The 55,409-nt window shown below is 62.1% G+C and carries 56 protein-coding genes (1 of these 56 running past the window's edge); 33 read left to right on the forward strand and 23 right to left on the reverse strand.

The window, feature by feature from the left end; all coding sequences use genetic code 11:
• Positions 1-23: 23 nt before the first annotated feature.
• Positions 24-2,378, reverse strand: a complete 2,355-nt coding sequence (locus GRF63_RS01615; protein ID WP_160484268.1) for a DNA translocase FtsK — start codon at positions 2,376-2,378, stop codon at positions 24-26.
• Between the two features lie 99 nt (positions 2,379-2,477).
• On the reverse strand, positions 2,478-3,014 hold the full coding sequence (locus tag GRF63_RS01620; RefSeq protein WP_160484269.1) for a thiamine phosphate synthase: 537 nt from the start codon (positions 3,012-3,014) through the stop codon (positions 2,478-2,480).
• A 20-nt stretch (positions 3,015-3,034) separates the two neighbouring features.
• Here GRF63_RS01620 and GRF63_RS01625 point away from each other — a divergent pair, with 20 nt between their 5' ends.
• On the forward strand, positions 3,035-3,700 hold the full coding sequence (locus GRF63_RS01625; protein ID WP_160484270.1) for a YggS family pyridoxal phosphate-dependent enzyme: 666 nt from the start codon (positions 3,035-3,037) through the stop codon (positions 3,698-3,700).
• A gap of 88 nt (positions 3,701-3,788) precedes the next feature.
• A complete protein-coding gene (locus GRF63_RS01630) occupies positions 3,789-4,271 on the forward strand; it encodes a hypothetical protein (protein ID WP_160484271.1) in 483 nt (160 codons plus the stop codon).
• A 3-nt stretch (positions 4,272-4,274) separates the two neighbouring features.
• Here GRF63_RS01630 and GRF63_RS01635 read toward each other — a convergent pair whose 3' ends face one another.
• The gene (locus GRF63_RS01635) at positions 4,275-7,040 is read right to left on the reverse strand and encodes a [protein-PII] uridylyltransferase (protein WP_160484272.1); all 2,766 of its coding nucleotides are present in this window, start codon (positions 7,038-7,040) and stop codon (positions 4,275-4,277) included.
• A gap of 143 nt (positions 7,041-7,183) precedes the next feature.
• Here GRF63_RS01635 and lgt point away from each other — a divergent pair, with 143 nt between their 5' ends.
• Both lgt and GRF63_RS01645 read left to right on the forward strand, forming a co-directional pair.
• Positions 7,184-8,122, forward strand: a complete 939-nt coding sequence (gene lgt / locus GRF63_RS01640) for a prolipoprotein diacylglyceryl transferase (RefSeq protein WP_160484273.1) — start codon at positions 7,184-7,186, stop codon at positions 8,120-8,122.
• A 16-nt stretch (positions 8,123-8,138) separates the two neighbouring features.
• On the forward strand, positions 8,139-9,230 hold the full coding sequence (locus tag GRF63_RS01645) for a class I SAM-dependent methyltransferase (RefSeq protein WP_237392250.1): 1,092 nt from the start codon (positions 8,139-8,141) through the stop codon (positions 9,228-9,230).
• Here the strand turns inward: GRF63_RS01645 and GRF63_RS01650 are convergent.
• Genes GRF63_RS01650 through GRF63_RS01660 form a run of 3 tightly spaced genes read right to left on the reverse strand, consistent with a single transcriptional unit; the run spans position 9,227 to position 13,017 of the window.
• Positions 9,227-10,768, reverse strand: coding sequence for an ABC transporter permease/substrate-binding protein (locus tag GRF63_RS01650; protein WP_160484274.1), 1,542 nt, complete (start codon positions 10,766-10,768; stop codon positions 9,227-9,229). The genes GRF63_RS01645 and GRF63_RS01650 overlap by 4 nt on opposite strands.
• Positions 10,765-11,532 (reverse strand): ATP-binding cassette domain-containing protein, encoded by a 768-nt coding sequence (locus GRF63_RS01655; RefSeq protein WP_160484275.1) that lies wholly within the window; start codon positions 11,530-11,532, stop codon positions 10,765-10,767. Before GRF63_RS01655 ends, GRF63_RS01650 begins: the two co-directional genes overlap by 4 nt.
• On the reverse strand, positions 11,533-13,017 hold the full coding sequence (locus GRF63_RS01660) for a sensor histidine kinase (protein ID WP_160484276.1): 1,485 nt from the start codon (positions 13,015-13,017) through the stop codon (positions 11,533-11,535).
• 157 nt (positions 13,018-13,174) lie between these two features.
• Here GRF63_RS01660 and GRF63_RS01665 point away from each other — a divergent pair, with 157 nt between their 5' ends.
• The 8 genes from GRF63_RS01665 (at position 13,175) to GRF63_RS01700 (ending at position 21,176) form a co-directional block, all read left to right on the forward strand.
• Positions 13,175-14,338: an isovaleryl-CoA dehydrogenase gene (locus GRF63_RS01665; RefSeq protein ID WP_160484277.1), complete on the forward strand. Its 1,164-nt coding sequence runs from the start codon at positions 13,175-13,177 to the stop codon at positions 14,336-14,338.
• Between the two features lie 22 nt (positions 14,339-14,360).
• The gene (locus tag GRF63_RS01670) at positions 14,361-15,383 is read left to right on the forward strand and encodes an alpha/beta hydrolase (RefSeq protein WP_160484278.1); all 1,023 of its coding nucleotides are present in this window, start codon (positions 14,361-14,363) and stop codon (positions 15,381-15,383) included.
• Positions 15,380-16,981, forward strand: coding sequence for a carboxyl transferase domain-containing protein (locus tag GRF63_RS01675; RefSeq protein WP_160484279.1), 1,602 nt, complete (start codon positions 15,380-15,382; stop codon positions 16,979-16,981). The genes GRF63_RS01670 and GRF63_RS01675 overlap by 4 nt, the downstream gene beginning before the upstream one ends.
• A gap of 76 nt (positions 16,982-17,057) precedes the next feature.
• Positions 17,058-17,762: a hypothetical protein gene (locus tag GRF63_RS01680; protein WP_160484280.1), complete on the forward strand. Its 705-nt coding sequence runs from the start codon at positions 17,058-17,060 to the stop codon at positions 17,760-17,762.
• A 139-nt stretch (positions 17,763-17,901) separates the two neighbouring features.
• Complete coding sequence (locus tag GRF63_RS01685; RefSeq protein ID WP_160484281.1) at positions 17,902-18,420, forward strand: hypothetical protein; 519 nt, start codon at positions 17,902-17,904, stop codon at positions 18,418-18,420.
• A gap of 102 nt (positions 18,421-18,522) precedes the next feature.
• The gene (locus GRF63_RS01690) at positions 18,523-19,224 is read left to right on the forward strand and encodes a lysophospholipid acyltransferase family protein (protein WP_160484282.1); all 702 of its coding nucleotides are present in this window, start codon (positions 18,523-18,525) and stop codon (positions 19,222-19,224) included.
• A complete protein-coding gene (locus tag GRF63_RS01695; protein WP_160484283.1) occupies positions 19,217-20,014 on the forward strand; it encodes a DUF1295 domain-containing protein in 798 nt (265 codons plus the stop codon). Before GRF63_RS01690 ends, GRF63_RS01695 begins: the two co-directional genes overlap by 8 nt.
• A gap of 31 nt (positions 20,015-20,045) precedes the next feature.
• Positions 20,046-21,176, forward strand: a complete 1,131-nt coding sequence (locus GRF63_RS01700; protein ID WP_160484284.1) for an endonuclease/exonuclease/phosphatase family protein — start codon at positions 20,046-20,048, stop codon at positions 21,174-21,176.
• 18 nt (positions 21,177-21,194) lie between these two features.
• On the opposite strand, the gene GRF63_RS01705 is transcribed toward GRF63_RS01700, so the two are convergent.
• The 3 genes from GRF63_RS01705 to gyrB are packed head-to-tail and all read right to left on the reverse strand — an operon-like array spanning position 21,195 to position 25,583.
• Positions 21,195-21,920 (reverse strand): M50 family metallopeptidase, encoded by a 726-nt coding sequence (locus GRF63_RS01705; RefSeq protein ID WP_160484285.1) that lies wholly within the window; start codon positions 21,918-21,920, stop codon positions 21,195-21,197.
• Positions 21,920-23,002: an AI-2E family transporter gene (locus GRF63_RS01710; protein ID WP_160484286.1), complete on the reverse strand. Its 1,083-nt coding sequence runs from the start codon at positions 23,000-23,002 to the stop codon at positions 21,920-21,922. The genes GRF63_RS01705 and GRF63_RS01710 overlap by 1 nt, the downstream gene beginning before the upstream one ends.
• A gap of 46 nt (positions 23,003-23,048) precedes the next feature.
• Entirely contained in the window at positions 23,049-25,583 is a 2,535-nt protein-coding gene (gene gyrB / locus GRF63_RS01715) for a DNA topoisomerase (ATP-hydrolyzing) subunit B (RefSeq protein ID WP_160484287.1), read from the reverse strand.
• 776 nt (positions 25,584-26,359) lie between these two features.
• On the opposite strand from gyrB, the gene guaA reads away from it, so the two are divergent.
• The 3 genes from guaA (at position 26,360) to GRF63_RS01730 (ending at position 29,851) form a co-directional block, all read left to right on the forward strand.
• Positions 26,360-27,934, forward strand: coding sequence for a glutamine-hydrolyzing GMP synthase (gene guaA, locus GRF63_RS01720; RefSeq protein ID WP_160484288.1), 1,575 nt, complete (start codon positions 26,360-26,362; stop codon positions 27,932-27,934).
• Between the two features lie 167 nt (positions 27,935-28,101).
• Positions 28,102-29,259 (forward strand): alkene reductase, encoded by a 1,158-nt coding sequence (locus GRF63_RS01725; protein ID WP_160484289.1) that lies wholly within the window; start codon positions 28,102-28,104, stop codon positions 29,257-29,259.
• A 148-nt stretch (positions 29,260-29,407) separates the two neighbouring features.
• On the forward strand, positions 29,408-29,851 hold the full coding sequence (locus tag GRF63_RS01730) for a CHRD domain-containing protein (protein WP_160484290.1): 444 nt from the start codon (positions 29,408-29,410) through the stop codon (positions 29,849-29,851).
• 7 nt (positions 29,852-29,858) lie between these two features.
• On the opposite strand, the gene GRF63_RS01735 is transcribed toward GRF63_RS01730, so the two are convergent.
• Genes GRF63_RS01735 through GRF63_RS01745 form a run of 3 tightly spaced genes read right to left on the reverse strand, consistent with a single transcriptional unit; the run spans position 29,859 to position 32,180 of the window.
• A complete protein-coding gene (locus GRF63_RS01735; protein WP_160484291.1) occupies positions 29,859-30,485 on the reverse strand; it encodes a hypothetical protein in 627 nt (208 codons plus the stop codon).
• On the reverse strand, positions 30,482-30,925 hold the full coding sequence (locus tag GRF63_RS01740) for a hypothetical protein (RefSeq protein ID WP_160484292.1): 444 nt from the start codon (positions 30,923-30,925) through the stop codon (positions 30,482-30,484). Before GRF63_RS01740 ends, GRF63_RS01735 begins: the two co-directional genes overlap by 4 nt.
• A 28-nt stretch (positions 30,926-30,953) precedes the next feature.
• Positions 30,954-32,180 (reverse strand): MFS transporter, encoded by a 1,227-nt coding sequence (locus GRF63_RS01745; protein ID WP_160484293.1) that lies wholly within the window; start codon positions 32,178-32,180, stop codon positions 30,954-30,956.
• A gap of 106 nt (positions 32,181-32,286) precedes the next feature.
• Here GRF63_RS01745 and GRF63_RS01750 point away from each other — a divergent pair, with 106 nt between their 5' ends.
• The 3 genes from GRF63_RS01750 to GRF63_RS01760 are packed head-to-tail and all read left to right on the forward strand — an operon-like array spanning position 32,287 to position 34,448.
• Positions 32,287-33,000: an endonuclease III domain-containing protein gene (locus tag GRF63_RS01750; RefSeq protein ID WP_160484294.1), complete on the forward strand. Its 714-nt coding sequence runs from the start codon at positions 32,287-32,289 to the stop codon at positions 32,998-33,000.
• A 6-nt stretch (positions 33,001-33,006) separates the two neighbouring features.
• Positions 33,007-33,666, forward strand: coding sequence for an endonuclease III domain-containing protein (locus tag GRF63_RS01755; RefSeq protein WP_160484295.1), 660 nt, complete (start codon positions 33,007-33,009; stop codon positions 33,664-33,666).
• Positions 33,663-34,448 carry a hypothetical protein gene (locus GRF63_RS01760; RefSeq protein ID WP_160484296.1) on the forward strand — a complete coding sequence of 262 codons (786 nt, stop codon included), beginning with the start codon at positions 33,663-33,665 and terminating at the stop codon, positions 34,446-34,448. Before GRF63_RS01755 ends, GRF63_RS01760 begins: the two co-directional genes overlap by 4 nt.
• Here GRF63_RS01760 and GRF63_RS01765 read toward each other — a convergent pair whose 3' ends face one another.
• The 3 genes from GRF63_RS01765 to GRF63_RS01775 all read right to left on the reverse strand — a co-directional run bounded on the left by GRF63_RS01765 (position 34,449) and on the right by GRF63_RS01775 (position 35,761).
• Entirely contained in the window at positions 34,449-35,003 is a 555-nt protein-coding gene (locus GRF63_RS01765) for a DUF924 family protein (RefSeq protein ID WP_160484297.1), read from the reverse strand. It lies immediately after the preceding gene.
• 8 nt (positions 35,004-35,011) lie between these two features.
• Positions 35,012-35,419 carry a hypothetical protein gene (locus GRF63_RS01770; protein ID WP_160484298.1) on the reverse strand — a complete coding sequence of 136 codons (408 nt, stop codon included), beginning with the start codon at positions 35,417-35,419 and terminating at the stop codon, positions 35,012-35,014.
• Between the two features lie 84 nt (positions 35,420-35,503).
• Positions 35,504-35,761, reverse strand: coding sequence for a zinc-finger domain-containing protein (locus GRF63_RS01775; RefSeq protein WP_160484299.1), 258 nt, complete (start codon positions 35,759-35,761; stop codon positions 35,504-35,506).
• Between the two features lie 58 nt (positions 35,762-35,819).
• On the opposite strand from GRF63_RS01775, the gene GRF63_RS01780 reads away from it, so the two are divergent.
• The 3 genes from GRF63_RS01780 (at position 35,820) to nadB (ending at position 39,778) form a co-directional block, all read left to right on the forward strand.
• Positions 35,820-36,773: an ABC transporter ATP-binding protein gene (locus tag GRF63_RS01780; protein ID WP_160484300.1), complete on the forward strand. Its 954-nt coding sequence runs from the start codon at positions 35,820-35,822 to the stop codon at positions 36,771-36,773.
• A gap of 58 nt (positions 36,774-36,831) precedes the next feature.
• A complete protein-coding gene (locus GRF63_RS01785) occupies positions 36,832-37,845 on the forward strand; it encodes an acyltransferase family protein (RefSeq protein ID WP_237392333.1) in 1,014 nt (337 codons plus the stop codon).
• 340 nt (positions 37,846-38,185) lie between these two features.
• Complete coding sequence (gene nadB / locus GRF63_RS01790) at positions 38,186-39,778, forward strand: L-aspartate oxidase (protein ID WP_160484302.1); 1,593 nt, start codon at positions 38,186-38,188, stop codon at positions 39,776-39,778.
• Positions 39,779-39,821: 43 nt separating this feature from the next.
• Here nadB and GRF63_RS01795 read toward each other — a convergent pair whose 3' ends face one another.
• Positions 39,822-40,040, reverse strand: a complete 219-nt coding sequence (locus GRF63_RS01795; protein WP_237392251.1) for a hypothetical protein — start codon at positions 40,038-40,040, stop codon at positions 39,822-39,824.
• On the opposite strand from GRF63_RS01795, the gene GRF63_RS01800 reads away from it, so the two are divergent.
• The 3 genes from GRF63_RS01800 (at position 40,039) to GRF63_RS01810 (ending at position 42,847) form a co-directional block, all read left to right on the forward strand.
• Positions 40,039-40,305 (forward strand): hypothetical protein, encoded by a 267-nt coding sequence (locus GRF63_RS01800; RefSeq protein ID WP_160484303.1) that lies wholly within the window; start codon positions 40,039-40,041, stop codon positions 40,303-40,305. The two genes, GRF63_RS01795 and GRF63_RS01800, sit on opposite strands and share 2 nt — an antisense overlap.
• Before the next feature lie 314 nt (positions 40,306-40,619).
• Entirely contained in the window at positions 40,620-42,656 is a 2,037-nt protein-coding gene (locus tag GRF63_RS01805) for a ribonucleoside-diphosphate reductase subunit alpha (RefSeq protein ID WP_160484304.1), read from the forward strand.
• Positions 42,657-42,685: 29 nt separating this feature from the next.
• Positions 42,686-42,847, forward strand: a complete 162-nt coding sequence (locus tag GRF63_RS01810) for a hypothetical protein (RefSeq protein WP_160484305.1) — start codon at positions 42,686-42,688, stop codon at positions 42,845-42,847.
• A 44-nt stretch (positions 42,848-42,891) separates the two neighbouring features.
• Here GRF63_RS01810 and GRF63_RS01815 read toward each other — a convergent pair whose 3' ends face one another.
• A complete protein-coding gene (locus GRF63_RS01815) occupies positions 42,892-43,743 on the reverse strand; it encodes an arylamine N-acetyltransferase family protein (protein ID WP_160484306.1) in 852 nt (283 codons plus the stop codon).
• Between the two features lie 184 nt (positions 43,744-43,927).
• On the opposite strand from GRF63_RS01815, the gene GRF63_RS01820 reads away from it, so the two are divergent.
• Positions 43,928-44,233, forward strand: a complete 306-nt coding sequence (locus tag GRF63_RS01820; protein WP_160484307.1) for a hypothetical protein — start codon at positions 43,928-43,930, stop codon at positions 44,231-44,233.
• A gap of 22 nt (positions 44,234-44,255) precedes the next feature.
• On the opposite strand, the gene GRF63_RS01825 is transcribed toward GRF63_RS01820, so the two are convergent.
• Positions 44,256-44,561, reverse strand: coding sequence for a hypothetical protein (locus tag GRF63_RS01825; RefSeq protein ID WP_160484308.1), 306 nt, complete (start codon positions 44,559-44,561; stop codon positions 44,256-44,258).
• 265 nt (positions 44,562-44,826) lie between these two features.
• Between GRF63_RS01825 and GRF63_RS01830 the strand changes: the two genes are divergently transcribed.
• Both GRF63_RS01830 and GRF63_RS01835 read left to right on the forward strand, forming a co-directional pair.
• Positions 44,827-45,903: a ribonucleotide-diphosphate reductase subunit beta gene (locus tag GRF63_RS01830; protein WP_160484309.1), complete on the forward strand. Its 1,077-nt coding sequence runs from the start codon at positions 44,827-44,829 to the stop codon at positions 45,901-45,903.
• A 262-nt stretch (positions 45,904-46,165) separates the two neighbouring features.
• Complete coding sequence (locus GRF63_RS01835) at positions 46,166-47,284, forward strand: DGQHR domain-containing protein (protein ID WP_160484310.1); 1,119 nt, start codon at positions 46,166-46,168, stop codon at positions 47,282-47,284.
• A gap of 46 nt (positions 47,285-47,330) precedes the next feature.
• On the opposite strand, the gene GRF63_RS01840 is transcribed toward GRF63_RS01835, so the two are convergent.
• Positions 47,331-47,978, reverse strand: coding sequence for a hypothetical protein (locus tag GRF63_RS01840; RefSeq protein WP_160484311.1), 648 nt, complete (start codon positions 47,976-47,978; stop codon positions 47,331-47,333).
• Positions 47,979-48,289: 311 nt separating this feature from the next.
• Here GRF63_RS01840 and GRF63_RS01845 point away from each other — a divergent pair, with 311 nt between their 5' ends.
• Positions 48,290-48,475, forward strand: a complete 186-nt coding sequence (locus tag GRF63_RS01845) for an HP1242/YdcH family protein (protein WP_160484312.1) — start codon at positions 48,290-48,292, stop codon at positions 48,473-48,475.
• Positions 48,476-48,600: 125 nt separating this feature from the next.
• Entirely contained in the window at positions 48,601-49,836 is a 1,236-nt protein-coding gene (nhaA, locus tag GRF63_RS01850; protein WP_160484313.1) for a Na+/H+ antiporter NhaA, read from the forward strand.
• A gap of 279 nt (positions 49,837-50,115) precedes the next feature.
• On the opposite strand, the gene GRF63_RS01855 is transcribed toward nhaA, so the two are convergent.
• Positions 50,116-50,559, reverse strand: a complete 444-nt coding sequence (locus tag GRF63_RS01855) for a thermonuclease family protein (RefSeq protein WP_160484314.1) — start codon at positions 50,557-50,559, stop codon at positions 50,116-50,118.
• Between the two features lie 133 nt (positions 50,560-50,692).
• Positions 50,693-51,475 (reverse strand): polyphosphate kinase 2, encoded by a 783-nt coding sequence (gene ppk2 / locus GRF63_RS01860; protein ID WP_160484315.1) that lies wholly within the window; start codon positions 51,473-51,475, stop codon positions 50,693-50,695.
• A 74-nt stretch (positions 51,476-51,549) separates the two neighbouring features.
• On the opposite strand from ppk2, the gene argB reads away from it, so the two are divergent.
• From argB to GRF63_RS01880, 4 genes are all read left to right on the forward strand, one after another.
• Positions 51,550-52,446, forward strand: coding sequence for an acetylglutamate kinase (argB, locus tag GRF63_RS01865; RefSeq protein ID WP_160484316.1), 897 nt, complete (start codon positions 51,550-51,552; stop codon positions 52,444-52,446).
• Between the two features lie 86 nt (positions 52,447-52,532).
• Positions 52,533-52,808, forward strand: a complete 276-nt coding sequence (locus GRF63_RS01870) for a YggT family protein (protein ID WP_337189593.1) — start codon at positions 52,533-52,535, stop codon at positions 52,806-52,808.
• Positions 52,809-52,847: 39 nt separating this feature from the next.
• Complete coding sequence (locus GRF63_RS01875) at positions 52,848-53,621, forward strand: hypothetical protein (protein WP_160484317.1); 774 nt, start codon at positions 52,848-52,850, stop codon at positions 53,619-53,621.
• Positions 53,622-53,625: 4 nt separating this feature from the next.
• Entirely contained in the window at positions 53,626-54,246 is a 621-nt protein-coding gene (locus GRF63_RS01880) for a MarC family protein (protein WP_160484318.1), read from the forward strand.
• A gap of 234 nt (positions 54,247-54,480) precedes the next feature.
• Here the strand turns inward: GRF63_RS01880 and GRF63_RS01885 are convergent, their stop codons facing one another.
• Positions 54,481-55,092, reverse strand: coding sequence for an LON peptidase substrate-binding domain-containing protein (locus tag GRF63_RS01885; protein ID WP_160484319.1), 612 nt, complete (start codon positions 55,090-55,092; stop codon positions 54,481-54,483).
• Positions 55,089-55,409 carry the 3' portion of a tetratricopeptide repeat protein gene (locus tag GRF63_RS01890; protein WP_160484320.1) on the reverse strand. Its footprint extends 618 nt past the window's final position, so only the last 321 of its 939 coding nucleotides appear in the window; the start codon falls outside the window, past its right edge — the gene reads right to left on this strand; its stop codon occupies positions 55,089-55,091. Before GRF63_RS01890 ends, GRF63_RS01885 begins: the two co-directional genes overlap by 4 nt.

Below are 55,409 nucleotides of genomic sequence, written 5' to 3' on the forward strand. Positions count from 1 at the left end.
GCGCCAGGGGTAGCGCATTGCGCCTACAGCGGATTTCCATCCCGATCGCGGAAGATTTCGCGCCGCCCCACGTGGTTGGCGGGGCCGACCAGCCCTTCGCTCTCCATGCGTTCGATCAGTTTCGCCGCGGTGTTGTAGCCGATGCCCATCTGCCGTTGCAGCCAGGAACCCGATGCCTTCTGGTTCTCGATCACGAACTGGCAGGCCTGGCGATACTTGCGCTCTTCCGGATTGTCGGACGCGGTCACCTCGTCATCGAAGGACAGGCCGCCGTCTTCGGGCTCCTCGGTAACGGAATCGATATAGGCCGGTTCACCCTGCTTTCGCCAGTGATCGGCCACCTTCTCCACCTCCTCGTCGGAGACGAATGGGCCGTGCACGCGCTTGATCGCGCCGGTGTTGGGTTTGAACAGCATGTCGCCCTTGCCCAGCAACTGCTCCGCGCCCTGTTCACCCAGGATGGTGCGGCTGTCGATGCGGCTGGTGACGTTGAAGCTGATGCGGGTGGGCAGGTTGGCCTTGATCACGCCGGTAATCACGTCGACCGAGGGGCGCTGCGTCGCCATGATCAGGTGGATGCCCGCCGCGCGGCTCTTTTGCGAAAGGCGCTGGATCAACACCTCGATTTCCTTGCCGACCACCACCATCAGATCGGCCAGCTCGTCCACAATCAGCACGATCTGCGGCAGAACCTCGTAATCCAGTTCCGCCTCTTCCACGATGGCTTCGCCGGTTTCGGGGTCGTAACCTGTCTGCACCGTGCGTTTAAGCGGCGCGCCCTTGGCGGCGGCAGCGGCCACGCGCTCGTTAAAGCCGTGCAGGTTGCGCGCGCCGATCTCGCTCATCATGCGATAGCGCTTCTCCATCTCCTCCACCGCCCATTTCAGGGAACGTACCGACTTGTGCGGCTCCGTCACCACGGGGGCGAGCAGGTGCGGGATGTCATCGTAGCTTTTCAGCTCCAGCACCTTGGGATCGATCAGGATCAGGCGGCATTCCACGGGCGTGAACTTGTAGAGCAGGCTGAGCAGGATCGCATTGAGGCCAACGGATTTGCCCGAACCGGTGGTGCCCGCCACCAGCAGATGCGGCATGGCGGCAAGATCGGCCACGATGGGATCGCCCGAAATGCCCTTGCCCAGGATGATCGGCAGTCCGCCCTTGGCATCGACAAAGGCCTCGCTCTCGCACAATTCGCGGAAATTGACGGTCTGCCGGTTGGTGTTGGGCAGTTCGATACCCATCACCGTCTTGCCCGGAATGGGCGCCACGCGGGCGCTGATCGCGCTCATGTTGCGGGCGATGTCTTCGGCCAGGCCCACCACGCGGCTGGCCTTGATGCCGGGGGCAGGCTCCAGTTCGTACATGGTGACGACGGGGCCGGTTTTTACCGCGGTGATCTCTCCCTTGACGTTGAAATCGTCGAGCACGGTTTCCAGCAGGCGGGCGTTGCGCTCCAGCGCCAGCTTGTCGAGCGGGGGTGCCTGGTTGGTTTCGCCTTCCTCCAGCAGATCGAGGCTGGGCAGGTCGTAGTCGGCGAACATGTCCTTTTGCTGCGTCTTGGGCGATGGCTTGGCCCGGCGCGGCGGGGCAGCGGGATCGGCAATTTCCACCGGCCTGCGGTCTGCAAATGGGGCGGGGGTCTCGGCGGCATCGTCCTCCGCGCCCTCCGCACTTGCAGCGGCGCGGCGTTGCTTGGCGCGCCGGGGCTCTTCCGGTTTGAAGGGATTTGCAGGCGAGGTGAGGCGGGGAAACTTGCCCGCCCAATCGGGAAGGGTCAGCAGGCTGGCCCAGTCCACCGCAAAGACACGGCCCGCCAGCAGCGCGCCGCCCACAAGGCAGGCCAGCCCGCCGGCCAGCATGCCCCAGAACCGGCCACCCTCCGGCAGCAGTCCAGCAACGGCTTCCAGCCCGCCAGCGCCCAGCAGCCCGGCCAGTCCACCAAAACCGGCGGGCCAGCTGTGTTCGCGCGGATCGGTTACCAAGGAAAAAGCTGTGGCCAGCAGGACGATAGCCACGAGCAATATGCCCACCGCACGCCACCATGCGCCGCCCCAATGCTCATCCGCATCGGCATCGCGCCACAATTTGCGAGCAAACACATAGGCCAGCGGCAGTAGCAGCACGGAGACCCAGCCAAAGGCCGTCAGCGCCAGATCCGCGACAAAGGCACCGGGCGCGCCCATCCAGTTGTCGATCGTGCTGCCAGCCGCCGTGGAAAGCGAGGGATCGGTCTGGCTATAGCTGATCAGCGACAGGGCGAGGAAAATGGTGAACGCGAACAACAGCACCGCGCCCGCAAGCTGCGCACTGCGCGCCAGCGAGCGACGAAATGCGGCGCGCCAGTCCGCGCTTGGTTTTGCGGCCCTGCTGGCCATGGTCTGTCCCCTTGCGATACGTCCCGCCTGCCAGAATCCCACAGGGGGACTCGGGGGTCAAATTGTTTGTGTTGCCTTGGCCCGGCATGGTTTCGGGCGCTAGCTCAATCCGTCAATAGCGGCCCAGCGATCCCAGCGCAGCCGCCGCGCGCTCTGCCGCGTCAACCCGCCCAGCGCAATGACGGGCATCTGCGCAAATTGCGCCAGCGCCCGAAACCTGGCCGGGCCAAGCACTGCGCCGCCGGGGTGGGAACGGGTGGGAAAAACCGGCGACAGCATCACCGCGTCTGCCCCGATACGGTTGGCCTGCGCGATCTCCTGCATGTCATGCGCGGTGGCGATGGTCAGCATGTCTGCCCGCGTGGGATAGATCGACCGGGGTGCGCCATACACGCCGTCGGCACCCCATTCCCGCGCGGTCAGCGTGCTGTCGGACAGGATGACGAGATGCCCGTGCCTGCGGGCTTGCGCTGCCAAGGCCGTGAAGCGCACCAGACGTTCTTCGGGTGGCAGGTGATAATGGCGATACACAAGGCCCACCGGCTGCTGAAACTCGGCCAGCCTTGCATCCAGCACGTCATCGTTCCGCTCATCCGAAAGCAGCCAAAGGTGGGGGAGGGACTGGAAACCATTCATGGCCCCGCTATAGCGCGGGCATGAGTGAAAACGCCACAGACCGCCTTGCCGAAGTGCAGGCCAAGATCGACAAGACCTGCAAGATCGCCCGTCGCAAGCCGGAGGAAGTGACGCTGGTTGCCGTCAGCAAGACGCATTCCGCAGACGAGATCACGCCGCTGCTGGAGGCGGGACAGCGCGTCTACGGCGAGAACCGGGTGCAGGAAGCGCAGGAGAAATGGCCGGCCCTGAAAGAGCAGTTCTCGGACACGGAACTGCACCTTGTGGGCCAGTTGCAATCGAACAAGGCCGAGGACGCGGTGCAATTGTTCGACTGCATCCATTCGCTGGATCGCCCATCGCTGGTAAAGGCGCTGGGCAAGGCATTCGACAAGGTGGGTCGCCAGCTGCCGTGCTTCATCCAGGTGGATATTGGCGAGGAGGAGCAGAAGGGCGGATGCGCCATTGCCGATCTTCCCCAATTGCTGGAGCAGGCGCGCGGCGCCGATATCCCGGTGACGGGCCTGATGTGCGTGCCGCCGCTTGGCATAGAGGCTGCGCCCTATTTCGCCCTGCTGGCCAAGATTGCCGACGATCACGGGCTGGATGGCCGATCCATGGGGATGAGCGGCGATTATCCCACCGCCATCATGCTGGGCGCAACGCATATCCGCGTGGGCACAGCGCTGTTTGGCCAAAGGGACTGATCGGCAGGCTTTAATCAGCTCGGCAGTTGACCTTGGCGGCAATCACGGTGGAAAAGGGCGCAACGCCATCCACCGACAGGACTTCTTCATGATCCGCCCAATTTTCGTTCTTGCTTCGGCACTTGCTCCTTTTCTTGCGCTGTCCGCACCAGCAATGGCGCAGGACGGTGATCCCTATGCCGCATGCGCCGCCACGCAGGATGACGCGGCGCGGCTTGCGTGTTTTGACCGGACCTACCAGTCGCAGCAGGTCGTGATTGCAGAGCGCGAGGCGGTGGAAGAACAGACCCGCGAGGAGGTGTTCGGCTTCCGCGAGGAAGATGCCGTGCTGGAACGCGAGGAAGAAGGCGTTGCGATGACTGCCGCGGTGGCAGAGGTGTTGCAGGGATCGGGCCGTTCGCAGGTCCTGCTGCTTGATAACGGCCAGCTATGGCGGGAAATCAACGGGTCCACCCTGCGCAATCGGGTGCGCGATGGCTGGACCGCAACGATCACGCGCCACTGGAGCGGCGCCTATGAAATGCGTTTTGACGGGCGATCGGGCTACTTGCGCGTGTCACGCATGCGTTGATCGCTAGGCGGCCTGCGCATCCTCCGGCTCAGGCTCGCCCGCGGCGATTGCATCCAGCAGGGCCTGTTCCACCTTGTCCAGCCGATCCTGCGCCACGATCTTGCCGCCCAGTAGGTCTGTCACGTAGAACGTATCCACCGCGCGTTCCCCATATTGGGTGATGTGGGCGGAATTGATGATCAGGCTTTTCTCGAACATGGCGCGCGTCAGGCGGTTCAGCAGGGCGGGGCGATCCGTGGCGTTCACCTCGATCACGGTGAAGCGGTTGGACGCATCATTATCGAACAGGACCACCGGGGCCACGCGGAAGTTTTCCGCCCGGCTCCGCTTCAGGGGGCGCTTGGCCAGGCGCGGCACCATGTCGATCTTGTTGGCCAGCGCATCCTCGATGGATTGCTTCAGCCGCTGCAACTGCTGTTCTTCGCGGAAAGGCTTGCCAAGCGGATCCAGCACCAGGAAATTATCGACCGCCTTGCCCACCCTGTTGGTGTGAATGCGCGCATCGATGATATTGCCGCCCGCCAGATTGATGGCGCCGGCAATGCGGAAGAACAGGCCGGGATGGTCATCACCGATCACGGTCACCAGCGTGGCACCCAGCGCCTCGTAATATTGCGCGTGGATGGATAGCGAGTGATCCGCCGCGCGCGCCGCCTGGTAATGCGGCAGGTTGATCGCGATCACGTCTTCCGGCTCTGCAATCCAGTAGGCATCGTCGAAACGATCATCCAGGTCTTCCACCAGATGGCCTTGCGATCCCAGCATCTGCGTGACGGTTTCCTTCTTGGCGGAAACCTTCCGGTCGCGGCCATGAGCCTTGTGGCCAAGGCGCAGCCGCTCCACGGAATTTTCGTAGAGATCGGTGATCAGCTGGCGTTTCCAGCTGTTCCAGATGCCGGGGCCAACCGCGCGGATATCCACGATGGTCAGCACCGTCAGCAGGCGCAGCCGTTCCAGGTTCTGCACTTCCGACACGAAATCGATAATGGTCTTGGGATCGGAAAGATCGCGCTTGAAGGCCGTGGCGCTCATCAGCAGGTGATAGCGCACCAGCCACGCGACCAGATCGGTTTCCTGCTCGTCCAGTCCCAGGCGGGGGCACACGCGCTTTGCCACATCCGCACCCAGCACGGAATGATCGCCGCCGCGCCCCTTGGCGATATCGTGCAGCAGGACGGAGAGATACAATACGCGCCGGTTCTTGATCAGCGGCACCATTTCGGTGGCCAGCGGGTGATCCTCGGCCAGCTCTCCACGCTCTATCTCGCTCAGCAGGCCGATGGCGCGGATGGTGTGTTCGTCCACCGTATAATGGTGATACATGTCGAACTGCATCTGCGCGTTGACCTTACCGAAATCCGGCACGAAACGGCCAAAGACGCCAGCCTCGTTCAGCCAGCGCAGCACGGTTTCGGGGTCTTTCCGGCCCGACAGCAATTCCACGAACAGCGCATTGGCGCGGGCATCCTTGCGCACCTTTGCATCGATCAGCCCGGCATCGCGGCGGGCGATGCGGATGGTGGAGGGATGCACCTCCAGCCCTTCACGCTCTGCCAGGGTGAAAACCTCGATCAGGCGCACGGGATCCTGCGCGAACCAGTCGTCCGAAGGGGCGGCGATCTTTCCGCCCTCCACCGGATAACCGTCGATCATCCGGGAGGGTTTGAGCGAGGACAGGAATTCGCTGATGCGGCTGCGGCTCTGCGTTTCCTCCTCGATATGCGAGAGGAAAACGCCGGTCAGGTGGCCCACGTGCTTTGCCTGCAGGAAATAGAACTGCATGAAGCGTTCCACGGCGCTTTTGCCGGGCCGGTCCGCATAATTCATGCGCCGCGCAACTTCGCGCTGCAGATCGAAGGTCAGCCGGTCTTCCCCGCGATTGGCGATCGTATGCAGATGCGCGCGCACCGCCAGCAGAAAGCCTTCGGCGCGCCGGAAGCTGCGATATTCCTTCTGCGTGAACAGCCCCTTGTCCACCAGTTCGCGCGCGCTTCTGACGCGGTATTTGTATTTGCCGATCCAGTACAGTGTCTGCAGATCGCGCAGGCCGCCCTTGCCGTCCTTCACATTGGGTTCCACCACATAGCGCGAATCCCCCATGCGCCGGTGCCGGGCATCGCGCTCTGCCAGCTTTTCAGCGATGAAGCGGCCCTCTGTTCCGGGCACGACCTCCGCCCAGAAGCGGTTGCTGGCGGCATCGTACACATCCTGATCGCCCCACAAGAAGCGGCCTTCCAGCAGGGCGGTGCGGATGGTGACATCCTCGCGCGCCATGCGCGTCACCTCGTTCAGGGAACGGCTGGAATGGCCCACCGTCAGGCTGAGGTCCCACAAGTAATACAGGATCGCCTCGATCACCTGTTCGCACCATGATGTTGGCTTGTCCGGCGTGACGAAGGCGATATCGATGTCCGAATGCGGCGACATTTCGCCGCGCCCGTATCCGCCGACGGCCACCAGCGCCAGGCGTTCACCCATGCTGCGATTGCCGACCGGGTAGACATCGTCGATCACGTGATCGTGCACGATGCGGATCAGCTGATCGTGCAGGAAAGCGTGGCCGTTGGCGCTTTCATGCCCTGCGCCCGGCTTTTCCAGCAGCCGCCGCTCCAGCTCCGTACGGCCGGACTCCAGCGCCGTTCGCAATTGTTCGACGATGGCCTGTCGGCCTTCCATTGCACCTTTATCGGCAACGATATCGGAAATGGCGGCGGATAGCTTGCGCCGGTCGATGATGGCGCGTTGCTTGGGGATGTTGGGCAGGCTCACACTTGCCGAGATAGGCCGCCGCGGCCTGCATTGCAAAGGTGTTTGCTGCCCTGTGATAGGGGTTTCATGCCGCGCGGGCCTGTGCCAAAGCGCGAAGCTTGAAAAAAGGGGGCGGACTGCGCCCCGGCAAGCTTTAGGGGCGCATGGTGATTCTTGATCTTCTGGCAGCGACAGGCGGCGAAGTCATTCGATGGCAGGACCTGGGTCTGCAAACCGGGATCGACCTCGGCTTTTTCGAGCTGAAATATTACTCGCTCGCCTATCTGGCCGGAATCATCCTTGGCTACTGGCACCTTTCCCGGATGATCAAGGCGCCCGGCGCTCCGATGGCGCAGGTGCATGTGGACGACCTGTTCTTCTACTGCACGCTGGGCATCATCATCGGCGGGCGGCTGGGCTATGTCACCTTCTATGAACCCGGCCACTGGACGGATTTCTCGGGCGATGGCCTCATCAGCTGGAAAGTGCTGCGCCTGTGGGACGGCGGGATGAGCTTCCATGGCGGACTGGTGGGCGTGGTGGCGGCCATCGCCTTCGTCAGCTGGCGCGGCGGACTGCCGTTCATCCGCGTGGCCGATTATATCGCGGTGAACGTGGGCTTTGGCATGATGTTCGGGCGGCTGGCCAATTTCATCAATGGAGAGCTGTGGGGCCGGCCTGCCAGCCCCGATGTTCCCTGGGCGATGACCTTTTGCGACCAGGGACGCGGGCCCGGTGGCACCTGCCTTTCCAGCCTGGTGCCGCGCCATCCCAGCCAGCTGTATCAGGCGCTGGGCGAAGGGCTGCTGGTCGTCGTCATCATGCTGTGCCTGTTCTGGCTGACACGCGCACGCTATCGCCCGGCTTTCCTGGTGGGGATGTTCACCACGGTGATTTCCTGCGCACGCTTCGTGGTGGAATTCTTCCGCCAGCCGGATGCTCAGCTTACCGAATTTGCCGCGCGCACCGGCCTCAGCATGGGGCAGTGGTTGACCATTCCCCTTATCCTGCTGGGCGTGGGCCTCGTCATATATTCCCTGATGCGCAAACCTATTGCCAGCGGGGCTGCCACATCGGCCCCGGCTGCGCGGCCTGCAAGGTAGGGCGACAGGAGGCCATTTGAGCGACCTCAGAGAAGAAGACGCCAAGCGCAACCTCAGCGACACCTTTCGCCGCCTGATTGCCAGCACCGGCCCGATCAGCCTCATGCATTTCATGGGCGAATCGAACATGCGCTATTACACTGAAAAGCGCGTGATTGGCGGTGCCGGAGAGCACGGCGGCGACTTCATCACCGCGCCCGAAATCAGCCAGATGTTCGGAGAGCTGATCGGCCTGTGGCTGGCCGATATGTGGATCAGGGCCGGGCGGACAGAGCCTGTGCATTACGTGGAGCTGGGGCCGGGCAGGGGCACGCTGGCGCGCGATGCGCAGCGGGCGATGAAACGTTATGGCTTGACCCCGCGGGTGCATCTTGTCGAAACCTCCCGCAACATGCGCGATTTGCAACTGGCCGCCGTGCCGGGCGCGTTCCATCACATGGACCTCTCCACCGTGCCGATGGAGGGGCCGATCCTGCTGGTGGCCAATGAATTTCTCGATGCGCTGCCCGTGCGCCAGCTGGTGAACACCAATGACGGCTGGCGAGAAATCATGGTGGGCGTGGATGCCGCAGGCAATTTCCTGGAAATGCCGGGCCGCCAGCCGATGGATTCCGCCGTTCCCGAGGCGCGCCGTGGCGATCCGCCGGGTACGGTGGTGGAAACCTCCCCCGCCTGCGCCACGATCATGTACGAAGTTGCCGGACGGCTGGCCACGCAGGGCGGCGCGGCACTGTTCATCGATTACGGCTATACCCACGGCCGCAGCGGTTCCACCTTGCAGGCGGTGAAGGATCATCGGAAAATCGGCGTGCTGGATGCGCCGGGCGACAGCGACCTTACCGCCCATATCGATTTCCTGCAGATGGAGCAGATCGCTCGCGCCCGCGATGCCCGCGTATTGGGCACGGTGACGCAGGGCGAATGGCTGGAACGGCTGGGCATTCGGGACCGGGCAGCGGCACTGGCCGATTTCGCCCCGCAACACAGCGATGCCCTGATGCGCGCGCGCGATCGCCTGATTGCGCCCGCTCAGATGGGCGATCTGTTCAAGGTGCTGGGGCTGGCCGGGCCGGACTGGCCCGATGGCGCAGGTTTCGTCGCGCCCTAGCGCTCGATACGGTCCAGCAGCCATTGGCCCGCGCGCGCGGGTGACCATTTGTCGTCCTGCCGGTCTACCGTGTAATTCGCCTCTCGCATCGTCTCCACATCCACGGCGCCCAGCAGCGGCTGCAGCGCATCTGCCAACGCGGCATCGCCTGCCACGCGCGGAGACAGCAGCAGGATCGCATCATAGGATGGCAGCGCCTCCTGCGGGTCTGACAGTACCACCAGATTGCGGGCCGCGATGCGCCCGTCGGAGGTGTATGCGCTGATCACGTCGGCCTCTCCCGATAGCAGCGCGTTATACATGAAGGTGGGTGAATAGGTGCGCTGATCGCCAAAGCTGAGGCCATAGGCATCGCGCACGGCGTTCCATTCGGGCCGCTCGAACCATTCAGGATCGCCGCCGATGGTCAATTGCGGGGCAACGCTGGCCAGATCGGCAATCGAACTTAGCCCATACCTCTCGGCGGTTTCCTGCGTGACGGCCAGGCCATAGGCGTTTTCGAAGCCCAGCCTGCCCAGCACGCGCACGCCGGTGTTTGCATCCTCCCACTGCACGATTTTCTCATACATGGCGGCGCGGCCCGGATTGTCCGTTCGCTCCAGCGTGTTGGTCCATAGCGTGCCGGTGTAATCAACGGAGATATCGATGGCGCTGCTGGCCACGGCATTGTGCACCACCGCCGATCCCAGCCCCTCGCGATATTCCACGCCGTAGCCTGCATCTTCCAGAACAGAGCCGATGGCGCGGGCGAGGATATATTGCTCCGAAAAACTCTTGGCCCCGATCACCACGTTTTCCCGCCCATCGCCGCGCCAATCCACCGTGCTGGCAGCGGCCCCGGCGATGCCTGCCAGCGCCAGCGCGGCACCGGCGATCACCAGCCCCGGGCGGCGGGTGGCAAAGCCGCGCTCCACCATGCCGAACAGCGCATCTGCCACTAACGCCAACCCGGCGCTGGCAATGCAGCCGGCCAGCACCAGCACCCAGTTCTGCGTCTGCAATCCGGCAAAGATAGGGTCGCCGAGAGAGCGCTGCCCGATGGTGGTGGCCAGCGTTGCCGCGCCGATGGTCCACACGCTGGCCGTGCGGATGCCCGCCATCACGAAAGGCGCGGCCAGTGGCGCCTGCACCAGCCGCAGTTTCTGCCACGCTGTCATGCCCAGCCCGTCTGCTGCCTCGATCAGTTCGTCATCCAGATTGGCCAGCGCGGTCACCGCGTTGCGCAGGATGGGCAGCAGCGCATAAAGCGCCAGCGCCAGCCATGCCGGCAGAAAGCCCAGCGTCGGCAGATCCGGCCCGAAGATGGAGCGGGCCGCCAACAGGATGGGGAAGAACAGCGCCAGCAGCGCAAGCGCGGGGATGGTTTGCACAAGGCTGGCAAACCCGAGTGCCACCTTCGCCACCGTTGCCGAACGGCTGGACCACACCGCCAGCGGCAGCGCCACGGCGATGCCCAGCGCCACGGCAGCAGCGCATAGCAGAACATGCTCGGCCAGCTGCGGGCCAAGGTTCAGAACGGCCTCCAGCAGCGGGCTCATTCGCCCATGCCTGCAAGCTGGCGGGCCTGTTCGCGCGGCACCTCCACCAGCGCCTGCGCCACGAGGCCGCCCTTTCCGGCCAGCAGGGCAGAGGGCGTCTCGTCAGCGACGATTTGCCCGCCGTCCATCACCAGCACGCGGCTGGCCAGCAGCAGGGCCTCGGCCATGTCATGCGTCACCATCACGGTGGTCAGCCCAAGTTCGCGGTGCAGGCCGCGCACCCGCTGCCCCAACTGGCCGCGGGTGATCGGGTCCAGCGCGCCGAAAGGCTCATCCATCAGCAACAGGTGCGAATCGCCCGCCAGCGCGCGCGCCACGCCCACGCGCTGGCGCTGTCCGCCGGAAAGTTCTGCGGGAAGGCGGCTGGCCATTGCGGGGTGCAGCTCCACCAGTTCCAGCAATTCGGCGATGCGCGCATCAGTCAGGCTCTCCCCAACAAGGCGCGGGGTAAGGGCGATGTTCTGCGCCACGCTCATATGCGGAAACAGGCCGATGCCCTGAAACACATAACCGATGCGGCGGCGGATCAGCGGGGCAGGGCCTGCCAGCACATCCTCCCCATCCAGCAATACGCGGCCGAAGGTCGGCTCCACCAACCGGTTGATGCATTTCAACAGCGTCGATTTGCCAGAGCCGGATGCGCCCACCAGCGCCACGAACTCGCCGCTTTCGATAGCCAGCGAGACATCGCGCACGGCGTGCACATCGTCATAGGTTTTGCTCAGCGTCTCGAACCGCAGGAATGCAGGCGGCGCAGGGGTCATTCAGGTGGTCAGCGCGGCTTTTGGCAGAGAGAAATCGACGACCAGACCGTCTTTGGCGAACTGGCGATCCCAGCTGCCCTGCAACTGGCCCGTTACGCTCATTTCCACCAGTCGAGAGCCAAAGCCGGTTCCGTCGGGATCGCGCACGGGCGGCCCGCCATGTTCGCGCCAGGCCAGTGCAAGGGCATCGCCATTGTCGGCGATGGCCAGATCCACATGGCCCCCATCCACCGAAAGCGCGCCATATTTGGCCGAGTTGGTGGCCAGTTCGTGGAACACCAGCGCCAATGGCGTGGCGACGCGCGCACTGATTGCGAAATCCGCGCCGCTCACCTTCACGCGCGGTTCGCCCTCTGCGTCAGCATAGGGGGCGAACAGCGCCTGCAGCAGGCCCGAAAGGCTTTCCTGCTGCGGTCCTTCCTGCGGGCGCACGAATTCATGCGCGCGGCCCAGTGCGCGCAGGGCCTGCGTCAATTCCTTCACGAAAGGCGCGTTCTCCGGCGATTTTCGCGCCTGCAAGGAAGCAAGGCCGATCACCACGGCGAAGATGTTCTTAATCCTGTGCGCCAGCTCCTTCGCCAGCAGGTCACGTTCTTCAAGCGCGTTGCGCGTTTCGTCGATATCGGTGACGGTGCCGAACCAGCGCAGCGGATCGCCCTCCCGTTCCGAAACCGGCACGGCCAGGCTGAGCATCCAGCGCCATGACCCATCGGCGCATTTGAACCTGTATTCCGCCTCGAACTCCTCGCCTGCGGCGAAGGTGGCATCCCAGCGAGTGAACGTCTCTTCAACATCATCGGGATGCACGAACTTGCGCCATTCGTCCGCTGTCCTGGGTGGCGGCGCTCCGGCCACCTCTACCCAGCGCTTGTTGAAGTAATCGAAATTGCCCTCGTTATCGGCAGACCAGGCGATTTGCGGCACGCCCTCGATCATACGCAGCAGGCGTTCCTCGCGCTCTGCAATGATGCGTTTGGCGTGCAGGGTGGAGCGGCGTGTTTCCAGCCGCCGCACTGCTGCCTTTGCCAGCACTGCCAGCCCGTCGCGCTGAAATTCGCTCAACGGTTCCTTGTGCGCCTTGGTATCGATAACGCACAAGGTGCCCAGCGATGCGCCCTCCTCTGACACCAGCGGCTGGCCTGCGTAATAGCGCACTTCGGGCGGATCGACGACAAGCGGGTTGTCGGCAAAGCGCGGATCCTCTGGCGCGTCGGGCACTTCGAGCAGATCGGAAGAACCGAGCGTATGGTTGCAGAATGCCACGTCGCGGCGCGTTTCGCGCGCATCGATCCCGCGTTTTGCAAGAAAACGCTGCTTTTCCTGTTCCAGCAGCGTCACCATCGAAACCGGCGAATTGCACAGCTTTGCGGCAAATTCGACGATGGCCTGAAGCTCCGGATCGTCCTCCAGCGCCTCCGCTTCGAAGCTGGCCACCACGCCAAGGCGGCGGGCCTCGTCAGCAAATTCGCTGACAGGTTCGGGCATACCCGGTGATTCGATGGGCTCGCGCAATTTCATTGCGGGCTACTTAACTATTGCCGCACCGGATTCAAAGCGTTTGGCGGAAGTTGCGGGTGTAACCTGTTTGCCTTGCGTTGCGCGCTTGCTACAGGCGGTTGCACATACAGGAGTTTGAAAAACCATGCGCGCCACGCCCGATTTCGATTTCGGCCTGACCGAAGAAGCCCAGATGATCCGCGAAACCGTGGCCCGTTTCGCCGATGATCGCATCGCGCCGCTGGCCGCGAAAACGGATCGGGAAGACTGGTTTCCGCAGGAACTCTGGCCCGAAATGGGCGAACTGGGCCTGCACGGCATGACGGTGAGCGAGGAAGACGGCGGCACCGGGCTTGGCTATCTGGAACATACCATCGCGGTGGAAGAGGTGAGCCGGGCCAGCGCATCCATCGGCCTGTCTTACGGCGCGCACTCCAACCTGTGCGTCAACCAAATCGCCCGCTGGGGCAATGCGCAGCAGAAGGCGAAATATTTGCCCGGCCTGATCTCCGGCGACCATGTGGGCGCACTGGCGATGAGCGAGCCGGGCGCAGGATCGGACGTGGTATCGATGAAGCTGAAGGCCGACACCGTTCAGGGCGGCTATCTGCTGAACGGCACCAAGTTCTGGATCACCAACGGCCATGTGGCAGAAACGCTGGTGGTCTATGCCAAGACCGATGCCGACGCAGGCAGCAAGGGCATCACCGCCTTCCTGATCGAGAAGGACATGGAAGGCTTCTCCCCCGGCCAGAAGATCGAGAAGATGGGCATGCGCGGCTCCATCACATCCGAACTGGTGTTCGAGGACTGCCATGTGCCGGAAGAGAACGTGCTGGGCGAAGTGGGCAAGGGCGTGCAGGTGCTGATGAGCGGGCTGGATTACGAGCGCGTGGTGCTGTCAGGCGTGCAGCTGGGCATCATGCAGGCCTGCCTCGACACCGTCATTCCCTACGTTCGGGAGCGGAACCAGTTCGGCAAGCGGATCGGCGACTTCCAGCTTATCCAGGCCAAGGTCGCGGACATGTATGTCGCCCTGCAATCGGCGCGCGCCTACACCTATGCCGTTGCCCGCGCCTGCGACAATGGCAAGACAACGCGTTTCGATGCGGCAGGCGCAATCCTGCTGTCCTCGGAAAACGCTTTCCGCGTTGCCGGGGAGGCTATTCAGGCTCTGGGCGGCGCGGGATACACCACTGATTGGCCGGTGGAACGCTATCTGCGCGATGCAAAGCTGCTGGACATCGGCGCAGGCACGAACGAAATCAGGCGAATGCTGATCGGCAGAGAACTGATCGGTGCCGGATAGGCCGGATCGAGGGAGAGAGATCATGAAGTCCGTTATCGCCGCAGCCACTGCGCTGCTGCTGGCCGTGCCAGCCATTACGCCCGCCGCCGCGCAGGAAAGCGCGCGCGTGGCCGAGCTGACTTTCGAAGCGCCGTCGCTTGCCGGCAATATCGAGGGCAATTCGACCGAGCGAACCGTCTTCGTCGTTACCCCTCCCGGCTATGACGAGAATACGGGCAAGCGTTATCCAGTGGTCTATTTCCTGCACGGCTACTGGATGCCGGCCGCAGCGCAGCAGGAAGGTTTCCGGCTGGACGAAGCGGTGCAGGCCGCCAGCGAGGCGGGGCATGATTTCATCATGGTGATGCCTGACGGTTTCTCGCTGCGGCGCGGCGGCTTCTATTCCTCCGGCCCCACCGTGGGCGATTACGAGAGCATGGTGGCGGACGATCTGGTGAACTGGGTCGATACCAATTACCGCACACTTGCCGATCCCGCATCGCGCGGGCTGGCGGGGCATTCCATGGGCGGTTACGGCACCGCGCGCATTGCCATGCAGCGTCCCGGCATCTTCTCCTCCATCTACATGATGAGCGCCTGCTGCCTGGAACCGATGACGATCACGGCAGAGGACGCCGCTCGTATCGAGGGTATGACGGAAGACGAGGTCGCCAATGCAGACTTCGCGGGGCTGGCGCAGATTTCCACCCTCGCCACATGGTCACCCGATCCAACCGGCGAAGGCTTCCTGAAGGTGGACACAGGCCTGCAGGAGGACGGCACGCTGGACCCGATGGTGAACTACCGCCTCGCCGCCAATTCGCCGATCGTGCTGCTGCCACAATTCCTGCCCGAGCTGAACGGGCTTGAAGCCTTTGCAATGGATATCGGCGACGAGGATTTCCTGCTTGAACCCAACCGCCTGTGGCGCGAACAGCTGGACCACTTCGGCGTGGACTACGACTTTGAGCTATACGAAGGCGACCACGGCAACCGCATCCGCGAGCGTATCCGCACAAAGGTGCTGCCCTTCTTTGCCGAGCATCTTGAAACCGAGACAAAATGACAGCACCCGTACTCACCTCCACCCTCGACACCGACAGCCCCGAAGCGAAGGCGCGCGCCGCGCATAATCGCGCGCTGGCACAGGAACTGCGCGACAAGGTGGCCGAGGCTGCGCTGGGCGGCAGCGAGAAGCATCGCGAGCGGCACGTGTCGCGCGGGAAGCTGTTGCCGCGGGAGCGGGTGGAGCGGTTGCTCGATCCCGGTTCGCCCTTTCTTGAGATCGGTCAGCTTGCGGCAAACGGCATGTATGGCGGCGATGTGAACGGCGCATCGATGATCGCCGGGATAGGGCGCGTCAGCGGGAGGCAGGTGATGATCGCCTGCAACGATCCCATGGTGAAGGGCGGCAGCTATTACCCGATGACGGTGAAGAAGCACCTTCGCGCGCAGGAGATCGCGCAGGAAAACCGCCTGCCGTGTATCTACCTTGTCGACAGCGGAGGGGCGAACCTGCCGTTTCAGGCTGAAGTCTTCCCGGACCGCGATCATTTCGGTCGCATCTTCTATAATCAGGCTCAGATGAGTTCGATGGGCATTCCGCAAATCGCCTGCGTGATGGGCAGTTGCACCGCGGGCGGCGCCTATGTGCCCGCCATGAGCGACGAGAGCGTGATCGTGCGTGAGCAGGGCACCATCTTCCTGGCCGGGCCGCCTCTGGTGAAGGCCGCTACAGGCGAGGAAATCAGCGCAGAGGATCTGGGCGGCGGGGCGCTGCACGCGAAGAAATCGGGCGTGGTGGATCACCTTGCCGAGAATGACGAGCACGCCCTCACCATCGTGCGCGATATCGTGTCACATTTAGGGATTTCCACAAAAGCTCAAGTTGACTTGAGGGAGCCTCGTCCGCCGAAGTTCGACGCCGAGGATCTCTACTCGATCATCCCCGACGATGTGCGCGCGCCCTATGACGTGCATGAGGTAATCGCGCGGATCGTGGATGGCAGCGAGTTTCACGAGTTCAAGAAGGAATACGGCTCCACCCTCGTGTGCGGCTTTGCCCATGTGTGGGGGATGCCCGTCGCCATTCTCGCCAACAACGGCGTGATCTTCTCCGAAAGCGCGCAGAAGGGCGCGCATTTCATCGAGCTCGCGTGCCAACGCGGCATTCCGCTGCTGTTCCTGCAGAACGTCTCCGGCTTCATGGTGGGCGGGAAATACGAGGCAGAAGGCATCGCCAAGCATGGCGCGAAGCTGGTGACGGCAGTCGCCACAGCGCAGGTGCCAAAGATCACCGTGGTGATCGGCGGCAGTTTCGGCGCGGGCAATTACGGCATGTGCGGGCGCGCCTATTCCCCGCGCTTCATGTTCACCTGGCCCAATGCGCGCATCTCCGTGATGGGCGGCGAACAAGCCGCCAGCGTGCTGGCGACGGTGCACCGCGACGCGGACAAGTGGAGCGATGAGGAGGCGGAGGAGTTCAAGGCCCCGATCCGCCAGAAGTACGAGGACGAGGGAAATCCCTACTACGCCACGGCGCGGTTGTGGGATGATGGCGTCATCGATCCGGTGCAGACCCGCGACGTGCTGGGCCTCAGCCTGGCCGCCGCGCTGGAAGCGCCGATACCGGACCGCCCGCAATTCGGCGTGTTCCGGATGTAACTTTCGGAACACAAACGCTTATCGATGATTTCTGATTGATTACCGGGGAATGGACGGGTGTCGAGGAGAGACGCCCATGTCGAATCAGGAAATCACGATAATCGTCGTTATTGCGGTTGTTGCCGTTCTGTTGCTGCTCTGGTTTTTCATGCAGCAGAGACGCAGCCGGGCGCTGCGCGACAGCTTTGGCGATGAGTATGATCGCACCCTGGAAACGCGCGGCAATCGCGGTGACGCCGAAGCCGATCTGTTGCACAGGCAGGATCGCGTCTCGAAGCTGGACATCCGCCCGCTTACCGCATCCGAACGCGATCGTTTTGCGCTGGAGTGGAAGGAAACCAAGGCGATCTTCGTGGACAGTCCGATCGAAGCGGTGAGCCGCGCTGACCGGCTGCTGACCCAGATCATGCATACGCGTGGCTTTCCAATGTCGGATTTCGAGCATCGTCATGCCGATCTGACCGTCGATCATACCGATACGGCCAAGCATTACCTCGCCGGGCATGAGATCGCCGATCGCGCGAGCGATGCGACGACGGAGGAATTGCGCCGCGCCATCAACCACTATGAAACCCTGTTCGCGGATATGACGAATGAGGTTACCGAGATTGATGAACGCAGGGAGCCCACGGCTCGTGACCTCGACGGCGATGGCTATATCGATGGAGAGAGCGAACGTAGCACGGCAGATCGTGCGCGACGCGATGTGAACGATGACATCGCGCCTCGGGCGCCCACGCGGCCGGTCGATTCAGGTGACGTAACAACCCCGCGCTCGTGACTCTGTGAAGTGCACCCGTTCGCGATTCAGCGTGTTCCGCTTGAAATTGCGGACGGGACAAGCAGTTCGTCGCATTTTCGCCACATTTGCGGAAACTTGATCGTTTCTCTGCGTTTACCCGCCCATAGGAGAAACGAATATGCGTAAGTTTATTGCAATAACCGCCGCCGCCCCTCTGGCCCTGCTGGCCGCCTGTGGCGACAGTGAACCGGCTGATGACATGGAGACCGCCCCTGTCGAAACGACGATGGCGGCTGACGATGCCACCGCCACCATGCCTGCAGACGGACCCGCCACGACGCTGGATGATTCCGGTGATTTTTCGGGCACGTACAACATGCAGGGCGATGACGGCACCAGCCGCAGCGTGACGCTGAATTCGGCGGATGATTCCTATGAATACACCGCTGCCGATGGCACCACGCGCACGGGCAACTACACCCGCATGGATGATGGCTATCGCCTCCAGATCGAGGATTTCGATGGTTCGCCCGGCTATTTCACCTTCTCTAACGGAGACCTGGTGCGCCTGCAGAACGATGCCAATGTGGAAGAGGGCATGACCGTGCAGGGCGAACGCTATTCCAATGGCAACCGTGATGATGCGGTGTTCTCTCGCGAACCGGAACTGGGCAGCCCGGTGGCCCCGCAGAACTAAGGTTCCGTTCCAGATAACCCTATAACAAGGGTCGCATTTCTCCCTCCGGGTGCTACGCCATCCGGAGGGAGATTTTGTTTGGGCCAGCCGCAGGACACGCAGATGAGTAGCGGAGGGGCAGACAACGGGTGCACGCCCCCTCCCGCGTCCGTTCCCTCGCCCGATCATGCACCAAGCATCCTGTCGCGTCTCGTGTGGCGATTGCTGCGCGGGCTGTACCGGTTGAAAGGCTTCAAGCTTTCAGGGGAGCCACCGCAAATTCCCAAATACATCCTCGTCGGCGCGCCGCACACGTCCAACTGGGATTTCATCTTCTTTGCCGGCGCGGTGAAGCAGTTGGGGATCAAGCCCAGCTTCATCGGCAAGCACACCTTGTTCAAATGGCCGATGACGCGCTTCATGCTGGATATGGGCGGCATGCCCATCAACCGCAGCGCGCCGCAGGGATATGTGCGCAGCGTGATCGAGCGGATCGAGGCAACGGACGAAATGGCGCTGGTGGTTGCGCCCGAAGGCAGCCGATCGAGCGATGGGCGGTGGCGCAGCGGGTTCTATCACATCGCCCATGGCGCTGGCATTCCCATCGTGCCTGCCTGGGTGAACTATGAAACCATGCGCGGCGGATTGGGAGAGCCGATCTGGCCCACGGGCGATTTCCACGCGGACCTCATGAAAATCGCGGATTTCTATGCGCAGGCCATGCCGCACTGCGATCGCTTCAAGGTATTGGCACGGCAGGCGCGCGGCGAAATCGACACGCCCGGATCGAAAAGCCCGGCCAGCACAAAGCCGGGCCATGGCTGAGGCGCTGGCGCTCAATGCGCTGGCGCTGTTGGCGGCAGTGCTGGCGCTGTGGGTGCTGAGCGTGGCGCTGGGCAAGGTGAGCTTCGTTGACAGCGTGTGGGGTCTGGCGATGGCTGGGCTGGCTCTGCTCAGTTGGTGGCAGGCCGATGCGCGCGATCTGAGCGCCACGATATTGATGGCTATGGTGCTGGCGTGGGGCGTGCGGCTGGGCGTCCACCTGTTGCGCCGTTTCCTGCGCAATGGAGAGGACAAGCGGTACACCAAGATGCTGCCCTCGCCAGACGATCGCGGGGCCTTTGCGCTGACTGCGCTTTGGAAGGTGTGGCTGTTGCAGGCGGCGCTGATCATGCTGGTCAGCAGCCCGGCGCAGGTTGGCATTCTGGCGGCCAGTGGCGCTGGCGCTATCGGGCCGCTCGCATGGATGGGCATGGCGCTCTACTGCACCGGCATATTCTTCGAATGGGTGGGCGATTGGCAGCTGGCCCGGTTCAAGGCTGATCCGGCCAACCAAGGCAAGGTGATGAACACAGGCCTGTGGCGATACACCCGCCATCCCAATTATTTTGGCGACGCCTGCGCGTGGTGGGGCATATTCGCCGTCGCACTCAGCATTGATTTCGGCGCGGTCATCTGGACCTTGCCCGGTCCGCTGTTCCTTACCTTCACCCTCGTCAAATGGTCTGGCGCGGCGATGACGGAGGATGCCATGCGCGATAAATATGGCGAGGATTTCGCCCGGTACACGCGCCGAACCTCTGCTTTTATCCCGCTGCCACCCGCTGCGGCGTGACAAGGGTGGCTTATATGGGCAAAGCAATGCGATGAAATCCTGGATTGCCCTTGTCGCACGCTTCGTCGTCATTCTCCTCGCCATTTTTACGCTGGTCAGCATGGTGGCGGCGGATGCCTGGTGGGTTAGGGTGTTCGATTTCCCCCGGCTGCAATTTGCCATTGTGCTGGTTGTCGCCATTATCGCGCTGCTGGTGACGAAATCGAAAAGGCTGGTGATCTGGCTGCCTGTGGGCTTGCTGGCGCTGGCATTTCAGGTGGGGCAAATTCTGCCCTATTTCTCCATCATGCCGAAAAAGGCCGTGGATGCGGATGAATGCGCCGTGCCCGACAGGTTGCACATCGCCTCTCTCAACGTGCTGCAGAAGAACACAGACTATCAGGCCACCATCGATTACGTGCGCGCGGAGGACCCGGATATCTTCCTGGCGATGGAGAACGATCAGGCGTGGACCGATGCGCTGTCAGAAGCGCTGGATGCCGATTATCCCTATTCGATGAAGATCCCGCAGCCCAACACCTATGGCATGGCCATGTGGTCTCGGCTGCCGTTTGCGGAAGTGGAGCGGAACGAACTGGCCGGTGGCGGCACGCCATCGATCAAGGCCCGCATCCAGCGCGCCGATGGCGGCATCATGACGCTGTTTGCCGTGCACCCGCGCCCGCCGCGCCCCGGTCAGGATAGCGGGCAACGCGATGCGGAACTGGTGCTGCTGGCAGATCTGGTGCGCGAATCCGGGCGGCCCACGCTGGTGGTGGGCGATTTCAACGATGTCGGCTGGTCCAGCGTGACGGAGACGTTCCAGCGCATCGGCCAGCTGATCGACCCGCGCAAGGGCCGCGGTTTCAATGCCACTTTCGATGCGCGCAATCCGCTGATGCGCTGGCCGCTGGATCATCTGTTCCACACCGATGATTTCGGCGTCACGCGGTTCGAAGTGGGAGAAGATGTCGGCTCAGACCACTTCCCGCTGGAGGTGGAACTGTGCCTGAAACCCAGCGAATTTGCACCGCAGCAGGAAGCGCCCGATCTGACGCAGGAGGCCATCAACGATGCGCGCGACGAGCTGGAGGAAGCGTCGCTGGGCGGCGCCGGGCCGGATGCAGAAAAGCTGACCGTGGAAGACGATGGCGATGAGCACGAGGCTTACGCGGCCGAATAGCTGCGGGCCCTGCGCGGCCTAGCGATGGCCTTCGTGGTTCAGCGCATATTTCAGGCTGCCGCCGATCATCACGGCGGAAATGCCGATGATGACAATGGCCCATATCCAGTGGGGCAACAGCAGCTCTGCCTCTATGGCGCCGGTATCGGATAGCATGGGCTGCCCGCCGATCACGGCGCTTTCGGAAAACAGGTAATCCAGATCCCGGAACATGGAGAGCGCAGCCAGTACGCCCAGAAATTGCAGAGTGAACAGCTGGATGCCGCGCCCCCCGCGCCATGCGATCAGCCCGATGGCGATGCCCAGCAAAGGCAGCACCGTCCATCCCACCACGCTGCGCACCCATATCGCGGTGGAGAGCAGCAGCGCAGCCGACAGCGCATAAAGGGCAGGGCGCCAATATCTGCGCGCGCTGCTGGCCAGGATCAGCGCGGCGCCGATGGCGCTTGGCCCCAGCGGGCCGCCCATGGCGATCAGCGCGCGGTCCAGCCCGCCGCTATCCAGCGCGGTGCGGGATGATGCATAGCCCGATCCATCGGCGTTGATCACCAGCAGATCGAAGGCATTGCCGCTCAGCAGCGCGGTGAGGCCGTGCCCCATCTCGTGAAACCATGTGCTGAGGATGATGAAAGGCCAGATCAGGAAATTGCCAAAGGGCAGGGCGGGCAGGAACAGCACCAGCACGCCTGCCAGGATCAGCCGCCCCACCTGCTCCTCCTGGCTGCCGGGTCGCACGCCGTACATCAGGCAGGTGCCCCTACATGCGGCTCCATTTCATTTGTGCGGGAGCGGTAGAGGATGGACCAGCCTGCAAGAAACAGGCCCGCCGCCATCGGGCCAACCACGATCCCTGCCAGCCCCATCGCGGCAATGCCGCCCAGCGTCGAGATAAGGATGATCCAGTCGGGAATGCCCGTGTCGCGGCCCACCAGTATCGGCCGCAGGACATTGTCGGCCATGCCGATCACCGCCACGCCGGAAACCAGCACAACCACGCCCTGCCAGATGTCGCCAACAGCCAGCAGGTAAAGCGCGACGGGCGCCCACACGATGGCAGGTCCAACGGCGGGCAGCAGCGAGAAGAAGGCCGTCAGCAAGCCCAGCAGCACCACCGATGGCATGCCGACAATCCAGAACGTGATGGCGCCAAGCGCCCCTTGCACCAACCCCACGACGATGGAGCCCTTCACGGTGGCGCGCACGATAAGAAGGAAGCGGTCTGTCAATTCGCGCGCGATCTCACTGCCAAGCGGCAGGTGGCTGATGATCTTGTCGCCGATGGGCTTGCCGTCGCGCAGCAGGAAATAGGCGACATAAAGGCCCACGCCGAAGGACAGGATGAAGCCGAAGGCACTGCCGGTGATCGACACCGCCTGCCGCGCGATCAGGCCACTGCTTTCCAGCGCCAGTTCCTGTGCGCGCTGCTGTATAAGCTGTGGGGAGCCAAGGCCCGAGCTTTCCAGATTATTTCGCAATACCTCCGGCAGGGCGGCAAAGATCGTCTCGAACCAGCCGGCAAGATCTATCCGGCCTTCCTGGAAAGCGACCACGACCGAAGTTGTCTGTTCCACCACGACGCCGCCGATCAGGAAGGCGGGAATGATGATGGCGATGGTGATCACCAGCAGCGTGGCGATGGCGGCGCGGTTGCTGCCGCCCAATATTCCGCGAAACCACTGGAACAGCGGCTGGAACATGATGGCGGCCAGCGCGGCCCACAGGATTGGCAGCAGGAACGGCCAGACGATCAGGGCAAAGCCGAAGGTGATGATGGCCAGGAACAGCAGGTATCCGCCGCCCTCCAGCCTCTTTCGCTCCATTATCATGCTCGTGACCCCTCCAGCGGTGTTGCGTGTTCCTCCGCCGCCAGCGTCAGATATCGAGGTTGGCCACGTTCAGCGCATTGTCCTGAATGAACTCGCGGCGCGGCTCCACCACATCGCCCATCAGGCGGGTGAAAATCTCGTCCGTCACATCGGCATCTTCCACCTTCACCTGCAACAATTCGCGATTGTCAGGGTCCAGCGTGGTTTCCCAAAGCTGCTCTGCGTTCATTTCGCCCAGCCCCTTGTAACGGCTGATGGAAAGGCCCTTGCGGCCCGCGGTCAACACCGCGTCCAGCAATTGGGTGGGGCGGGTGATGGCCGTTTCGGGATCGAATGCCGGGGCGTCCGCATCGGTTTCGTCCGCATCGTCGGACACGCTCTGCGCTTCGCCGCTGCCTGCCTTCACCAGCCGTGCAAGGCTGGCGTAGGTCTCGGCCTGCGCCACGCCCAGCGTGTTGAGCTTGCGCGCCTCTGCGCTCTCAAGGAATTTCTCCTCGATCATGTGAACGTCGGTAACGCCGCGCCACACGCGATCAAACCGCACATCGCCGGTTTCGGTGGTGCGGGCGGACCAGTCGGCCTCCGGGTCGCTCAATTGGATCTGGCCTGCGGCATGGGTGAGGCGGGTATCGCGGTCGGCGCTGGAAAGGCCGGGCTCCAGCGCGCCGGCCATTGCCATCGCCTCGATCACGGCGGGATCGTACTTGCGCGGCGCGAAGGCCAGCAGGTTTTTCAGCTGCAATGCCTTTTCGACAAGGTCGGTCAGGTCCGCGCCGGAACGCGCGCCTTCGCCCGTTTCCAGAACGCGGTCCTGCAGGCCATTCTCCACCAGATAGCGATCCAGCGCGCCCTGGTCTTTCAGGTAGACCTCGCTCTTGCCCTTGGCGACCTTGTACAAGGGCGGCTGGGCGATGAAGAGGTGGCCGGCCCTGATTATCTCCGGCATCTGGCGATGGAAGAATGTGAGCAGCAGCGTGCGGATATGCGCGCCGTCCACGTCGGCGTCGGTCATGATCACGATCTTGTGATAGCGCAGCTTTTCCAGATTGAATTCATCGCGCAGGCCCGTGCCCATCGCCTGGATCAGCGTGCCGACTTCCTTTGACGAGATGATCCGGTCAAACCGCGCGCGCTCCACGTTCAGGATCTTGCCCTTCAGCGGCAGAATCGCCTGATACTTGGAATCGCGCCCGCTCTTGGCGCTGCCGCCTGCCGAATCGCCCTCCACCAGGAAGATTTCGGATTTGGCGGGATCACGCTCGCGGCAGTCGGACAGCTTGCCGGGCAGGCTGGCGACGGACATCGCACCCTTGCGGCTCATCTCGCGGGCGCGCTTGGCAGCTTCGCGCGCGGCGGCGGCGTCGATGATCTTCTGCACGATGGCCTTCGCGTCGGCGGGATTTTCCTCCAGCCACTCGGTCATCTTCTCGCCCATCAGGCCTTCAAGCGGCTGACGCACTTCGGAGGAGACGAGCTTGTCCTTCGTTTGGCTGCCGAACTTGGGATCGGGCAGCTTTACAGACACGATGGCGGTCAGCCCTTCACGCATGTCCTCACCCGAAAGGGAGACCTTGGCGTTCTTCAGAAGGCCAGCGGCATTGGCATAATTGTTCAGCGTGCGGGTCAGCGCGCTGCGGAATGCGGCGAGGTGGGTGCCGCCGTCGCGCTGCGGGATGTTGTTGGTGAAACACAGCACGTTTTCATAATAGCTGTCGTTCCATTCCAGCGCGACATCGATACCGATGCCATCCTTCTCCGCGCTGACGGAGATGGGTTCCGGCACCAGCGGCGCCTTGTTGCGATCGAGGTATTTCACGAAGGCCGCAATGCCGCCTTCGTAGAACAGGTCATGCTCCTGCACCTCCTCGTGCCGCTTGTCGCGCAGCAGGATGCGCACGCCGGAATTGAGGAAGGCAAGCTCGCGGTAGCGGTGTTCCAGCTTGTCGAAATCGAACTCGGTGACGTTCTTGAACGTCTCCTCACTGGCCTGGAAGGTGACGCGGGTGCCCTTTTTCAGGCCATTGTCGTCCCCATTGCTTTCCACCGGCGGAGCGTCGGCCACTTCGCGCAAGGATTCCACCGCATCGCCATGCTCAAAGCGCATCCAGTATTCGCGGCCGTTGCGCCAGACGCGCAGCTCCAGCCATTCGGACAGCGCATTCACCACCGAAACGCCCACGCCGTGCAGACCGCCCGACACCTTGTAGGCGTTGTCATCACTGGTGTTCTCGAACTTGCCGCCTGCGTGCAGCTGGGTCATGATGACCTCTGCTGCGGACACGCCTTCTTCCTTGTGGATGTCCACCGGAATGCCGCGGCCATTATCCTCCACCGAGACGCTGCCGTCGGGGTTCAGCTCGATCAGCACCAGATCGCAATGCCCGGCCAGCGCCTCGTCAATGGCGTTGTCCGACACTTCGAAAACCATGTGGTGCAGGCCCGATCCATCGTCGGTATCGCCGATATACATGCCGGGGCGCTTGCGCACCGCATCCAGCCCTTTCAGGACCTTGATGCTGTCGGAACTGTATTCGCCATTCTGGCGCGCTTTTTCGGGGGTTGCTTCGGGCGTATTTTCCATGTGCATCATATAGGCATTGGAGCGCCCCGGCGGAAGGCTGACAGCGTTCTGTGCACGGCTTTTCCACGACTGGTGGAACCAGCATGGTCTGCCCGGCTTTCGCAATCGCCGGATGCTGTCGCGCAAATCGCATCAGGGCGGGGCGGCAGGAGAGGCGGCAACTGAAAATGAAAATGGCCGCCTCCGGTTAGGAAGGCGGCCATTTGGGTGGCCCGGAAACAGGGAGGTGGAGAGGAATTTCCGGACCGGGGGTCGATAAACCCGGTGTTAGAGAATGCCGTACAGCAGCGTGGTGCTGATGGTGACCGCTGCAAGCGATGCAAGGATATTGGGTGCGAAATGCCGCATGATGTCTTCGTCCTGTTTTTTCGAGATTTCGTCGGGGTGTCCCGCCGTTGGAGGCGCAGATGGCGGCTGATTGAATATATTGCAAATGCGAAATAAACGACAAGTGTTGCGCATTTTGCAACAGTCAGTTTACTTCCGTCTAACAGCCTGCAACTCACTTTGTGCCTCGCGGCAAGCTGGCACGGGCTGGCACGGGCTGGCACGGGTTGGCACGGGTTGGTGCGGGTTTGCACGGGCTGACACGGGTTGGTACGGGATTGTGCGGGTCGGCGCGGGCTGGCGCGGGTCGGCGCGGGCTGGCGCAGGCTGACACGGGCTGACACGGGCTGACGCGGGTTGGCACGGGTTAGTGCGGGATTGTACGGGTCGAACGCGCCTGCTGGACACGCCCGCTGGACACAGGGCCATCCTTTGGGCAATGCGCTGCCATGCAGGCAGACCACATCCCCGATTCCATCCTTATCGTCGACTTCGGCAGCCAGGTAACGCAGCTGATCGCGCGCCGCGTGAGAGAGGCCGGCGTTTATTCCGAGATCGCCCCCTTTACGCAGGCCGAAGAGGCTTTTGAGCGGATGCAGCCCAAGGGCATCATCCTCTCCGGTTCTCCCGCCAGCGTGCCGGACGAAGGCAGCCCGCGCGCTCCGCAATTCCTGTTTGAAAGCGGCCTGCCGATCCTTGGCATCTGCTACGGCCAGCAGGTGATGACGCACCAGCTGGGCGGCGAAGTGCGCCCCGGCCACGAAACAGGTGAGGGCGGCGAGTTCGGCCGCGCCTTCTTGACCGTTACCGAGGATTGCGCCCTGTTTGACGGGCTGTGGAAGAAGGGTGAGCGCCACCAGGTGTGGATGAGCCATGGCGACAAGGTGACGCAGTTTGCCGACGGTTTCGAAATCGTCGCCACCAGCGACGGCGCACCTTTTGCCGTGATCGCGGACGAAAGCCGCAAGTTCTACGGCACCCAGTTCCACCCCGAAGTGGTCCACACGCCCGATGGCGGCAAGCTCTTATCCAACTTCGCGCGCCATGTCTGCGGCCTGGCGGGTGACTGGACCATGGCCGAATTTCGCGCCACCAAGATTGCTGAGATCCGGGAGCAGGTGGGCGATGGCAAGGTCATCTGCGGCCTTTCGGGCGGCGTCGATTCCGCAGTCGCCGCCGTGCTGATCCACGAAGCCATTGGCGACCAGCTGACCTGCGTTTTCGTGGATCACGGTCTGATGCGCATGGGCGAGGCGGAGCAGGTCGTCAGCCTGTTCAAGGGGCATTACAACATCCCGCTGGTGCATGTGGACGCCGAAGAGATGTTCATGTCCGGCCTGGCCGGAGAGACAGACCCCGAAAAGAAGCGTAAGTTCATCGGCAAGACCTTCATCGACGTGTTCGAAGAAGAAGCCCGCAAGATCGGCGGCGCGGATTTCCTGGCGCAGGGCACGCTTTATCCGGACGTGATCGAAAGCGTCAGCTTTACGGGCGGACCGTCTGTCACGATCAAGAGCCATCACAATGTGGGCGGCCTGCCCGATCGCATGAACATGCAGTTGGTTGAGCCTTTGCGCGAACTGTTCAAGGACGAGGTGCGCGATCTGGGCCGTGAACTGGGCCTGCCCGAAGTTTTCGTCGGCCGCCATCCGTTCCCCGGCCCCGGCCTTGCCATCCGCATTCCGGGGGAGGTGACGAAGGAACGCTGCGACATCCTGCGCAAAGCCGATGCCATCTATCTGGAGGAAATCCGCAATGCGGGCCTTTACGACGCGATCTGGCAGGCCTTTGCCGTGCTGCTGCCGGTAAAGACCGTGGGCGTTATGGGCGATAGCCGCACTTACGACAGCGTGTGCGGCCTGCGCGCCGTAACCAGCACCGATGGCATGACGGCGGATGTCTATCCCTTCGACGCCAGCTTCCTGACGCAATGCGCCACGCGCATCGTGAACGAGGTGCAGGGCATCAACCGCGTGGTGTATGATTACACCTCCAAACCGCCCGGCACGATCGAGTGGGAATAAATCTCTGAGGTCGGCAGGCGAGAAAAAACCTGCCGGTAAAGTGGTTTAATTTGCAACCAAAGAAAATCTGACGCCCGCCCCAGTTCTTCTGCGCGGCGGCGCGGAACGGTGATGCCCACCTGTCCATTGCACAATGCAACGCATAAACGCATTTCAAAGGACTACCCATGGCTCACGAAAACCAGACGACGCATAATGCCGCGCTGTTTACCCCTGTAACAGCTGGCGACATCACCCTTCCCAATCGCGTGTGGATGGCGCCGCTCACGCGCAGCCGCTCTACGCCGAAGGATAATGAGCAGACCCCGCTCCACGCTCTGTATTATTCGCAGCGCGCATCCGCCGGGCTGATCGTTTCCGAAGCCACGCAAATCAGTCAGCAGGGCCAGGGTTATGCCTGGACGCCGGGCATCTTTACCGATGGCCAGGTGGAAAGCTGGAAGCTGGTGACCGATGCCGTGCACAATGCCGGCGGGCGGATCTTTTGCCAGCTGTGGCACGTGGGCGCAGTCAGCCACCCGGTGTTTCAGCCCGATGGCCGTGCGCCTGTATCCTCCAGCGCCTGGACGCCCGAAGGCGAGGCTTTCGTAGGCGATCGCCACCCCAATGGCCCCACCGTGCCGCATGTGGAGGCGCGCGCGCTGACACGGGAGGAAATCGACGCCGTGATCGAGGATTACCGCCACGCCGCAAGGCAGGCTGCCAAGGCCGGTTTCGATGGTGTGGAACTGCACGCGGCCAATGGCTATCTGATCGATCAATTCATGCGATCGGGCGTGAACAAGCGCGACGATGAATTCGGCGGCAGCCTGGAAAACCGTCTGCGCCTGCTGGGTATGGCGATCGATGCGGTGACCGGCGAACTGCCCGCGGGCCGCGTAGGCGTGCGGCTAACCCCGCTGGGCGGGGCTGGCGGCAGTCATGATGAAAACCCTGAAGAAACCTATCCCGCCGCGGCAAAACTGCTGTCCGGCAGGGGGCTGGCCTATCTGCACGTGGTGCGCGCCACCGATCATGGCGGGGCGGATGACAACCAGGCACGCGGCGATGCGATCCTGATGGACATACGCAAGAATTTTGATGGCACCTTCGTCGCCAATGGCAATCTTTCCCCGGAAGAGGCGGCGCGCTGGATCGAGGAAGACCGTGCCGATGCTGTCGCCTTTGGTCGCGACTTCCTCGCCAATCCCGATCTGCCCGCGCGCATCGCGCAAGGCGGACCGTATAATGAACCCGACGATTCCACCTTCTACGGCGGCGATGCGCATGGCTATGTCGATTATCCCTCGCTCGACAAGATCGACGATCCGCTACCCAATGGTTGAGCCTATCGGCTGAATCATCACGGCGGGGCCGGGGAAGAGCGCATTCTCCCGGCCCCGTTTCCGCGTGGATGCTACCACCACGGGGGAACAGGCACGCGCAGCTTCCGTTTAAGCGGATGAGATTGCATTGCCCACAAAGGATAATCCCATGAAACTTCGCGCTGCCGCCATCATTGCCTCGCTCGTAGCCTTGTCGGGCTGCGAAACTGTTGAGGAAGCGTATTACGAGCGCATTTCTACCACTTACACGGCGGAACTGCGCGGCGCGAATGAAGTGCACCAGGGTGACCCGACGGGAACGGGCTCGGCAGAGATTAGCTTTGCTGATGAATTGTCCCGCGTGTGCTGGGACCTGAACGATCTCAGCGGTCTCGGCCCGATTACCGGCGCGCATATCCATCGCGGCGCGGCCGGCGTGGACGGCCCCGTGGTGCTGCCGCTGAAACAGGCGACCGAAGGCGGCTGGCGCGGGTGCAGCAGCGACACTGACTGGGTGCAGCGCGCCTTCGATGAAGGGCTGGAGAACTATTACGTCAACGTCCACACGGCGGAATATCCGAATGGCGCCATTCGCGGGCAATTGCGCCAGTAGGCCGAAGCTAACCCCTGGCCCGCACCGCATTCACCAGCAATGCGGCGGCGGGCAGGGCCAGTACCACCAGCCCGATGGTGCCGCTGATACCCGGCACGATCCACGCGAAGAACGCTGCGGCCGGTATCAGCGGCGCAAGCGCGGCCAAGCACTGCATTCGCGATGCCCCCGATAGCGGGTTGACGAACAGGCTCTGGAAATTCTCGCCGGGTTCGGGGCTTTCCCCATCGGCAATCGCGCCGCTTGTCAGCATAGGCCTATAGGCTGGCAGACAGGCGAGCATCAGCAGGCCAATCAGTGACAGGATCAACACGGCGAACAACGCCGGCATCAGCGCGCCTTCGATAAACACCGCGATGAACGCGGCACACACGTTTACGCACATAGCTGCCGCCAATGCCGCTGGCACAGCGCGGTTCAGCAGCAGGGCTAGTCCGGCAATGATGTGGATGAACTTTGCCACCGCCAGCAGGCCGCTGGCGTCCAGATTGTGCATCAGGCGCAGCGCCATCGGATCGTGCAATTCATCGCCGATGGAGAATGCGGCGAACATCGGCAGAAAATAGCCAAGCCCGCTCAGCAACAACACTGCGCCCAGCAGGATGCGGCTGAATACCGGGGCTCGCCTGATCACGCCGCATCTCCACGGCGCGCGGTGCCAGCGCGCGCTGCCTGCGGGTCCATCCAGCCGTCGAACATCAGGCGACAGCAATCGCGATAGGCGTACAGCAGGAAAAGGTTGCAGCCCAGCACCGCCCAGCCATAGACCGCGCTGACCGTCCACCAGCCCTGCAACTCCGTATCCCAATACCACACGGTAAAACTGACGGGCAGCACCATCACCAGCGCCAGCGGAACGCGAAAACCGAATAGCAGCATCAGCCCGGCGATCAGTTCCACCGCCTTCACCAGCGTGAACAATCCAGAATCGAGCAATGCGGTGAAGACCCCGTTGCTAAGGGCATTGTCGCCCGGATACTGCGGAAACAGCGGGATGAAATGGTTGAGCCCTGCGGGCACCATCCACGCGGTGTAAATCAGCCGAACCAGCCAGACTGCATATCGCATGGCCATTGCGCAGCGCCTCCCGCTCTCTTGCCGATCAGCCTGCCCGTCGCCGCAGGACGGCAGGATTGGTTTCCTGCAATCCCAGCGCCACGATGGCGGCAAACCCGCTGAGGCCGATCATGATATACATCGGCAGGTTCAGCCCCGCCGTATCGGCCAGCCATCCGGCCACCAGCGGCGCGAACACGCCGCCGGTCAATTCCCCAACGCACACCACCAGCCCCATAGCCGTGGCGGCCATGCCTTGGCCCAGCGTTTCGCCCGGTATCACGCCCATGAACAGCGGGAACACCCCCATGCCGACCCAGCCGACGAACAGCATGGCCGTCAACACCGCCCATGATCCGTCGAACCACAGCATCGCCATGGGGCTGGTGGCCATCAGCATGGAGAAGAATATCAGCGGCGGGCGGCGTCCCACGCGGTCCGATATCCAGGTTACCAGCACACCGCCAATTGCCGGGCACAGGCCCAGCGCGGCCATCGTTTTCGCCATGGTGCCCGGATCCAGCGCGCGCGGGCCGACAAGGTAGAGCGGGAAGAAGATGGATCCGACCACCACCCAGCCCACCAGCAGGCAGGAAATGAGCGAGCACAGCCAAATATTGCGCTGCCGCAGCAAGCCCAGGCCAAGGCCGGAGCCAGAACGGGATGCGGGCGCGGGCGAATCCGCATCATGCTGCATCTGCGGTTCTTCGATAAATCGCCAGATCAGCAGCGCCAGGATCAGCCCCGGCACGCCGGCCATCAGGAATGCCGCGCGCCAGCTCCATTCCTCTGCCATCCACACCAGCACGATGGGCGCAATCGCGGTGCCCATGATCGCGCCGAACACGTTCTGCACGATGCCGGCGTTGAGGCCGCGCCGCCGCTCTGCACTGGCGGCGATGATGATGGCGAGGCAGATCGGCAGGAACGGCCCCTCCGCCGCGCCCATCACCACGCGCGATGCGAGCAATTGCCAGAAGCCCTGGGACAGGCCGGAGAGGATGGAGCACAGCGAGAAGACCACCATCGCCACCAGCAGGAACGGCTTCCTGCGGCCCATCCGGTCACTCAGCAGGCCAAACACCAGCGCGCCCAGCGCCCAGGTAAGCGACAGGCCCGATCCCAAGGCGCTGATCTGGAAATTGCTGAGGCCAAGGTCCTCGATCACGAAGGGCGAGACGAAGGTCAGCGCCATCCTGTCGAAATAGGCAAAACCATATGCGAGGCCGAGCAACAGCACGACGCGCAGCTCATAACCCCGTTTGGTGTCCATCGATGTCCTCTCCCCGGCGGCAGGATTGTCTCGGGCCCCCTTGCAAGTCAAGCAGGGGTGAAAAGCCGGGCTGGCAAATCTGCCCGCGCAGTGGCAGGCGGGGGCGATGCAACTGCCCCTCGGCCCGGAACCGCGCACCCTTCAGCTGGAGCGCATTCATGCCGCGCTGATCCGCGCCTTCGGACGGATCGAGCGCGGGCATGACAAGCGCCGCGATCCGGTGTGGACATTGGTGCAGGGCGTGATCGGCGCGCAGACGAAAACGCCCATCTCCAACGCCTCCACCGATGCGCTGCTGGCGCGGTTCGGATCGTGGGAAGAGGTGGCACGGGCGGATCCTGCGCTGCTGCTGGAGATGCTGGGCAACCAGACCTTCCCATCGGTGGCAGCAGAACGGCTGAAAGCCTGCCTGCTGGCCATCATGGAGGAACGCGGCGCGGTGGACATGCGCCATCTTTCCAACCTGCCCGATGATGCCGCGATGGAATGGCTGGAGGCTTTGCCGGGCGTTGGGCGAAAGATTGCAGCTGGCGTGATGAACACCAGCATCTTTGCCCGCCGCCAGCTGGTGATCGACGGGCATCATCGCCGCGTGATGCAGCGTGCCGGCCTGGTGCCGCCGCGCGCGGATACAGCGCGGGCCTATTCCGCGCTGATGCCGCTGCTGCCGGAAGAGTGGACTGCCGCCGATATTGACGAGCATCACCTGCTGGTGAAGCGTTTGGGCCAGGTGCACTGCCGCCCGTCCCGGCCCCATTGCGATGCTTGCCCGATACTGGGCGATTGCGACACCGGAACCGCCATCGTGCCCACGCGCTGATTGCTCATGCTTAGTTTGCCCGAAGTCGAGGAAGTCTACCTCCGTCTGTCACAGGCCATGCCGGGGCGCACGCCGGGTGCAAAAGGTCCGAAGGGACAGCCCGATGCCTTCCGTTCGTGCATTTCCTGCATGCTGTCCGCCCAATCGCTGGACCGGAATACGGCGGCAGCGACCAAGGCTCTGTTCGCGCTGGCCACCACGCCGGAGGATATGCTGGCGCTTTCTGACGAGGAGATTGCGCGGGCGATCAAGCCGTGCGGGCTTTACAACATGAAGGCGCGCAACATCCGCAAGTTCTGCGAGGCCTTGCTGGGGCAGCATGGCGGGGTGGTGCCCGATACGCGAGAGGGCTTGCTGGGCCTGCCGGGCATCGGCCGCAAATGCGCCGACATCGTGCTGAGCTTTACCTTCGGCAAGGATGTGATCGCGGTGGATACGCATGTGCACCGCGTGTGCAATCGCATCGGGCTGACGCAGGCGAAGACGGCAGACAAGACGGCGCAGCAGCTGGAGGCGCGCTCGCCAGACTGGGCTATGCGCGATGGCCACTTCTGGCTAATCCAGTTCGGCAAACGGATCTGCCGCGCACGTGCTCCGCAATGTGATATCTGCCCGGTGCACGATCTTTGCGAATATTATGCCGCATTGGCCAAGGAAGACGAATGAGCTGGGACGATTACTTCGCTGAGGATGCCGGAGCGACAGAGGCCGAGGGGCGCGGCAAATCGCGCACTTTGACGGTCGGCTGGACAGTGAAATGGGATGTGAAGGGAGGCGCGATCTGGGCGCCGCCCAAGGCATTCAGCCGATCCGATGCCAAGGCTGCCAGCGCCAAGTCCATCCAGGCGTGCCCCGCCGCCATCGATTTTGACCGTCGGCATTTCGTCATTCCGTGCCCGGTGGATCTGGAACTGGCCTTTGCCCGCAATGCGCAGGGGCAGCTGCAACTGGTGGATAACAATGGCGAAAAATCCGCCATGCGCCCGCAAGGCCGCGCCAACCTGTTCATCGTGCAGCCCAGCAGCGAATGGCGGCACCCGGATCGCCCCATCATCCAGTTCACCGCACCTTACGTGTTCGTGGCGGATGAGCCGTGCTGGGTGGTGCAGACAGCGCCGCATCTGCACTGGTTCCCGCAGCCGCGCCCCGGCGTGCAGATGGGCGGGCGTTATCCCGTGCATATCTGGCCGCGCCCGCTGGCCTGGGCGTTCGAATGGTATGACATTTCCAAACCGCTGAAGCTGACCCGCGGGGAACCGTGGTTCTACGTGCATTTCGAAACCGAGAATCCCGGCGCGCGCGTGCGGCTGGTGGAACAGGAAATGACGGAAGATCTGGACAGCTATCTCAATTCGATCATCGACGTGTCCAATTACGTCAACCGCACCTACGGCCTGTTTGCCGATGCGCAGAAATCGCGCCCGGCAAAGCTGGTGAAGCCAAAGTAGCTACCAGGCAAAGCCCGCCTCAACAGCGCGCTTTTCTGCCGCGGACGATGTGCGGCCCAGCACCTTGTTACGGTGCGGATAACGGCCAAACCGCGCAATCATGCGCGCATGGCTGCGGGCAAATGGCAGGTTGGCGCCGCCGTTGATCCATGTGAAAAGGCGCAGGCTGATACGGTGGTCCGCCATATCCTCACTATGCATCAGCGGCATGACGAGGAACTGGCGCTGCTCCCTTCGCAGCATTGCCAGATATCCACGATGCAGCGCGCCGTGGGTGATGGCGCGCGCCAGCGGATCTGTGGCGAATGCGCGCGGATCGTCGCGGAAACTGTTGCGCGGCACCTGATCGAACAACAGCACTGCGGCCAGCGCCAATTGCGGATCGGACAGGAAGCTGCCGGGCGGACAAAGATAAAGCGCCTCCAGCCAGGGCCGGAAGCGCTTTTCAATTTTTGCATCGATTTCTTCAGAACCGTTCCACCAATCACGGGGGCTCAGTTCGTGAAACCAGAAGTGCAGCAGGTCGGCGGCCCAGGGCCTATAAGCCAGCGCCACCGTACCGATCAGCCTTCGGCGTCTTCGTCCAGCGTGTACGGAACGAAATCGTCGAGGAACAACACGCCGCTGAACATGCCGGACGACCTGTCGATCGTGCGGGTCACGTCATTGGTGCACAGGCGCGAGCTGTAGCGCTGGATCACCGGCACATCCCAGCGATCGAGATTGCGCGGGTTAGTTGTGCGGGCCACCCAGATCGTGTCACCACGTTCGTAGACCAGGCCAACATACTCTTCCACGCGCAGATCGTTCGAGCTGAACGTGCTGATGCAGTTCGTTGGTTCTCCGGCCGTGCGGCCTTCAACCAGTTCTGCAAATGCGGTTTCAGCGCGCGTTTCGCGATCCTGTGCCAGTGCGGGAGTGGCCAGTGCCACTGCGGCGACTGCGGCAGAGATACCAAGGGTCTTCATCATCAAGCGTCTCCTTATAGGCGACGTTTTACACCTGCCACGATGAACCGACAATGACCGCGCTTTGTTCCGGCGCTGGTTGCTGCCTCAGGCGCCCGCACCATCGGGCTTTGCCACATCGGGCACATCGCCTGTATCCGCCACGCCGCCTGCCAGGATGAAGCGCCGGTCGCAATAGCCGCAATCGACATAGCCCTTCTCGTCGATCTGCATGTAGACGCGCGGATGACCCAGGCTGGCGGGCAGATAGTTCTCGCCGCCGCGAATGTCACCGGCGCCATCGCACCAGACGCGGGCGGTATCGACCAGGGTGGTCTCGGGAGTGGTTTGTGGTGTGTGATCCATGATGCATGCGCTCCTATCGCTTTACGAGAGGATCGAAAAGCCCCTAAGGGCTGCTGCCATGGCCGAAGCAGCAATCGAAATCCGCGACCTCGTTAAGGAATATGCCGGGTCTGGCGACGCGCCGCCCAAAAAGGCGCTGAAGGGCGTAAGCTTCGACGTGCCCGAAGGCAGCGTTTTCGGCCTGCTTGGCCCCAATGGCGCGGGCAAATCCACGCTGATCAACATCATGGCCGGGCTGGTGAACAAGACTGGCGGCCAGGTGAAGATCTGGGGCCATGATATCGATACGGATCATCGCAACGCAAAGCTGAATATCGGCATCGTCCCGCAGGAAATCGTGTTCGACCCGTTCTTCACCCCGTTCGAGGTGCTGGAAAACCAGGGCGGTTTCTACGGCATTGCAAAGGCGCTGCGCCGGTCCGAAGAATTGCTGAAAGCGGTGCGGCTGGAAGACAAGCGCAACGCCTATGCCCGCACATTGTCCGGCGGCATGAAGCGGCGGCTGCTGATCGCCAAGGCGATGGTGCATTCCCCGCCCATCCTGGTGCTGGATGAACCCACGGCTGGCGTGGACGTGGAACTGCGCAAGCAATTGTGGGAACTGGTGAACGAACTTAACGCCGAGGGGGTGACCGTGGTGCTGACCACGCATTACCTGGAAGAGGCGGAAGAGCTGTGCGAGCAGATCGCCATCATCAACCACGGTGAACTGATCGCCAACAAGCCCACGCGCGAACTCGTCGGTATGATGGGGGAGAAGATCGTGGCCGTCACGGTGGATGCCGATATCGGCGCCTTGCCCACGGACCCCCGCTTCCACAAATGCGAGAAAGTGGGCGAACGGCTGATCGAGATCACCTTCGACAAGAGCGAAATGACCGCAGGACAGGTGCTGGCCACGGTTCAGCAACAGGGCTTCGTGATAGAGGACATCTCCACCCGCGAGGCGGATCTGGAAGATGTGTTCGTGCAACTGACGGTCGCCAATGACGAGGCGAAAGCCAAGGCGTAACGCGCTGAGCCATTGGTTCGTATACGTTTTTTTCAGATGACGATGGCAAATCGCCGTGATGCAGTCGCGCGGCGAACTCTACCTCTCGATCCACTATCTCCGCGCGATCGCCGCGCTGATGGTGGTTGCGCGGCACTGCATCGTTTATGCGCATGTGCCGATATCGGATCGCACGCAGTTCGTCTGGCTGGGCTACGGCGTGGCGCTTTTCTTCGTCATTTCCGGCTTCGTGATGGTGGCTTCCACGCAAGGCCGGGACATGACGCCACGCGAATTCCTGGTCAAACGCGCGGTCCGGATTGCGCCGCTATATTGCGTCATCACCCTGGCATGGGCAGCGATGATCGCGAACTGGGATATCGCGCGACTGCTGCACTCCTTCGCCTTCGTCTTCTATCGCGATCCGGTGACGGGCGCGATCAGCGATCCGGTTCTGGAACCGGGTTGGACATTGAATTTCGAGATGTTCTTCTACGCGGTCTTCGCCGCTTCCCTGATGATCCCGTCCCGCGCCCGCCTGTGGTGCGTGGGGGCGTTTTTCGCGCTGATTCTGGCGCTTGCCCCGCTTGAGATCTATCCGCCCCAGCTTCAGCGGCTGGCTCATCCATTCCTGGTGCTGTTCGTTGGCGGCATGGCCATTGCGCGCCTTGGCTTGCGGCTGCCGGCGGTGTTCCTGCCGGTTGGTCTCGGCATGCTCGCCTTTGCAGGGGAGCTGGCCAGCAATATCTGGATCGCGCAATTCTTGCCGGTGATGATGATCGTGATGGCCGCCCGCTCTTTCGATGGCAGGCTGCCCGAATGGCGCATGCCCATGCTGTTGGGCGATGCGTCCTACGCCATCTACCTGTCGCACATCATGGTGATGCAGGTGGGCGTGATGCTGGTATTGCCCGCGCTGCCGGGATTGCTGGGATTCGCATGGCTCATGCTGGTGTCGACCTTGGTTGGTATCGCGATTCACCTCTGGGTGGAACAGCCGCTCACCCACGGTATCAGGCGCCTTGCGCGGCGCCGCGATGCGAAGGTGGCCGATGGCTCTTTGCAGAGCGGCAGACACTCGACGGCGTCGTGATCCGGCCTGGCTACTGCGCTGAATCTGCACGCCATTTGTGTTTGCCCACCCGCCTGATCGGTGCGTGGCAATGGGCGCAGCGGCTGACGAAGGTCTCGCCGTCCCAATCGGCGCGCCTTCCCGGCGGTTCATGGCGATTGAAAAAACACAAGACTTGCGACAGCATGCGAAACCCCCCGTTTCGATGACAGTTCAACTCAAACATCCGTCCCTTATCGTGTTGCGGTGCAGCATACGCTAGCGAAGCGGATCATGCAATCAGGCTTGATAAGTCCGCTAGCGTACGATTGGCGAGTTACAGTCTTGCGACGGCGCGGGACAGCGGGCAAGGGGTGGCGTGATGAACGAAAATTCGACCCAATTCGATGTGCTTGTCATCGGTTCCGGCGCTGCCGGACTGACGGCGGCGCTGACGCTGGCAACCCAGCGCAAGGTGCTGGTGCTGGCCAAGGGCAAGCTGACCAGCGGCTCCACCGCGTGGGCGCAGGGCGGAATCGCCGCCGTGCTGGATGCAGGTGACACGTTTGAAGACCACATCCGCGATACGATGGTGGCGGGCGCCGGCCTGAACGATCGCGAGGCCGTGGAGTTCGTGATCGAGCGCGCCCCTGCCGCGATAGACCGCCTGTGTGAACTGGGTGTGCCGTTCAACCGTGAAAGCGGTGATCTTCACCTTACCCGCGAAGGCGGGCATTCGCATCGCCGCATCGTCCACGTGGACGATGCCACGGGGTGGGCGGTGCAGGCAGCCTTGCTGAAAGCGGCGGAGGAAAATCCCAACATCACCCTGCTGCCCGATCGAAGCTGTATCGACCTTATCACCGGGCGGCACGAGGCGAAATATTCAGGCAGCGGCCGGGTATGGGGCGCCTATGCGCTGGATACGGCCACCGGCAAGGTGGAGGCCTATACGGCGCGCGCCACGATCATGGCGGCAGGCGGTGCGGGCCGGGTTTACCAGTTCTCCACCGCGCCGCGCGGTGCCACGGGCGATGGCATCGCCATGGCGTGGCGTGCGGGCGCGCGCGTTTCCAACATGGAGATGATGCAGTTTCATCCCACGTGCCTGTATAATCTGGAGGTCAAGAACTTCCTGATTACAGAGGCCGTGCGCGGAGAGGGCGGGCGCCTGTTCCATCCCGAAACCGGCCACCGCTTCATGGAAGATTACGATGCGGAGCGCATGGAGCTGGCCCCGCGTGACGTGGTGGCCCGCGCCATCGACGATCAGATCAAGCGCTTTGGCCTTGATTACGTGCATCTGGATATCAGCCACGAACCGCCGGAATTCGTGAAAGAGCATTTCCCCACCATCCATGAAAAGCTGCTGGGGCTGGGCATCGACATGACGACAGGCCCCATCCCGGTGGTGCCCGCGCAGCATTATACCTGTGGCGGCGTGATGATAGATCTTCATGGCCGCACCGATCTGCCCGGCCTCTATGCGGCTGGCGAATGCACCGAAAGCGGGCTTCACGGTGCCAACCGCCTGGCCTCCAATTCCTTGCTGGAATGCTTTGTTTTCGGCGAGGCCGCTGCGCGCGACATCCTGGCGCATTGGGACGGGTTCGAAGCGCCGCCCGCCATCCGCGAATGGGATGAAAGCCGCGTCACCGATTCTGACGAGGAAGTGGTGATCAAGCAGAACTGGACCGAGATCCGCCGGATGATGTGGAACTATGTCGGCATTGTGCGCACCACCAAGCGGCTTGAGCGAGCCAAGAACCGGATTGACCTGCTGGCCAGCGAGATCGAGGATTATTACGGCAATTTCCGCGTCACCACGGACCTTATCGAGCTGCGCAACCTGCATCAGTGCGCAGATCTGATCGTGCAGAGCGGGCTGCGCCGGCACGAAAGCCGCGGACTGCACTATACGCTGGATTACCCACAGACCGATGACGAGGTGAAGGACACGGTGCTGGTGCCTTAAGACCCTGGGCCCGGGGCCTGACTCCGAACCTGTGCCTGGCTGATCAATCCATCATCAGCAGCAGGGCAAAGGCCAGCCCGGTGGCGGCCAGGAACAGTCGCCAGCTCCAGTAAACGGTCGCGTCGATGCCGATTTCAGGCATCACCACGTTGAAATGGAACACCTCCAGCACGCCGCCCGTCGATCCGCCCGATCCGATGAACAGCGCCACCAGCAAGGTCAGAAAGATGCCGAATGGTATCGCCTTGAACATTGCGATCATGAATGAACTCCCGTTCTTGCAGACCCTGGTGGTGCCGCGTTGCAGCATGAGCGCTATCGCCGCTATTGCCCGGCAAGGTCAAGTGAGCCATGCCGACGCATTATTTCACATCGTGATTCGATTGAGTCGCCGTGCCGCAGTCCGACAGCTTTTTTTCCGCAGATTGATTTTGCCTCTTGCACTCATCGCGAGTCGAGGATCGACCACGCGTCGCGCCGTATTGTTGGCACCACACACCCTGCGATTGGGTTGCGGGCGGCGGTAAATCGGTCTTAACACTCTTGCGTGTGGGCACGGCGTGATTCACAAGGGGTTGTGGTCGCCTTGCCATTGGGACCTACTAGACCTAGATTTACGGAGGTGCGCGACACGTTTCGCGACACGGACTCCGATTCGGTTTTGTGGGCGCGAATGGCCAGCTTCCAGAAGGTGCGGCGGGGGATAAGTAATCACCCGCCCATGCATGTGTTCGACTGTGCTGGCAGCTTGCCGGCTTCGAATCGGCTCATGCGGGACGAACAGGGGGTCAGGGGCATCGCGACGGTGCCGATTGGCCTGGCAAACGGGGATTAGGGTCAGATGGAATTTCGGAACGGAGACGACGCGGCAATGGCGCTGGACGAGCATAATGCGGACGAAAACGATACCGGACTGGCAAAGCAGGCACCGGACAAGACGAAGAATCCTTCCGACAAGAAAGCGGTAAGCATGGAAAAGAGTGACATGGGTAGCGAAGAACTGGTGAGTGAAGCGGCAGCGACTGCGCTGGCCGAGGCCACCAAGGCTGCCCTGAAGCCGCAGATCGATTCAAAGACGGTGAACGCGCGCCGTTTCACCATCACCACCGATCCCGCGCGCGATGCCAACCTGACCGAATTCGGCAAGGAAACGCTGACCGATCGCTACCTGCTGCCCAACGAGACATATCAGGATCTGTTCGCCCGCGTGGCCGATGCCTATGCCGATGATCAGGAGCATGCGCAGCGCCTGTACGATTACATCTCCAACCTGTGGTTCATGCCCGCAACGCCGGTGCTCTCCAACGGCGGCACCGGTCGCGGCCTGCCGATCTCCTGCTATCTCAACTCCGTGTCCGACAGCCTCGATGGCATCGTCGGCACCTGGAACGAGAACGTGTGGCTGGCATCCAAGGGCGGCGGCATCGGCACCTATTGGGGCAATGTGCGCGGCATTGGTGAGCCTGTTGGCCTGAACGGCAAGACCAGCGGCATCATCCCCTTCGTGCGGGTGATGGACAGCCTGACGCTGGCGATCTCGCAAGGGTCGCTGCGCCGCGGTTCTGCCGCCTGCTACATCGACGTGCATCACCCGGAAATCGAGGAATTCCTCGAAATCCGCAAGCCCAGCGGCGACTTCAACCGCAAGGCGCTGAACCTGCATCACGGCGTGCTGCTGACCGATGCCTTCATGGAGGCGGTTCGCGCGGGCGAGAAGTTCCAGCTGAAATCCCCGAAGGACGGCAGCGTTCGCGGCGAAGTGGATGCCCGCTCCCTGTTCCAGAAGCTGGTCGAAACGCGCCTGGCCACGGGTGAGCCCTACATCGTGTTTTCCGACACGGTAAACCGCATGATGCCAAAACATCACCGGGACCTGGGCCTGAAGGTTTCCACCTCCAACCTGTGCAGCGAAATCACCCTGCCGACGGGGATCGATCACCTCGGCAACGATCGCACGGCGGTATGCTGCCTCTCCTCCCTCAACCTTGAGAAGTGGGACGAGTGGAACGGCGACAAGACCTTTATCGAGGACGTGATGCGCTTCCTCGACAATGTGCTGCAGGATTACATCGAGCGCGCGCCCGAAGAGATGGCCCGCGCCAAGTATTCCGCCATGCGCGAACGCAGCGTCGGCATGGGCGTGATGGGCTTCCACTCCTTCCTGCAGTCCAAAAGCATCGGCTTCGAAAGCCCGATGGCGAAGGTGTGGAACCTGAAGATGTTCAAGCACATCAACGCCAAGGCGAACGAGGCATCGATGATGCTGGCGCATGAGCGCGGGCCTTGCCCCGATGCGGAAGACATGGGCGCAATGGAGCGGTTCAGCTGCAAGATGGCGATCGCGCCCACCGCGTCGATCAGCATCATCTGCGGCGGCACCAGCGCCTGTATCGAGCCGATCCCGGCGAATATCTACACCCACAAGACGCTGTCCGGCAGCTTCGTGGTGAAGAACCCGTACCTCGAAAAGATCCTCGACAAGAAATCGAAGAATTCCACCAATATCTGGAACTCGATCCTGGAGAAGGGCGGCAGCGTCCAGCACCTCGATTTCCTGACGCCGGAGGAGAAGGCCACCTTCAAGACCAGCTTCGAGATCGATCAGCGCTGGCTGCTGGAATTCGCGGCAGACCGTTCGCCCTTCATCGATCAGGCGCAGTCGCTGAACCTGTTCATCCCCGCCGATGTCGACAAGTGGGACCTTGCGATGCTGCACTTCCAGGCATGGGAAAAGGGCATCAAGTCGCTCTACTACCTGCGCTCAAAGAGCGTGCAGCGCGCAGGCTTTGCGGGCGGCGTGGAAGCGGACAACACCGGCGAACCGGCGAAGTACGAGCTACCGACGACGGATTATGACGAGTGTCTCGCCTGCCAGTAGGCAGGCGTTGAACGGGGGAGAGGCTGGCAATGTCAATATGGTCAATTTCCATCATCGCCATCGGCGTTGTCGTCATCTTCCTGTCGATCAAGGTGATGCGCGCTTCGGCGGAGCAACGCGGCAAGTACTTCCTGCTGATCGCCGCTCTGCTGATGCTTTCGACAACCCTGCTGCTGCTCGGTCAGAACTAGCTGCGGCTGCTGCGGATGACCACGAGCCGAGAAAGCGCCGTCAGCTAGAACAGCGGCAGGCGGGCGATGTCGGCGGTATTCAGCGATATGCCGAAGACGCTCGCCAATGCATCGCCATAGGCCTGAGGCGTATCGAGTGATCGCCGGTCCATCGGCGCACTCTTGCGCCACACGGTAAGCTGGCGGTCCACCAGGCTGGCAAAGCCATCGGGCAGGCAGATGCTGGCGACAGTCAGATTGGTGAAGCGCGATCCTTCGTGAGTGGCGGACCAGTGGCAGCCCAGCGCAAGGTCCGCCTGCGCCACCGGCATTAGGTCAAAGGCATATTGCTTTTCCCACTGATCATCGCTGTTCACGCGGCCATCGGTGGCGAGCTTCGGGCCCATCCGTTCCAGCAGCCAGGCGCCCGGCAGATCGCCATCCTGCCCGATGCGGCTGAGGCGGTGGTGCGCGCCATCACCCGTCTGCGCGCGCTCCCCATCGCGCAGGCGCATGGGCGGGGCGTAGGAGCCGCCGAAACCGGCGTCGCAAATCCATCGCTCATCACCAAATTCCACCAGCAGCAGGCAATGCGCGCGCGCCGTAGGGGCGGGCGGATCGCCCAGCAACACGCGGGCCAGCAGGATGCGGTTGGTGAACCCTGCGTCCGTCAGCATGTCAGCCAGCAGGCGGTTGTGTTCAAAACAGAAGCCGCCGCGCCGGGCCTCCACCAGTTTCGCAAAAACCGCGTCACTATCGCAGGTGACCCCGCGGCCCAGCGGAATGTCGAAATTTTCGAACGGGATGGACTGGCGATGGGCGGACTGGATCCGCGCAAGGCCGGTGGGATCGACTTGCACAGGTGCCTGCAATCCAATGCGTTTCAGATATGGTGACAGCCGATTGGTGGTGTGCATCACCGGCGCATGCCTTGCGGTGCAAAGGACTTGCAAGCAAAAGCTGAACGAAGTCGCCGCGAAAACTTCAATAGGTCAATTCAGGCAAGTCACTGAAAATATGGGAAATGCATACCGCGTCCCAATTGGCGCCCTGTGGTTTTGGTGAGATGATCTTAACCATTGGCAGGTTACAGCACTGGCCATGACCAGCGGCGGAAGAAAACGATATCAGGATCACCATGGATATGGCGAGATCAAGTTCTCGCGGTATTTCGTGCTGTATGTTTCGCAGATCGCCTGGATAGGGCTGGGCATCTATCTTTACGCCGGAGCCTACTGGCCATCCACCTGCACGCCGGACAATCTGCTGGAAGTTTACGGCTGCTCCATGCGCCTGCCCGAAGACGGCGGCGGCTGGCGGGAGGCTGCTTTGCTGACATGGCTGTGGGCCACGCCAATCCTGATCGGGCTGGAGCTGTCACGCCGGTTCAACAAGGACGGCAACTAGTCCGCGCCGCCGCGGCGGCGTCTTACTCGCTGTCGTCCAGCTTTTCTTCGCGTTCCTTCGCCGCGCCGCCATATCCGCGTTCGCTGGCATCGGGCGCATCGGCCATTTCCTCGCCATCCTGCGCGCCATAGCCAAAGCCCTTGTCAGACTGTTCGCCAGCCTGTTTGCGGCGGCTTTCCTGGTCTTCGCGGGTCGGCTGCTGATCCATCTGCACGCCTGCCTGCTTGCGCTCTTCCATCATGTCGCCCGCAACCATGGGGGCCTGTTCCTGCGACTGGCGCGCTGGGCGCGTGCCTGCGTATCGGTCATTTCCTGTCTGGTCGGTCATCATAAACTCCGCATTTTTCAAGGTGCTTGTGCCCGATCAACGGATGGCGCGGCGGTGATGTTCCTGCCGCGCGATCAATATGTTGTCGCGTCCGGAAAGTGCTGACTCACCGCAGTTAAGTCTTGGCAGGCAATGCCGATCCGCCCCGACTCAGCAGGGCAGGCGGGATAGCGGATTTATCCACGAAACAAACTGCGCCCTTGCTATCGAATCACCCGCATGATTCACTATGTAGGACGTTCGCGCCAGAAACCGGAGATACCAGATGTCGTTGCTCGAAGCCCGCAAGACCTACAAGCCCTTTGAATACCCATGGGCCTATGAGTTCTGGAAGCGGCAGCAGCAGGTGCACTGGATGCCGGAGGAAGTTCCCCTGGGAGAGGACTGCCGCGACTGGGCGCAGAACCTGACCGATCATGAGCGTAACCTGCTCACGCAGATCTTCCGCTTCTTCACCCAAGCCGATATCGAGGTGCAGGATTGCTACCACGAAAAATATGGCCGCGTGTTCAAGCCGACCGAGGTGAAGATGATGCTGGCCGCGTTCTCCAACATGGAAACGGTGCACATCGCCGCCTATTCCCACCTGCTCGACACCATTGGCATGCCCGAAAGCGAATACGGCATGTTCCTGGAATACGAGGAGATGAAGGCCAAGGTCGATTACCTTGACCAGTTCGGCGTCGACAGTGACGAAGATATCGCCCGCACGCTGGCCATGTTCGGCGGCTTTACCGAAGGGCTGCAGCTGTTCGCCAGCTTCGCCATGCTGATGAACTTCCCGCGCTTCAACAAGATGAAGGGCATGGGGCAGATCGTATCATGGTCCGTGCGCGATGAATCGCTGCATTGCGAAGGCATCACCCGCCTCTTCCACGCCTTCACCAAGGAACGCGACTGCCTGACGAAGGCGGTGAAGGAAGACATCATGGACATGTGCCAGAAGACGGTGCGCCTGGAAGATGCCTTCATCGATCTGGCGTTCGAGCAGGGCCCCGTGCCCGGCATGACGGCCAAGGAAATCAAGCGCTACATCCGCTACATCGCCGACTGGCGCCTGTCGCAGCTGGGCCTGCCCGCGATGTACATGATCGAGGATCACCCGCTGCCGTGGCTCACGCCGCTGCTGAACGGGGTGGAGCACGCCAACTTCTTCGAAACCCGCGCCACCGAATATTCCAAGGGCGCCACCAAGGGCAAATGGCAGGACGTCTGGTCCAGCTTCGACAAGCGCCAGAAAGCCAAGGCCGCCAACGAGGAAGTCGCCGAGGACATGGGGCCGGATATGTTCGGTGAAGTTGCTACGCCGAAGGGCGATGCCGGGAGTGTTGCGGCGGAGTAGGACGGCAGCATGAATTAAAAACGCGACCAGCCGAGTGTGGATCTCGAAATAAGATCTGGAATTTAGATCTCAATGTATGGTAAATGCTAAGTTGACCAAGGCGATGAGCGCCTTGGTCAACGCCTAAGCGTCACCCGGTCCAAACGGTTGGCGTAGGCCCTGTTGTCGGATCTGCACGGAAGCAACGGTCACCAAAACCGTAGCTTGGAACCACAACGGGGCCGTATGGCTAGCACATACTCATAGAGATGGGAAGACGATCATGTCGGTATTGTCGGTTGTTAAGGGTCAGACCTTATCGTCGGGCACCCAAACGATCGTGGGGGCTCTGAAGTTTCGAGAAATTCATGACCGTATCCGGACGCCGTGGAGAGACGCTCGCACCAAAGAGGGTTACCAACGCAAGCCGGCTCACAGTCGTATCGCAAAGCTCATGATGGAAATCCGGAAGGGTCGCGTCGACATTCCCACAGCCGTTCTCTTGAACGCTCCACATCCAACGTGGGAAATCGCTTATCAAGATCGTCAAGGGAATAGTTGTGCTGAACTAGATCTTCAAAAATACTCTGGTGATTTCTCAGTAGTCGATGGACAGCATAGACTGACCGCCCTCAAGCACCTGTATCACGAAGATCCAGAGCGCTATGGAAATTTCAAGATACAATTCGTAATGATGCTTGGGGCCACGAAATTCGTGGAGCTTGAGCAGTTTTACATTGTGAACTCTACCGCCAAGTCAGTCAAAACAGACCTTGCTTACGATCTTCTGAAACAGCGAGCAGATCACGATGGTTTGGTGATGACAGGTCTAATCGAATCGGGCCAAGATTGGAAAGTAGAGGCCCAATCCCTGACCGAAATGATGGCGGATGACTCAGATATTTGGCGTCGACGGATTCAGCTAGCGAACGAGCCAAAAAATGGCACCACAATCCCCAGTGCATCGTTTGTTACGTCTCTCCGAAAATTTCTAACTTATCCATTCATAAAAAACCTCTCTCGCGAGAAAAAATTCGAGCTACTCGAAACATATTGGCGTGGAATCAGGTCTGCCATCAAGGAGCCGTTCGTGAAGCCCGACGATTACACTTTACTGAAAGGTATCGGCGTGTGGGCGATGCACGAGATACTTCCAGAAGTAATAGAAATTATAAGAAGTAACGGCGACCAACTCTTTGACGATACTAACTACGGTCCAATTCTCGCAGATATGTTCGATGATCTCGAAGGCGAAAATAAAGAGGCCGACGTGGTAAAAGGAGCGGATTTCTGGTTGACAGCACCTAAGGGGGGTGCTGCGGGCAGCTACTCATCTTCCGCTGGCAAGCGCGTGCTAATTTCTAAACTTTTGCAAGGTCTTCCCGAACCAAGTATCGAATAGGAGTTATTCGCGTCATGATTAACTGAGCACTCTCGCGCGCGCAATCTCACCACCCCCACGCACCAGGCGACTCATCCACCGGATTGCCAGCATCGAACTCCACCCGGAACAATCGCGTCGGGTCGTTGCGGCGGGTTAGCTGGTAGGCAAACATCGCGCCCGGCGCGTCTGCCGGGGTTACTTCCATCCGCCACACATTGGTGAGGGAGACGTCCAGTCCCTCCCGCTCGAACATGAGACGCGAGTATGCGTCGACGGGGAAATCCTGCACGCGCGCGGTTCCGGTGGACAGTGTGTCTCCGCCATATTGCGTCACCACGTCCTCGCTGCCGTCTTCGTGGCGGTGATCGTGTTTCAGGCGCAGGCCATCTGCCGTTCGCGTCACCACCCAGGTGCGGCTGCGATCCCATATCGGATCGTCCATGGTGTTTGCCATTCCGCTTTCCACGTGAAAGGCAATCGCGATGCGCGTGTCGCTGCATTCGGCCCAGTGGGCCAGCATGGCGAGCCCGGCAAAATCCGCATCCCGCTCATCCGAACTGGCAAGCGCGCCCCTGTAGGTGTTGCCGCAATGGCTGGAGAGATTGTCCCAGAACGCCTCCTGTGAAGCGGGCAGGGCGGGTGCCTGCGGCATGGTGGCACAGGCGGTAAGGAGCGGGGCGGCGAGGGCGAAAGCAAGCAGGGATGTTTTCATCAGCATTGTGTGGACCCTGCCGGCGAATTGCGGAAGGGGTATGTGCTGAGCCCGCGCCCTCCTGTCAGCAAAGCATCCAGAACCTTTGGCAGAAAAAATCCGATTTTCCTTGAAACCATCTGCGATGATACACATTATCAAAGATGCGGACCGGGCCCCTCTGGCGAGTGCTCATTTGCCCTCGTGATGTCGGACCGCATCGGACAGCCGATGCGTGTTTTGACGGGGCATTTTCTCCCCCCAAGCAAAACTCCCCGGCAGAAACGTTATCGGCCGTCCGATCACCCTCTAACCCTGTTGGGAGATCAAGGATGAAGGCCCGTTACTACAAACTCACAGAGCTCCACGCGAAGCTGGACACGGCCCTGCGCCGCGAGGTGAACCGCCGCGCGCCGGACCAGTTCAAGGTCATGGCGTTGAAGCGGCGCAAGCTGCGCGTGAAAGACCTGCTGGCCCGCATTGCGCGCCTGGCGATGAACCAGCCCCAGCGCGCATAGCGACTGCGGTGCTCAGCTAAGGGGCGCCCTGTCAAAGGGCGTCCTGCCAAAGGGCGGGTCGGCATTTCCCCTCCATTGACCCCGGCCCGTCCTTTGCAAATGACCTTTTGCCCAAGAGTTACTCCATGATCGCCATCAACCCCGTACGCCCGGTCATCAACGCAATCGGCCCCGCCATGCGCGATTTCCTGCAGAAGGAAAGCGCCGGCGGCATGACCCTGATCGCCGCCGCTGCTTTGGCGCTCGTGATTGCCAATTCGCCCTTCGCCAGCGCCTATTTCGCCGCGCTGGATGTGCCGGTGGTGGCGGGCATCGGATCGGGCATTATCGACAAGCCGTTGCTGCTGTGGATCAACGACGGGCTGATGGCGGTGTTCTTCTTCCTCGTCGGGCTGGAGGTAAAGCGGGAGGCGCTGGTGGGCCAGCTCAACAGCTGGAACAAGGCATCCCTGCCGCTGATGGCGGCGATTGGCGGCATGGCATTGCCGGCCGCCCTTTACATAGCATTCAACCTCGGCACGCCGGAGAACATGGCGGGCTGGGCCATTCCTGCGGCGACGGACATCGCCTTTGCGCTGGGTATCCTCACGCTGCTGGGCCCGCGCGTGCCGGTGGCGCTGAAGGCGCTGCTGCTGGCGGTTGCGGTGATAGACGATATCGGCGCCATCACCATTATCGCGCTGTTCTATACCGCTGAAACCGATGTGAACATGCTGCTGGGCGCGGCCGTCACCCTGCTGGTGCTGGGCGCATTCGGGCGGGCCAAGGTTGCATCCAGCATTCCCTATGTCCTGCTGGGCATCGTGCTGTGGGTATTCGTGCTGAAATCCGGCGTGCATGCCACGCTGGCCGGTGTGGCCGCGGCGATGTGCGTGCCGATTGCGGGCAAGAATGGCGAAACCCCGCTGGAACGCATGGAGCATGCGCTGCACCCCTATGTCGCCTTCCTGGTGATCCCCGTGTTCGGCTTTGCCAATGCCGGCGTATCGCTGGCGGGCGTGGGTCTGGATACGCTGTTCGCGCCGCTGCCGCTGGGCATTGCGGCAGGCCTGCTGATTGGCAAGCAGCTTGGCATCGTGGGCTTTGCCTGGATGGCGGTGAAATCCGGCATGGCGCGCCTGCCCGAAGGCGTGGGCTGGAGGCAGGTGCATGCGCTGTCGCTGCTGGCCGGTATCGGCTTTACCATGAGCCTGTTTATCGGCAACCTCGCCTTCGCTGATCCGGCGCAGGTGGACGCGGTGAAGATCGGCGTGCTGTCAGGTTCGCTGGTGGCGGCGGTGGCAGGCTATCTGCTGCTGCGCGCCACCCTGCCCGCAGCCAAGGTGAACGAGCCTGCACTGGCGGACCAAGGGCAGGCGTAATTTCTGGCCTAAATTCTGGCGTATAAACCGGGCTTAGATGCGCGGGCTGGCGCGGCGGTCAACCCCGCTGCGCCGTTCGCCTTTGCGCCTGTCGGGAAAGTCGATCGGCACCTGTGTCTGGCGTCGATCACCCAAGCGGCGTCCCCCGATGTCTGGTCCGTTCTCTTCGGCGGCCATTTCCAGCATCCTGCTTGCGACCGGAAGAATATCCGGACAATCACTTAGGGTATTAGAAACTATATCCTAGCATTTACTTAATCCTGTCAGCCTCTTGCGTAACTAACACCATTCAATACGGCCACGGCCCCAGTCATCACTCCACCCCTCGTCCCAATAATCGCCCTGCGCAAGCTGCGCGGATATCATGTGCTCGGACAACAGCTGCATTTCTCCCGAAGGCGCCAGCCGACGCGCAGCGCGAAGCTCTCGCCCGTATTTGTCGCGCGGGGGATCGGCCCCGCCATCCAGCTGAAACGGGCCGATCGCGAGCCAGCGTACCAGTTCTGCCTGCGCCCGAACGGCGGCCGCGCTTTCGGCAGGGCATGCCCCGTCCATCTCCGGCGCATCGAACCCCGTCAGGCGGATGCGCCGCTCACCGATGCGAATGGTGTCACCGTCCACAACGCAGCTGGACGCATAACCGGATGCGGAACACAGCGGAAAGGCGAGAGCAACATCCTGCGCCCCCTCAAACCGCGGCTTGATCCAGCCCGATCGCTGCACGAAGACGATGGCGGCGGCTACGATTGCAAGAACCAGCCACGGCCTGACGTTGCCCAGGATCCTGCGCCACCCCGTCTTTCGGGACTGCCGGTTTCTGGATCTGCGGCGGAAGGAAATAACCTTGCCCAGCGCCTCAATCTTCCAGCGGGAAGGGTGCGATCGGGCGAAGCTTGCCGAAATCCTCCTCCAGCGGGGCATGGCCAAGCTCTGGCCAGTCCAGGTCCTCATGCGGGACATCAAAGTTGGGAAGACGATCCAGCAGGTCACGCATCAGGGTGAGGCGGCCGTGCTTCTGATCGTTGTAATCCACCACGATCCATGGCGCATGATCGGTGTGCGTGGCTGCGAACATCGTCTCTCTCGCCTTGCTGTATTCCTCGTAAAGCGTGCGCGCCTTGATATCGATGGGAGAGAGTTTCCAGCGCTTCAACGGGTCTTCCAACCGCTCTGCAAAGCGTTCTTCCTGCGCTTCCTGGCTGGCGGACAGCCAGTATTTGAACAGCCGTATGCCATCGTTCACCAGCAGCTTTTCAAATGTCGGCACTTCGCGCAGGAACTTGTCCACCTGATCCTGGCTGGCGAAGCCCATCACCTTTTCCACGCCCGCGCGATTATACCAGCTGCGATCGAACAGCACGATTTCACCCGCGGCGGGCAGGTGCGGAACATAGCGTTGAAAATACCATTGGGTCTGCTCCACATCGCTGGGCTTGGGCAGGGCGACGACGCGGCACTGGCGCGGATTGATGCGCGCACTGATCGCCTTGATCGTGCCGCCTTTGCCCGCCGTGTCGCGCCCTTCGAACAACACGCAGATCCGCTCCCCGGTGGTTTTGGCCCAGCGCGCCATGGCCACCAGTTCATGCTCGATCGGTTCGAGCAGCTTTTCATATTGCTTGCGTTTCATAGCCAGCATCTCTCCCACCAAGAGACCGTGTCCGCAAGATGCTATTGGCGCGGGCGTCACTGCGGGCTAAGCGGTTTGCCGACATGACCAATACAAGTGAAAATCGCATGCTGGCCAAGGCCGAAACCCTGATCGAGGCGCTGCCTTATTTCCAGCGCTATGCCGGACGCAGCTTCGTGGTGAAATATGGCGGCCACGCCATGGGCGATCCGGAGGCTGCGCGCGATTTTGCAGAGGATATCGTGCTGCTGAAAGCCGTGGGCATCAACCCCGTGGTGGTGCACGGCGGCGGCCCGCAGATCGGCGCCATGCTGAAAAAGCTGGGCGTGGAAAGCCAGTTCATCGATGGCCTGCGCGTGACCGACAAGGAAACAGCCCGCATTGCCGAAATGGTGCTGTCCGGCGCCATCAACAAGGAACTGGTCGGCTGGGTCAATCAGGCAGGCGGCAAGGCCATCGGCATTTCCGGCAAGGACGGCAAGATGGTGCTGGCCGAAAAGGTGAGCCGCACGGTGAAAGATCCCGACAGCCAGATAGAACAGGCGGTGGACCTGGGCTTCGTGGGGGAACCCAAGCATGTCGATACCACCATTCTGGAAACCGTCAGCAGCGCCGGCATGATCCCCATCATCGCGCCGATTGCCAGCGATGGGGAGGGCCATACCTACAACATCAACGCTGATACGATGGCAGGCGCGGTTGCTGCCGCCCTTGGCGCGGCGCGCCTGTTCCTGCTGACAGATGTGGCAGGCGTGCTGGGCAAGGATGGCACCCTGCTAACCGATCTGCGCCCGGCAGACATCGCAAAACTGCGGGAGGATGGCACGATCAGCGGCGGCATGATCCCGAAGTTGGAAACCTGCGTTCACGCCGTGGAAGGCGGGTGCGAGGCGGCGGTGGTGCTGGATGGCCGGGTGCCGCATGCGATGCTGCTGGAATTCTTCACCAGCCGCGGCGCGGGCACCTTGGTCAGCGCATAGGAAGCTCTCAAACCTTGCGGATTTCGCCGTGCGTATTACCTTGACGATACACTTGTTATATTGAATCACCCTTGCGGGAGACCGGCGTGTTCGCCCTAGTCCAGATCCTTTCCATGATTGCCCAGGTCATCGTATTCCTGGTGATCATCCAGTTCATCATCGGACTGCTCTTTTCGTTCAACGTGGTCAGCCCGCGCAACGAATTCCTGATGCAGGTCTATAATTCGATCAACGCCCTGCTGGAGCCTTTGCTGCGGCCGATCCGGAAAATCCTGCCCAGCACGGGCGCGATCGATTTCAGTCCGCTGGTTTTAATCCTGGCGATCAACGCCCTTATCATCGTGCTGAATTCCGCCGCCTGACTCTTTGACAAATCGAACCGGCGAGAGCAGGGCGCGAATATGATTTCACGTGTCACCATCGCCCTTGTCGGTATTGCCAGCATTGCTACGCTGGCCGCCTGCGCCAGCCCGCAGGCGCAGCGTGTGGAGCGTGAACGCCGCGCTGCCACGGCGTTTCTGGAACGACAGGGCTCCATCGGTGATCCGGGCCGCGTGGCCGCCGCCGATATCGCCTTTGCCAAGATGGCACGCGAACAGGGGCAGTGGACCGCATTCCTCGAATATGCCGCGCCCGATGCCCTGATCCATGGCAGAAACGGCGTGATCCCCGCGCAGCCTTGGCTGGCGCAGCAGGACAATCCGTCTGTTTCCGTTGCGTGGACGCCCAACACCGTATGGTCCAGCTGCGATGGCACGCTGGCGGTCAGCTTCGGGCGATTTCAGGAGCCGGACGGAAAGGTGGGCAGCTATGTCACCACCTGGGAACTGCAAAGCGATAACAGCTACAAATACACCTATGATCTGGGCGCGCTGGACGATCCGCAGCCGGTTCGCCAACCGCAAGAGGAACTGCCGGAAGGCGCGATCATCGTGCCCGGCATGACCGCGATAGAAGGCCGGGTGGCCGACTGCCCGGCGGCGGGTATTGATCAGCCAGCGATGCCAGTAGCAACGTCGGCAGGCAATGCCTCGGGCACAACCACATCGAAAGACGGCACGCTGCAATGGACATGGTCCCACGCGGATAATGGGGAGCGCCGCGTGATCGTGACCTGGCTGCGCGAGGGCGAGGTGCGTGAGGCGCTGAACTTCGCGGTTCCGGCTGAAGGCTAGATCCATGAGCGAACTGTTCATCTCTGCCTTCATCACCCTGTTCGTGGTGATCGATCCCCCCGGCTGCGCGCCGATCTATGCTGGCCTCACCAAGGGCGCGTCTGCGGCGGAGCGGCGCATCATGGCCATTCGCGCCAGCCTGATTGCGCTGGCTATCCTGCTGGTGTTCGCATTGTTCGGGGAAGACCTGCTGCGCGCACTCCATATCGAATTGGACAGCTTCCGCATTGCGGGCGGCTTCATGCTGTTCTGGATCGCGTGGGAAATGGTGTTCGAAAAACGCACGCAGCGGCGTGAAGAACGCGCCGAACGCGCCACGAGGGAGCATGTGGAGGATGTGTCCGTCTTCCCGATGGCCATGCCCATGCTGGCCGGACCCGGCGCCATCGCGGCGATCATGCTGCTGATGAACGAGGCGAACGGACTGAACCAGTCGCTGGTGGTGCTGGGCGCGCTGGTGGCCGTGCTGATCCTGACGATGCTCGCCCTGATCGCCGCAGGCCCGCTGATCAGGCTGCTGGGTGACCGGGTAGAGGCCGTGATTACCCGCCTGCTGGGCGTGCTGCTGGCAGCCCTTGCCGCGCAATATGTGATCGACGGGCTTCGTGGGGCTTTCTTGGTATAGCCCTCAGGCGCCGGGCGCAGGCCGTCCGGCCTGCTTGGCTTTCCTCGCATAAGCTCGGGCGCGCGGTCGCGCTTGCGGTCGCTCGTCGCGACCGAAATCAGCGCCAACGATTATGCATAGCCAAGGTACGGTCCGCGTTTAGCGGACCGCAAGGCCGACTGGCCGCCCGCAGCGGGCGCAGCTTGCTGCGCATTGAGCGAGGACGATCCGGCGGAGGCCGGATCGAAAAACAATCTATTGAAGAGTCACATGCTCGTCGTCGGGGTCGCCGCGGCCGAAGAATTCCATCAGCTGCACCAGCAGGTCACACCGTTCGCGCAGGTTCGGCGCTTCCAGCAGGGCCTGCTTTGCCGCCGCATCGAAGGGGGCTATTTGCGATACGCCGTTGATGAGCGAGACATCGTCCAGCCGCGCGACCGAATCCCAATCGATGGCATAGCCCTGGCTGTCAGCGAACTTGCGCGATTCATGTTCGAAACTCGCGCGTTCTCCCAGCGAGAGGTATTCCTCCACCGGCTCCTCGATCAGCTCGGCTTCGACCTGGCGAAACGGGGTGGTCACTTCCAGCTCGCGCAGCACGCGAAAGCGCTTCTCGCCCGTCAGCACGATGTTGTATCGTCCATCCTCGCTGGTTTCGACATCGTCGATCTTGCCGATGCAGCCCACGTCGTACAGCGGCGCGCTTTCCATGCTGTCGGCCGGCTGGATCATGCCGATCCGTCGATCCCGCGCCAGAGCATCCCCGATCATGGCGCGATAGCGCGGCTCGAAAATGTGCAGCGGCAGTTGCAACCCTGGGAACAGGATCGCACCCGTGAGCGGGAAGATGGATAGTTTGCGGCTCATCCGAACAGGATCAGGGAAAGCTTGCGGCGCTGCGTGGAAACCCACGGGTCTTCCATGCCAACAGCCTCGAACATCTTCAGCAGCTTGTCCTTGGCCGGTGCCTCGCCTTCTTCGCCTTCAACGCCCTGTGCACCCTGGATGGAGCGGAGCAGGGTCTCGGCAGCCTCGTCCCGCTCTCCGGCGGCAAAGGCGGCCTCGGCAAAAGCGATTTGCGCTTCGGTATCGGCGGGACGCTCTGCCGCGGCCTTGCGCAGCGTATCCAGCTCTCCGGTGTCGACCTGCGTTCCGGCCAGCTCCAGCGCGCTTTGCGCCTGGTT

The organism is Aurantiacibacter rhizosphaerae, from assembly GCF_009807005.1.
Lineage (GTDB): Bacteria > Pseudomonadota > Alphaproteobacteria > Sphingomonadales > Sphingomonadaceae > Alteraurantiacibacter > Alteraurantiacibacter rhizosphaerae.

What these genes read in the sequence shown, in the direction of transcription:
- GRF63_RS01615 (WP_160484268.1), bottom strand. Translation starts at nt 2,378, where the DNA reads ATGGCCAGCAGGGCCGCAAAACCAAGCGCGGACTGGCGCGCCGCATTT.
- GRF63_RS01620 (WP_160484269.1), bottom strand. Translation starts at nt 3,014, where the DNA reads ATGAATGGTTTCCAGTCCCTCCCCCACCTTTGGCTGCTTTCGGATGAG.
- GRF63_RS01625 (WP_160484270.1), top strand. Translation starts at nt 3,035, where the DNA reads ATGAGTGAAAACGCCACAGACCGCCTTGCCGAAGTGCAGGCCAAGATC.
- GRF63_RS01630 (WP_160484271.1), top strand. Translation starts at nt 3,789, where the DNA reads ATGATCCGCCCAATTTTCGTTCTTGCTTCGGCACTTGCTCCTTTTCTT.
- lgt (WP_160484273.1), top strand. Translation starts at nt 7,184, where the DNA reads ATGGTGATTCTTGATCTTCTGGCAGCGACAGGCGGCGAAGTCATTCGA.
- GRF63_RS01650 (WP_160484274.1), bottom strand. Translation starts at nt 10,768, where the DNA reads ATGAGCCCGCTGCTGGAGGCCGTTCTGAACCTTGGCCCGCAGCTGGCC.
- GRF63_RS01655 (WP_160484275.1), bottom strand. Translation starts at nt 11,532, where the DNA reads ATGACCCCTGCGCCGCCTGCATTCCTGCGGTTCGAGACGCTGAGCAAA.
- GRF63_RS01660 (WP_160484276.1), bottom strand. Translation starts at nt 13,017, where the DNA reads ATGCCCGAACCTGTCAGCGAATTTGCTGACGAGGCCCGCCGCCTTGGC.
- GRF63_RS01665 (WP_160484277.1), top strand. Translation starts at nt 13,175, where the DNA reads ATGCGCGCCACGCCCGATTTCGATTTCGGCCTGACCGAAGAAGCCCAG.
- GRF63_RS01670 (WP_160484278.1), top strand. Translation starts at nt 14,361, where the DNA reads ATGAAGTCCGTTATCGCCGCAGCCACTGCGCTGCTGCTGGCCGTGCCA.
- GRF63_RS01675 (WP_160484279.1), top strand. Translation starts at nt 15,380, where the DNA reads ATGACAGCACCCGTACTCACCTCCACCCTCGACACCGACAGCCCCGAA.
- GRF63_RS01680 (WP_160484280.1), top strand. Translation starts at nt 17,058, where the DNA reads ATGTCGAATCAGGAAATCACGATAATCGTCGTTATTGCGGTTGTTGCC.
- GRF63_RS01685 (WP_160484281.1), top strand. Translation starts at nt 17,902, where the DNA reads ATGCGTAAGTTTATTGCAATAACCGCCGCCGCCCCTCTGGCCCTGCTG.
- GRF63_RS01690 (WP_160484282.1), top strand. Translation starts at nt 18,523, where the DNA reads ATGAGTAGCGGAGGGGCAGACAACGGGTGCACGCCCCCTCCCGCGTCC.
- GRF63_RS01695 (WP_160484283.1), top strand. Translation starts at nt 19,217, where the DNA reads ATGGCTGAGGCGCTGGCGCTCAATGCGCTGGCGCTGTTGGCGGCAGTG.
- GRF63_RS01700 (WP_160484284.1), top strand. Translation starts at nt 20,046, where the DNA reads ATGAAATCCTGGATTGCCCTTGTCGCACGCTTCGTCGTCATTCTCCTC.
- GRF63_RS01705 (WP_160484285.1), bottom strand. Translation starts at nt 21,920, where the DNA reads ATGTACGGCGTGCGACCCGGCAGCCAGGAGGAGCAGGTGGGGCGGCTG.
- GRF63_RS01710 (WP_160484286.1), bottom strand. Translation starts at nt 23,002, where the DNA reads ATGATAATGGAGCGAAAGAGGCTGGAGGGCGGCGGATACCTGCTGTTC.
- gyrB (WP_160484287.1), bottom strand. Translation starts at nt 25,583, where the DNA reads ATGGAAAATACGCCCGAAGCAACCCCCGAAAAAGCGCGCCAGAATGGC.
- guaA (WP_160484288.1), top strand. Translation starts at nt 26,360, where the DNA reads ATGCAGGCAGACCACATCCCCGATTCCATCCTTATCGTCGACTTCGGC.
- GRF63_RS01725 (WP_160484289.1), top strand. Translation starts at nt 28,102, where the DNA reads ATGGCTCACGAAAACCAGACGACGCATAATGCCGCGCTGTTTACCCCT.
- GRF63_RS01730 (WP_160484290.1), top strand. Translation starts at nt 29,408, where the DNA reads ATGAAACTTCGCGCTGCCGCCATCATTGCCTCGCTCGTAGCCTTGTCG.
- GRF63_RS01740 (WP_160484292.1), bottom strand. Translation starts at nt 30,925, where the DNA reads ATGGCCATGCGATATGCAGTCTGGCTGGTTCGGCTGATTTACACCGCG.
- GRF63_RS01745 (WP_160484293.1), bottom strand. Translation starts at nt 32,180, where the DNA reads ATGGACACCAAACGGGGTTATGAGCTGCGCGTCGTGCTGTTGCTCGGC.
- GRF63_RS01750 (WP_160484294.1), top strand. Translation starts at nt 32,287, where the DNA reads ATGCAACTGCCCCTCGGCCCGGAACCGCGCACCCTTCAGCTGGAGCGC.
- GRF63_RS01755 (WP_160484295.1), top strand. Translation starts at nt 33,007, where the DNA reads ATGCTTAGTTTGCCCGAAGTCGAGGAAGTCTACCTCCGTCTGTCACAG.
- GRF63_RS01760 (WP_160484296.1), top strand. Translation starts at nt 33,663, where the DNA reads ATGAGCTGGGACGATTACTTCGCTGAGGATGCCGGAGCGACAGAGGCC.
- GRF63_RS01770 (WP_160484298.1), bottom strand. Translation starts at nt 35,419, where the DNA reads ATGATGAAGACCCTTGGTATCTCTGCCGCAGTCGCCGCAGTGGCACTG.
- GRF63_RS01775 (WP_160484299.1), bottom strand. Translation starts at nt 35,761, where the DNA reads ATGGATCACACACCACAAACCACTCCCGAGACCACCCTGGTCGATACC.
- GRF63_RS01780 (WP_160484300.1), top strand. Translation starts at nt 35,820, where the DNA reads ATGGCCGAAGCAGCAATCGAAATCCGCGACCTCGTTAAGGAATATGCC.
- GRF63_RS01785 (WP_237392333.1), top strand. Translation starts at nt 36,832, where the DNA reads ATGCAGTCGCGCGGCGAACTCTACCTCTCGATCCACTATCTCCGCGCG.
- nadB (WP_160484302.1), top strand. Translation starts at nt 38,186, where the DNA reads ATGAACGAAAATTCGACCCAATTCGATGTGCTTGTCATCGGTTCCGGC.
- GRF63_RS01800 (WP_160484303.1), top strand. Translation starts at nt 40,039, where the DNA reads ATGAATGAACTCCCGTTCTTGCAGACCCTGGTGGTGCCGCGTTGCAGC.
- GRF63_RS01795 (WP_237392251.1), bottom strand. Translation starts at nt 40,040, where the DNA reads ATGATCGCAATGTTCAAGGCGATACCATTCGGCATCTTTCTGACCTTG.
- GRF63_RS01805 (WP_160484304.1), top strand. Translation starts at nt 40,620, where the DNA reads ATGGAATTTCGGAACGGAGACGACGCGGCAATGGCGCTGGACGAGCAT.
- GRF63_RS01810 (WP_160484305.1), top strand. Translation starts at nt 42,686, where the DNA reads ATGTCAATATGGTCAATTTCCATCATCGCCATCGGCGTTGTCGTCATC.
- GRF63_RS01815 (WP_160484306.1), bottom strand. Translation starts at nt 43,743, where the DNA reads ATGCACACCACCAATCGGCTGTCACCATATCTGAAACGCATTGGATTG.
- GRF63_RS01820 (WP_160484307.1), top strand. Translation starts at nt 43,928, where the DNA reads ATGACCAGCGGCGGAAGAAAACGATATCAGGATCACCATGGATATGGC.
- GRF63_RS01825 (WP_160484308.1), bottom strand. Translation starts at nt 44,561, where the DNA reads ATGACCGACCAGACAGGAAATGACCGATACGCAGGCACGCGCCCAGCG.
- GRF63_RS01830 (WP_160484309.1), top strand. Translation starts at nt 44,827, where the DNA reads ATGTCGTTGCTCGAAGCCCGCAAGACCTACAAGCCCTTTGAATACCCA.
- GRF63_RS01835 (WP_160484310.1), top strand. Translation starts at nt 46,166, where the DNA reads ATGTCGGTATTGTCGGTTGTTAAGGGTCAGACCTTATCGTCGGGCACC.
- GRF63_RS01840 (WP_160484311.1), bottom strand. Translation starts at nt 47,978, where the DNA reads ATGAAAACATCCCTGCTTGCTTTCGCCCTCGCCGCCCCGCTCCTTACC.
- GRF63_RS01845 (WP_160484312.1), top strand. Translation starts at nt 48,290, where the DNA reads ATGAAGGCCCGTTACTACAAACTCACAGAGCTCCACGCGAAGCTGGAC.
- nhaA (WP_160484313.1), top strand. Translation starts at nt 48,601, where the DNA reads ATGATCGCCATCAACCCCGTACGCCCGGTCATCAACGCAATCGGCCCC.
- ppk2 (WP_160484315.1), bottom strand. Translation starts at nt 51,475, where the DNA reads ATGCTGGCTATGAAACGCAAGCAATATGAAAAGCTGCTCGAACCGATC.
- argB (WP_160484316.1), top strand. Translation starts at nt 51,550, where the DNA reads ATGACCAATACAAGTGAAAATCGCATGCTGGCCAAGGCCGAAACCCTG.
- GRF63_RS01875 (WP_160484317.1), top strand. Translation starts at nt 52,848, where the DNA reads ATGATTTCACGTGTCACCATCGCCCTTGTCGGTATTGCCAGCATTGCT.
- GRF63_RS01880 (WP_160484318.1), top strand. Translation starts at nt 53,626, where the DNA reads ATGAGCGAACTGTTCATCTCTGCCTTCATCACCCTGTTCGTGGTGATC.
- GRF63_RS01885 (WP_160484319.1), bottom strand. Translation starts at nt 55,092, where the DNA reads ATGAGCCGCAAACTATCCATCTTCCCGCTCACGGGTGCGATCCTGTTC.